The 56365-nt window shown below is 65.9% G+C and carries 55 protein-coding genes and 8 pseudogenes (2 of these 63 only partly in view); 26 read left to right on the top strand and 37 right to left on the bottom strand.

Going from position 1 to position 56365, the window contains the following annotated elements:
* From JWS14_RS40850 to acnA, 8 genes are all read left to right on the top strand, one after another.
* Nucleotides 1-640, top strand: the 3' portion of a protein-coding gene (locus JWS14_RS40850; RefSeq protein ID WP_206015847.1) for an isocitrate/isopropylmalate dehydrogenase family protein. Its footprint begins 446 nt before the window's first position; the window shows 640 of its 1086 coding nt (coding positions 447-1086); its start codon lies off the left edge, out of view; the stop codon is at nt 638-640.
* Nucleotides 641-680: 40 nt separating this feature from the next.
* The gene (locus JWS14_RS40845) at nt 681-1343 is read left to right on the top strand and encodes an aspartate/glutamate racemase family protein (protein ID WP_206015846.1); all 663 of its coding nucleotides are present in this window, start codon (nt 681-683) and stop codon (nt 1341-1343) included.
* Nucleotides 1340-2593 carry a 3-oxo-tetronate kinase gene (gene otnK / locus JWS14_RS40840; RefSeq protein WP_206015845.1) on the top strand — a complete coding sequence of 418 codons (1254 nt, stop codon included), beginning with the start codon at nt 1340-1342 and terminating at the stop codon, nt 2591-2593. Before JWS14_RS40845 ends, otnK begins: the two co-directional genes overlap by 4 nt.
* Nucleotides 2590-3213 (top strand): 3-oxo-tetronate 4-phosphate decarboxylase, encoded by a 624-nt coding sequence (otnC, locus tag JWS14_RS40835; protein ID WP_206015844.1) that lies wholly within the window; start codon nt 2590-2592, stop codon nt 3211-3213. Before otnK ends, otnC begins: the two co-directional genes overlap by 4 nt.
* Nucleotides 3210-4292 carry an Ldh family oxidoreductase gene (locus JWS14_RS40830; protein WP_206015843.1) on the top strand — a complete coding sequence of 361 codons (1083 nt, stop codon included), beginning with the start codon at nt 3210-3212 and terminating at the stop codon, nt 4290-4292. The genes otnC and JWS14_RS40830 overlap by 4 nt, the downstream gene beginning before the upstream one ends.
* Nucleotides 4289-4621 carry a putative quinol monooxygenase gene (locus tag JWS14_RS40825; RefSeq protein WP_206015842.1) on the top strand — a complete coding sequence of 111 codons (333 nt, stop codon included), beginning with the start codon at nt 4289-4291 and terminating at the stop codon, nt 4619-4621. Before JWS14_RS40830 ends, JWS14_RS40825 begins: the two co-directional genes overlap by 4 nt.
* Nucleotides 4622-5507: 886 nt before the next feature.
* The gene (locus JWS14_RS40820; protein ID WP_206015841.1) at nt 5508-6431 is read left to right on the top strand and encodes a GntR family transcriptional regulator; all 924 of its coding nucleotides are present in this window, start codon (nt 5508-5510) and stop codon (nt 6429-6431) included.
* A gap of 460 nt (nt 6432-6891) precedes the next feature.
* Nucleotides 6892-9567, top strand: coding sequence for an aconitate hydratase AcnA (gene acnA / locus JWS14_RS40815; protein WP_206015840.1), 2676 nt, complete (start codon nt 6892-6894; stop codon nt 9565-9567).
* A gap of 190 nt (nt 9568-9757) precedes the next feature.
* Here the strand turns inward: acnA and JWS14_RS40810 are convergent, their stop codons facing one another.
* Both JWS14_RS40810 and JWS14_RS40805 read right to left on the bottom strand, forming a co-directional pair.
* Nucleotides 9758-10015, bottom strand: coding sequence for a hypothetical protein (locus JWS14_RS40810; protein WP_206015839.1), 258 nt, complete (start codon nt 10013-10015; stop codon nt 9758-9760).
* Nucleotides 10016-10749: 734 nt separating this feature from the next.
* Nucleotides 10750-11286: pseudogene (locus JWS14_RS40805) on the bottom strand (IS110 family transposase); the annotation flags it as partial.
* A 666-nt stretch (nt 11287-11952) separates the two neighbouring features.
* On the opposite strand from JWS14_RS40805, the pseudogene JWS14_RS52265 reads away from it, so the two are divergent.
* From JWS14_RS52265 to JWS14_RS40795, 3 genes and pseudogenes are all read left to right on the top strand, one after another.
* Nucleotides 11953-12330 (top strand): annotated as a pseudogene (locus tag JWS14_RS52265) (protein kinase domain-containing protein); the annotation flags it as partial.
* Between the two features lie 57 nt (nt 12331-12387).
* Nucleotides 12388-13116, top strand: a pseudogene (locus tag JWS14_RS40800) (Kelch repeat-containing protein); the annotation flags it as partial.
* A 636-nt stretch (nt 13117-13752) separates the two neighbouring features.
* Complete coding sequence (locus tag JWS14_RS40795; RefSeq protein WP_206015838.1) at nt 13753-14439, top strand: FHA domain-containing protein; 687 nt, start codon at nt 13753-13755, stop codon at nt 14437-14439.
* Between the two features lie 184 nt (nt 14440-14623).
* Here the strand turns inward: JWS14_RS40795 and JWS14_RS40790 are convergent, their stop codons facing one another.
* A complete protein-coding gene (locus tag JWS14_RS40790; protein WP_206015837.1) occupies nt 14624-15148 on the bottom strand; it encodes a hypothetical protein in 525 nt (174 codons plus the stop codon).
* Between the two features lie 2471 nt (nt 15149-17619).
* On the opposite strand from JWS14_RS40790, the gene JWS14_RS40785 reads away from it, so the two are divergent.
* On the top strand, nt 17620-18018 hold the full coding sequence (locus JWS14_RS40785) for a hypothetical protein (protein WP_241031629.1): 399 nt from the start codon (nt 17620-17622) through the stop codon (nt 18016-18018).
* Nucleotides 18019-18577: 559 nt separating this feature from the next.
* Here the strand turns inward: JWS14_RS40785 and JWS14_RS40780 are convergent.
* On the bottom strand, nt 18578-19198 hold the full coding sequence (locus JWS14_RS40780; RefSeq protein WP_206015835.1) for an FHA domain-containing protein: 621 nt from the start codon (nt 19196-19198) through the stop codon (nt 18578-18580).
* Between the two features lie 387 nt (nt 19199-19585).
* Between JWS14_RS40780 and JWS14_RS40775 the strand changes: the two genes are divergently transcribed.
* From JWS14_RS40775 to JWS14_RS40765, 3 genes are read left to right on the top strand one after another with little or no spacing between them, the layout of a single operon-like run.
* On the top strand, nt 19586-20827 hold the full coding sequence (locus JWS14_RS40775) for a hypothetical protein (RefSeq protein WP_241031628.1): 1242 nt from the start codon (nt 19586-19588) through the stop codon (nt 20825-20827).
* Nucleotides 20824-21717: a hypothetical protein gene (locus JWS14_RS40770; protein ID WP_206015833.1), complete on the top strand. Its 894-nt coding sequence runs from the start codon at nt 20824-20826 to the stop codon at nt 21715-21717. The genes JWS14_RS40775 and JWS14_RS40770 overlap by 4 nt, the downstream gene beginning before the upstream one ends.
* Nucleotides 21718-21729: 12 nt before the next feature.
* The gene (locus JWS14_RS40765) at nt 21730-23736 is read left to right on the top strand and encodes a serine/threonine-protein kinase (protein ID WP_206015832.1); all 2007 of its coding nucleotides are present in this window, start codon (nt 21730-21732) and stop codon (nt 23734-23736) included.
* Nucleotides 23737-23962: 226 nt separating this feature from the next.
* Here the strand turns inward: JWS14_RS40765 and JWS14_RS40760 are convergent, their stop codons facing one another.
* Together JWS14_RS40760 and JWS14_RS40755 are read right to left on the bottom strand one after the other, a co-directional pair.
* Nucleotides 23963-24268, bottom strand: a complete 306-nt coding sequence (locus JWS14_RS40760; RefSeq protein ID WP_206015831.1) for a hypothetical protein — start codon at nt 24266-24268, stop codon at nt 23963-23965.
* A 586-nt stretch (nt 24269-24854) separates the two neighbouring features.
* A complete protein-coding gene (locus JWS14_RS40755; protein WP_206015830.1) occupies nt 24855-25379 on the bottom strand; it encodes a hypothetical protein in 525 nt (174 codons plus the stop codon).
* Nucleotides 25380-25916: 537 nt separating this feature from the next.
* On the opposite strand from JWS14_RS40755, the gene JWS14_RS40750 reads away from it, so the two are divergent.
* On the top strand, nt 25917-26798 hold the full coding sequence (locus JWS14_RS40750; protein WP_241031627.1) for a hypothetical protein: 882 nt from the start codon (nt 25917-25919) through the stop codon (nt 26796-26798).
* Between the two features lie 518 nt (nt 26799-27316).
* Here JWS14_RS40750 and JWS14_RS40745 read toward each other — a convergent pair.
* Nucleotides 27317-27964, bottom strand: a complete 648-nt coding sequence (locus tag JWS14_RS40745; protein ID WP_206015828.1) for an FHA domain-containing protein — start codon at nt 27962-27964, stop codon at nt 27317-27319.
* Between the two features lie 392 nt (nt 27965-28356).
* Here JWS14_RS40745 and JWS14_RS52260 point away from each other — a divergent pair.
* Nucleotides 28357-28470 (top strand): annotated as a pseudogene (locus tag JWS14_RS52260) (hypothetical protein); the annotation flags it as partial.
* Between the two features lie 217 nt (nt 28471-28687).
* Here JWS14_RS52260 and JWS14_RS51940 read toward each other — a convergent pair.
* The 10 genes from JWS14_RS51940 to JWS14_RS51935 form a co-directional block, all read right to left on the bottom strand.
* A complete protein-coding gene (locus JWS14_RS51940; protein ID WP_420855158.1) occupies nt 28688-28789 on the bottom strand; it encodes an RCC1-like domain-containing protein in 102 nt (33 codons plus the stop codon).
* Between the two features lie 54 nt (nt 28790-28843).
* On the bottom strand, nt 28844-29092 hold the full coding sequence (locus JWS14_RS40735; RefSeq protein ID WP_206015826.1) for an integrase core domain-containing protein: 249 nt from the start codon (nt 29090-29092) through the stop codon (nt 28844-28846).
* A gap of 279 nt (nt 29093-29371) precedes the next feature.
* Nucleotides 29372-29977 carry a GNAT family N-acetyltransferase gene (locus JWS14_RS40730; RefSeq protein WP_206015825.1) on the bottom strand — a complete coding sequence of 202 codons (606 nt, stop codon included), beginning with the start codon at nt 29975-29977 and terminating at the stop codon, nt 29372-29374.
* A gap of 4 nt (nt 29978-29981) precedes the next feature.
* Nucleotides 29982-30614 carry a flavoprotein gene (locus JWS14_RS40725; RefSeq protein WP_206015824.1) on the bottom strand — a complete coding sequence of 211 codons (633 nt, stop codon included), beginning with the start codon at nt 30612-30614 and terminating at the stop codon, nt 29982-29984.
* Nucleotides 30611-31660, bottom strand: a complete 1050-nt coding sequence (locus JWS14_RS40720) for a hypothetical protein (RefSeq protein ID WP_206015823.1) — start codon at nt 31658-31660, stop codon at nt 30611-30613. Before JWS14_RS40720 ends, JWS14_RS40725 begins: the two co-directional genes overlap by 4 nt.
* Complete coding sequence (locus tag JWS14_RS40715) at nt 31657-32106, bottom strand: T3SS effector HopA1 family protein (RefSeq protein WP_259376063.1); 450 nt, start codon at nt 32104-32106, stop codon at nt 31657-31659. The genes JWS14_RS40720 and JWS14_RS40715 overlap by 4 nt, the downstream gene beginning before the upstream one ends.
* A gap of 42 nt (nt 32107-32148) precedes the next feature.
* On the bottom strand, nt 32149-32589 hold the full coding sequence (locus JWS14_RS40710) for a hypothetical protein (protein WP_206015821.1): 441 nt from the start codon (nt 32587-32589) through the stop codon (nt 32149-32151).
* Nucleotides 32582-33490, bottom strand: coding sequence for a phosphotransferase family protein (locus JWS14_RS40705; RefSeq protein ID WP_206015820.1), 909 nt, complete (start codon nt 33488-33490; stop codon nt 32582-32584). The genes JWS14_RS40710 and JWS14_RS40705 overlap by 8 nt, the downstream gene beginning before the upstream one ends.
* Nucleotides 33491-33583: 93 nt before the next feature.
* Nucleotides 33584-33751, bottom strand: coding sequence for a hypothetical protein (locus tag JWS14_RS40700; RefSeq protein WP_206015819.1), 168 nt, complete (start codon nt 33749-33751; stop codon nt 33584-33586).
* Nucleotides 33752-33901: 150 nt separating this feature from the next.
* Nucleotides 33902-34429 (bottom strand): phage portal protein, encoded by a 528-nt coding sequence (locus tag JWS14_RS51935; protein ID WP_420855157.1) that lies wholly within the window; start codon nt 34427-34429, stop codon nt 33902-33904.
* On the opposite strand from JWS14_RS51935, the pseudogene JWS14_RS51930 reads away from it, so the two are divergent.
* The 3 genes and pseudogenes from JWS14_RS51930 to JWS14_RS40685 form a co-directional block, all read left to right on the top strand.
* Nucleotides 34382-35074: pseudogene (locus JWS14_RS51930) on the top strand (gamma-glutamyltransferase); the annotation flags it as partial. The gene JWS14_RS51935 and the pseudogene JWS14_RS51930 overlap by 48 nt on opposite strands.
* A 73-nt stretch (nt 35075-35147) precedes the next feature.
* The gene (locus tag JWS14_RS40690) at nt 35148-35582 is read left to right on the top strand and encodes a DUF1275 family protein (protein WP_206015817.1); all 435 of its coding nucleotides are present in this window, start codon (nt 35148-35150) and stop codon (nt 35580-35582) included.
* 225 nt (nt 35583-35807) lie between these two features.
* Nucleotides 35808-36419: a Clp protease N-terminal domain-containing protein gene (locus JWS14_RS40685; RefSeq protein WP_241031718.1), complete on the top strand. Its 612-nt coding sequence runs from the start codon at nt 35808-35810 to the stop codon at nt 36417-36419.
* Between the two features lie 18 nt (nt 36420-36437).
* Here JWS14_RS40685 and JWS14_RS50585 read toward each other — a convergent pair.
* Nucleotides 36438-36730, bottom strand: a pseudogene (locus JWS14_RS50585) (DUF6308 family protein).
* Between the two features lie 866 nt (nt 36731-37596).
* On the opposite strand from JWS14_RS50585, the gene JWS14_RS51415 reads away from it, so the two are divergent.
* The 3 genes from JWS14_RS51415 to JWS14_RS40670 all read left to right on the top strand — a co-directional run bounded on the left by JWS14_RS51415 (nt 37597) and on the right by JWS14_RS40670 (nt 40301).
* Complete coding sequence (locus JWS14_RS51415; protein ID WP_306454261.1) at nt 37597-37863, top strand: PTS fructose transporter subunit IIB; 267 nt, start codon at nt 37597-37599, stop codon at nt 37861-37863.
* 87 nt (nt 37864-37950) lie between these two features.
* Nucleotides 37951-39354 carry a sugar porter family MFS transporter gene (locus JWS14_RS40675; protein WP_072950626.1) on the top strand — a complete coding sequence of 468 codons (1404 nt, stop codon included), beginning with the start codon at nt 37951-37953 and terminating at the stop codon, nt 39352-39354.
* Complete coding sequence (locus JWS14_RS40670; protein ID WP_206015816.1) at nt 39354-40301, top strand: carbohydrate kinase family protein; 948 nt, start codon at nt 39354-39356, stop codon at nt 40299-40301. Before JWS14_RS40675 ends, JWS14_RS40670 begins: the two co-directional genes overlap by 1 nt.
* A 35-nt stretch (nt 40302-40336) precedes the next feature.
* On the opposite strand, the gene JWS14_RS40665 is transcribed toward JWS14_RS40670, so the two are convergent.
* Both JWS14_RS40665 and JWS14_RS51925 read right to left on the bottom strand, forming a co-directional pair.
* The gene (locus JWS14_RS40665) at nt 40337-40708 is read right to left on the bottom strand and encodes a hypothetical protein (RefSeq protein WP_206015815.1); all 372 of its coding nucleotides are present in this window, start codon (nt 40706-40708) and stop codon (nt 40337-40339) included.
* A gap of 2 nt (nt 40709-40710) precedes the next feature.
* Complete coding sequence (locus JWS14_RS51925) at nt 40711-41115, bottom strand: tyrosine-type recombinase/integrase (protein ID WP_420855156.1); 405 nt, start codon at nt 41113-41115, stop codon at nt 40711-40713.
* Nucleotides 41116-42084: 969 nt separating this feature from the next.
* Between JWS14_RS51925 and JWS14_RS40655 the strand changes: the two are divergent.
* Nucleotides 42085-42321, top strand: a pseudogene (locus JWS14_RS40655) (ATP-binding protein); the annotation flags it as partial.
* Between the two features lie 366 nt (nt 42322-42687).
* On the opposite strand, the gene brnA reads toward JWS14_RS40655, so the two are convergent.
* Nucleotides 42688-42924 (bottom strand): type II toxin-antitoxin system BrnA family antitoxin, encoded by a 237-nt coding sequence (brnA, locus tag JWS14_RS40650; RefSeq protein ID WP_072950616.1) that lies wholly within the window; start codon nt 42922-42924, stop codon nt 42688-42690.
* On the bottom strand, nt 42914-43177 hold the full coding sequence (locus tag JWS14_RS40645; RefSeq protein WP_072950613.1) for a BrnT family toxin: 264 nt from the start codon (nt 43175-43177) through the stop codon (nt 42914-42916). The genes brnA and JWS14_RS40645 overlap by 11 nt, the downstream gene beginning before the upstream one ends.
* 282 nt (nt 43178-43459) lie before the next feature.
* On the opposite strand from JWS14_RS40645, the gene JWS14_RS40640 reads away from it, so the two are divergent.
* On the top strand, nt 43460-44110 hold the full coding sequence (locus JWS14_RS40640; RefSeq protein ID WP_241031626.1) for a hypothetical protein: 651 nt from the start codon (nt 43460-43462) through the stop codon (nt 44108-44110).
* 193 nt (nt 44111-44303) lie between these two features.
* On the opposite strand, the gene JWS14_RS40635 is transcribed toward JWS14_RS40640, so the two are convergent.
* The 8 genes from JWS14_RS40635 to JWS14_RS40595 form a co-directional block, all read right to left on the bottom strand.
* Complete coding sequence (locus JWS14_RS40635) at nt 44304-45011, bottom strand: hypothetical protein (RefSeq protein WP_206015812.1); 708 nt, start codon at nt 45009-45011, stop codon at nt 44304-44306.
* Between the two features lie 360 nt (nt 45012-45371).
* The gene (locus JWS14_RS40630) at nt 45372-45734 is read right to left on the bottom strand and encodes a hypothetical protein (protein ID WP_206015811.1); all 363 of its coding nucleotides are present in this window, start codon (nt 45732-45734) and stop codon (nt 45372-45374) included.
* Nucleotides 45731-46207, bottom strand: coding sequence for a hypothetical protein (locus JWS14_RS40625; protein ID WP_206015810.1), 477 nt, complete (start codon nt 46205-46207; stop codon nt 45731-45733). Before JWS14_RS40625 ends, JWS14_RS40630 begins: the two co-directional genes overlap by 4 nt.
* Before the next feature lie 1233 nt (nt 46208-47440).
* Complete coding sequence (locus JWS14_RS40615; RefSeq protein WP_179377730.1) at nt 47441-47587, bottom strand: hypothetical protein; 147 nt, start codon at nt 47585-47587, stop codon at nt 47441-47443.
* 174 nt (nt 47588-47761) lie between these two features.
* Nucleotides 47762-47980, bottom strand: a complete 219-nt coding sequence (locus tag JWS14_RS40610) for a hypothetical protein (RefSeq protein ID WP_095864313.1) — start codon at nt 47978-47980, stop codon at nt 47762-47764.
* A 916-nt stretch (nt 47981-48896) separates the two neighbouring features.
* Nucleotides 48897-49178, bottom strand: coding sequence for a helix-turn-helix domain-containing protein (locus tag JWS14_RS40605; protein ID WP_072950595.1), 282 nt, complete (start codon nt 49176-49178; stop codon nt 48897-48899).
* Nucleotides 49178-49519, bottom strand: coding sequence for a type II toxin-antitoxin system RelE/ParE family toxin (locus JWS14_RS40600; protein WP_206015809.1), 342 nt, complete (start codon nt 49517-49519; stop codon nt 49178-49180). The genes JWS14_RS40605 and JWS14_RS40600 overlap by 1 nt, the downstream gene beginning before the upstream one ends.
* A 51-nt stretch (nt 49520-49570) precedes the next feature.
* On the bottom strand, nt 49571-49828 hold the full coding sequence (locus JWS14_RS40595) for a hypothetical protein (RefSeq protein ID WP_206015808.1): 258 nt from the start codon (nt 49826-49828) through the stop codon (nt 49571-49573).
* A gap of 660 nt (nt 49829-50488) precedes the next feature.
* Between JWS14_RS40595 and JWS14_RS40590 the strand changes: the two genes are divergently transcribed.
* Entirely contained in the window at nt 50489-51805 is a 1317-nt protein-coding gene (locus JWS14_RS40590; protein WP_206015807.1) for a patatin-like phospholipase family protein, read from the top strand.
* Nucleotides 51806-52128: 323 nt separating this feature from the next.
* Here the strand turns inward: JWS14_RS40590 and JWS14_RS40585 are convergent, their stop codons facing one another.
* From JWS14_RS40585 to JWS14_RS40555, 7 genes and pseudogenes are all read right to left on the bottom strand, one after another.
* Nucleotides 52129-52485: a type II toxin-antitoxin system PemK/MazF family toxin gene (locus JWS14_RS40585; protein ID WP_206015806.1), complete on the bottom strand. Its 357-nt coding sequence runs from the start codon at nt 52483-52485 to the stop codon at nt 52129-52131.
* Complete coding sequence (locus JWS14_RS40580; protein ID WP_095864309.1) at nt 52482-52694, bottom strand: ribbon-helix-helix domain-containing protein; 213 nt, start codon at nt 52692-52694, stop codon at nt 52482-52484. Before JWS14_RS40580 ends, JWS14_RS40585 begins: the two co-directional genes overlap by 4 nt.
* Nucleotides 52695-52701: 7 nt before the next feature.
* Nucleotides 52702-52917: a hypothetical protein gene (locus JWS14_RS40575; protein ID WP_095864308.1), complete on the bottom strand. Its 216-nt coding sequence runs from the start codon at nt 52915-52917 to the stop codon at nt 52702-52704.
* Nucleotides 52918-53152: 235 nt separating this feature from the next.
* Complete coding sequence (locus JWS14_RS50575) at nt 53153-53293, bottom strand: hypothetical protein (RefSeq protein ID WP_241031624.1); 141 nt, start codon at nt 53291-53293, stop codon at nt 53153-53155.
* Nucleotides 53287-54507: a ParA family protein gene (locus JWS14_RS40565; RefSeq protein WP_241031623.1), complete on the bottom strand. Its 1221-nt coding sequence runs from the start codon at nt 54505-54507 to the stop codon at nt 53287-53289. The genes JWS14_RS50575 and JWS14_RS40565 overlap by 7 nt, the downstream gene beginning before the upstream one ends.
* Complete coding sequence (locus JWS14_RS40560; protein ID WP_206015805.1) at nt 54504-54857, bottom strand: hypothetical protein; 354 nt, start codon at nt 54855-54857, stop codon at nt 54504-54506. Before JWS14_RS40560 ends, JWS14_RS40565 begins: the two co-directional genes overlap by 4 nt.
* A gap of 42 nt (nt 54858-54899) precedes the next feature.
* Nucleotides 54900-56365, bottom strand: a pseudogene (locus tag JWS14_RS40555) (type IV secretory system conjugative DNA transfer family protein) (it continues 620 nt past the right edge of the window).

Raw genomic sequence — 56365 nt, 5'->3', positions numbered from 1 at the left:
ATTCATGCCCGATGCGAACACCGCCATCGCGATGGGCATCATCACACGCGCTGCGGTGGAGAAGATCGCGCGCACCGCGTTCGAGCTCGCGCAGGCTCGTCGACACAAGCTCACGATCGTTCACAAGGCAAACGTGTTGCGCCTGACCACCGGACTGTTCCGCGACGTGTGCCGTGAAATCGGCCAGGAGTTCCCCGACGTCGAGATCGACGACTTCCACATCGACGCCATGACCGTGCACCTGGTGCGCCGGGCGGACAAGTTCGACGTCATCGTCACCGAGAACATGTTCGGCGACATCCTCTCCGATCTGGCCGGTGAGATCGCCGGTTCCCTCGGCATCGCCCCCTCGATCAACGCGTCCCTCGACCGTGCGATGGCGCAGGCCTCGCACGGATCCGCTCCTGACATCGCCGGCCGGAACATCGCCAACCCGATCGCGATGATCCTGTCCGCGGGCATGCTGCTGCAGTGGCTCGGCGCCAAACACAACGACGCCGCACTGATCAAGGCCGCCGAACTGATCGAAACCGGGGTGAACACCACCGTCGCGAACGGCACCGTCACCCCGGACATGGGCGGCCACGCGGGCACCAGCGACTTCGGTAGCGCCGTCGCGAAGACCATCAGCGGCAGCTGACCATTCAGCCCAACCGGCACCACGAGGTGAGGAAGACATTGTGACCGACCATCCGGTGATCGCGATCGTTCATTCGACGACGGCATCTATCGCCCCCACGACCGAGGCCTTCGCCCGCGAGATGCCGCAGGCACGGTTGTGGAATCTGCTCGACGATCGACTCGGCGCGGACGCCGACCAGGCCGGCACCGTCACCCCACCTTTGCGGCGCCGCATGCTCGATCTGATTCGGCACGGCATCGGTGGAGGCGCCGATGCCGTGCTGATGGCCTGCTCCATGTACGGCGACACCGTCGCGGTGGCCGAACAGCTCTGGACCACACCGGTGTTCGCATCCGATCTGGACATGATGAACCACCTCGCACGCACTCGACCCCACGCGGTGGCGGTTCTGGCCTCACTGGAAACGGCGGCCGCCGACTCCGCCGCACGGCTGCGCATCCACCTCGATGCCCACCAGGCGCACACCGAGATCGTCCCGATCTTCAGCGCCGGTGCCGCGGCCGCCGCCGGTGACCTGGACCAGCTCGTCAAAACGCTCGCCGCCGACCTCGACGGACGAGACATCGACACCCTGTGCCTCGCCCAGTACTCACTCAGTCTCGCCGCGGACGACCTCGCCGAGCTGACCGGCCTGCCGGTGGTCAGCCCACCGCACCTGGCAGCGCGGGCGGTCCGGGACCGATTGGAGAGCCGACCATGACGACCCCGATCATCGGCTGCATCGCCGACGACTACACCGGTGGCACCGACGTCGCCGCCGCACTCCGCCGCGGCGGACTGAACACCGTCCTGCTGTTCGGCCCACCCGACCCGCACGCGAGCCTCGACGAACCCGATGCGGTGGTCATCGCACTCAAGACCCGCTCGCTGCCGGCGGCGCAGGCGGTCGAGACGTCGCTCACCGCGCAGCAGTGGCTGCGCGAGCGCGGCGTCGCACAGGACTACTTCAAATACTGCTCGACCTTCGACTCCACCGACGACGGCAACATCGGCCCGGTCACCGACGCCCTCCTGACCGCGCGGAACGAGGCGGTCACTGTCATCTGCCCCGCCGCCCCGGAACACGGACGCACCGTCTACCAGGGGCACCTGTTCGTACACGACCGGTTGCTGTCCGAATCGTCGATGCGCCACCACCCGCTCACCCCGATGACCGACGCGGACCTGATTCGTGTACTGCAGCGGCAGACCTCGCACCCGGTGGCACTCGTTCCGCTGCAGATCGTCCACCAGGGTGCGGACGCCATCACGGACCGGATCACCGAACTCGCCGCCGACGGGGTGCGGCACGTGGTCGTCGACGCCGTCGACGAATCCGACCTCGACGCGATCGCCACCGCCACCCGGGCCCTGCCGATCGTCACCGGGTCGGCCGGACTCGCCGGCGCCGTCGGGCGCATCACGCCCGGAGCCGTTCGCACCGGCGCGGACCCCCACCCCACATCGACAGGCCCCACCGTCGTGTTCGCCGGCAGTTGCTCCCAGACCACCCTCGGCCAGGTCGCCCTCGCCCGCGAGAAATACGCCTCCTACCGCCTCGACCCCCGCACCGTCGACACCGTCGGGGATCTGCTGCCCGACGCGCACGCCTGGCTCACCGCCCACCTCGGCGACGACCCGATCCTGATCTACTCCTCCGCCCCGGCCGACGAACGCGGGCCCGCCGACCCCCACACCGCCGAACAACTGGAAAAACTCATGGGCGACCTCGCCCGAACCGCGGTCAACGCCGGGGCCCACCGGCTCGTCGTCGCCGGCGGCGAAACCTCGGGCGCCGTGGTCGACGCCCTCGGTGTCACCGCCGTGCGTGTCGACGCCGAGGCGGATCGCGGTGTGCCCTGGTGCACGACCCTCGACACCGACCAGCCGGTCACCCTGCTCCTCAAATCCGGAAACTTCGGCACCCCCGACCTGCTGGTGCGGGCCGCACTGCTGGGACCGGCCGAATGAGCATCGCCGACCAGATCGTCGCGCTCGGCGACTCCTTCTTCAGTCGCAGCCTCACCTTCGGCCGCACCGGCAACCTCAGCGCCGTCGACGACGACGGCACCATCCTGATGACTCCCACCGGTATCAGCCTCGGACAACTCGACGCCGAAGCCCTCTCCCGCGTCAGCATCGACGGACAGCACCTTCACGGACCGCAACCGACGAAGGAGGCGTTCCTGCACCTGGCGATGTACCGGGCCCGCCCCGAGACCCGCGCCGTCGTCCACACCCACAGCACCCACTCGGTGGCCGTGTCCTGCCTGCGGGATGTCGACCACGACAACGCGATACCCGCGTTGACGGCCTACTACGCGATGCGAGTCGGCGCCCTGCCGGTACTTCCCTACCACGCACCCGGCGACGATCGACTCGGACCGGTGGCCGAAAAGATGGCAACCGACCACCATGCCCTGCTCCTCGCCAACCACGGTCCCATCGTCGCCGGCACGGACCTCGCCTCGGCCGCCGATGCGCTCGAAGAACTCGAGGAAACCGCGAAGCTGCACCTGCTGCTCCACGGTCATCGCACCGCGCCCGTCGCGGACGCCGAAGTGACGCGCCTGAAGGAAAAGTATCGATGACCCACGCCTCTACCGGCACCCTCACCGCCGACACCCACCGATTCCGGGCCGACGAGCTGGCGCACTTCGGCGCCCGCGTCCTCGAATCGGTCGGCGTACCGCGCGCCGACGCCACCCTGGTCGCGGAATCGCTCATCACCTCCGACATGTGGGGACACCCGTCCCACGGGATGCTGCGCCTGCCTTGGTATGTCGCGCGCCTGCAGTCCGGGGTGATGAACCCGAACAGCGTCCCCGAGGTGATCAGCACATTCGGGGCCGTGACCGTGCTCGACGGCTGTGACGGCGTCGGACAGGTCGTCACCGATTCCGCCGTTGCGCTCGCCGGTGAGGCGGCCGCCTCCCACGGTATCGGTGCCGTCGCCGTCCGCAACAGCAATCACTTCGGTACCGCCGCCTACTGGACCCGCACACTCGCCGACCAGGGCTGCGTCGGAATCCTCACCACCAACGGCAGCCCTGCAATGGCGCCGTGGGGCGGCACGGACAAGATGATCGGTGCCAACCCGTGGTCGATCGCCGTCCCCGGCGGCTCTCACGGCTGTGTGGTTCTCGACATCGCCAACACCGGAGTGGCCCGCGGAAAGGTCTACGCCGCGCGGGAGAAGGGCATCCGCCTTCCCGAGGGCTGGGCGATCGACGCGAACGGGCTGCCCACCACCGACCCTCAGGCGGCGATCGACGGGCTGATCCTGCCGATGGCCGGGCACAAGGGCTACGCCATCTCGTTCATGATGGACATTCTGTCCGGGGTGCTCACCGGAAGTTCCTACGCCACCGATGTCGTCGGCCCGTTCGTACCCGACAGGCGAAGCGGCTGCGGGCATCTTGTCATCGCTCTCGCCATCGAGGCCATCATGCCCCGGGCCCGGTTCGATCAGCGCATCGATGATCTGATCGACACCGTCAAGTCTTCCGAGGCCGCGCCGGGCGCCGAAATCCTCGTTCCCGGTGAGATGGAGAACCGCGCGGTTGCCAGTGCCGGGGGTACGGTGCAGCTGCCTGCCCGCACCGTGGCCAAACTGGCCGACCTCGCCGCCTCCCTGGGTGTGACGCCGCCGCGAGCGGACCACCGATGACCTTCACACTGTTCGTGACCATGGAGGTACGGCCCGACCGAGTCGACGCGTTCGTCGACGCCATCACGGAGAACGCCGAGGCGTCACTGCGCGACGAACCCGGGTGCCTGGTCTTCGACGTGCACCGCGACGCCGAGCAGCCGACCCGGTTCTACCTGTACGAGATCTACGCCGACGAGGAGGCGTTCTTCGTGACACACCGGAATGCGCCGCACTACACCCGCTGGGCGAACGTCGCCCCGCGTTACCTGGTCGAGGGGGGCCACCACAACACCTTCGCCCGACCCCTCCGGCTCGGCAACCGCCCGCGCAGTGCGGCCGACCGGTAGCGGACAGGCGACCGCACCCCGCGCTACTGCCGCGGGGCCGTGACCACCACGCACACCGGGTACGGTCTCGATGCCGGGACGGTGGTGCCAGTTCTCCGGTGTGCGGGTCGGTATCGAACTCGACCGTGGTGTGGCTGCGATCGTGCGCGTGGACACCCGACTTCCCTTCTCGTTCAGCGTGAACAGGCGCTGCCGTAGTCCTCCCGTGGAGCGCCATCCCACCGTTGTCAGTAGCCCGTGCCCGGATCGCCCCGATACACCACGATGGTGTCCGGTCCGGGTCTGCCCAGGTGGCCTCGTCGGCGCCCCGCTGATTGGACGCGTAGACAGATCGCCCGTTCGGGAGGGACCGCGACGTCGCCGCCTCTGGTGTCGGTGACGTCCATCGGCGAGTCGAGGACAGAATCTGCCGCCGACCGAGGCGACCCCCAGTGCCGTCCCAGTCGAATACCGTCACATCGACGACAGCTCGTCGATGGCGCACAGGATCGGCATGCTCGGGTGGGAGGCGAGGTGCCGCGGGCCGGGCACCCCGCAGTGCGGCGGAACCATGCGGTGTGAGCTGCATGTCCGTGCCGATTCGGCGCACGAAGATCGTGTCCGTGAACGTCGCCGACCTGTTTCATCGGCCGGCGTCTTCGATCCTGAACACCGAAACGCCGGTGCCGTGGGGCTGCGCTCGCCGGAGGTCCGGGAGCCGACGATTGCGACACAGTGCGGCGCACTGATCGGCTGAGAGGTCATGGGATCTTCCTTCTCGGTCGGGTCCGGCATGGCGGGTGCCTGTTCGCTCACGAGCACGGGCTCATGCTCACGGTAAAATGGCCCGGATCGCGCCGCGCGCTGTGGATACCGCGATCGACGAGCATGGCGAGAGGTGTTGATGGTGTCGTCGGATCCAGGTCGGTCGGTGGCGTCGCCGGGGTTGTTGTCGACTCGGGTGTCGCCGACATCGTTGGCGATGCGGGTGATCGAGCTGATCCGCGAGGAGAAACTCGACGAAGGAGCGCACCTGTCCGAGCAATGGGTCGCGGACTCGCTACGCGTCTCCCGGACCCCCGCCCGCAAAGCGTTGTCCTACATGGCCGACATCGGACTGGTCGAGCAACTCCCGCGCCGCGGGTTCCACCTGAAGATGTCGGCCGCCGACCTGGCCAAGGTCGCGTTCTCCACCGACACCGGCGACGAGGAACAACTCTACTTCCGCATCGTCGACGACCACCTCGGCGGCCGGTTCACCGGCGAGTTCACCACCACCGACCTCGCCCGCCGCTACGGGCTGACCACCCGTCAGGCGAACCTCGTCCTCACCCGAATGGAATCGGAAGACCTGATCCGCCGCCGCCCCGGCCGGGGCTGGGAATTCTCCCGGACCCTGACCACCGCCGAAGCACACGATCAGTCCTACCGGTTCCGCCTCATCGTCGAACCCGCCGCCCTCCTCGAACCCGGCTACACCATCGACCCCGACGCCTTCGCCCTGCACCGCAAGCAGCAGGAGTCGATGCTGCACGGCAACATCGTGTTCCTCTCCCGCACCGAACTGTTCCGGTACGGGTCCGAATTCCACGAGATGATCGTCGACTGCGCGCACAACGCCTACCTCTCCGACGCCGTCCGCCGCGTCAACCGACTACGCCGCCTGATCGAGTACAACCACCAGGCCGACCGCGCCCGCCTGGTCACCCAGGCCACCGAACACCTACACCTGCTCGACCTCCTCGAAGCCGGCGACAACGAACAAGCCTCCCAATACCTGCACCACCACCTCGACACCGTCCGCGAAAAGAAAACCGGCATCACCCACTGACCACCGTCGCCCATGCCGGTCTCGCCGTCGTCACACGGATGCTCCACCGCACATTCCATGCGTCGGTCATCCACAGATACCCAGCATCGGGTACCGGGAACGCAGGTACTGCCGTGAGTTCAGCGCGGCCTGATCGCCGTCCCTCGGACCAACACCGATCACTCTTGTATTTTTACGCTAACTAGTACAGTATGTGTGAGTAGTAGAACGTCAGGTTCCGCGTGAACTCATGCGATGAGTGCTCGACCGTGACGCGTATCCCCTTCTGGCTCAACTGGGAAAGGGATATCGCTTCCTGACCGGGCGCGGCTCCGGATGATCTGCGATTGTACGAATCAGCAATAGCAGACCAGCACGTGTGGCGGTGACGGCGCGGTCGATTCGCTCGTACGGACGCGGTGGCGTCGGTGCGGGTCGCCGACCCGTCACCACGTACACAGCTCAGTGACGGCAGGAATCCATGACCACGCTGCAGACTTCCGAGTCGAACGAGATGGCGATCGAGCAGACCCGCTACCGGTACCTCCCGCTGGACTCGATCCTCACCCCCGACGAGATCGCCGCGGCACCGTACGCGATCCGGATCCTGATCGAGAACGTCGCCCGGCGGGCCCCGGCAAACCTGGACGCCGTCCTGGCCCGCTTCCGCGGCGAGACCACCGAGTGCGAACTGCCGTTCCACCCGAACCGCGTCATGCTGCACGACACCACGTGCCTACCGGCTCTCGCCGACTTCGCCGCGATGCGCGACAGCGTCGCCGAACTCGGCGGCGATCCCGGCGCGCTGCAGCCGTCGATCCCCGTCGATCTCACCGTCGATCATTCGGTGATCGCGGAGGAGTACGGGAGCCCGGACGCTCTCGAGGCCAACCTGAACATCGATTTCCGCCGCAACAGCGAGCGGTACCGGTTCATCAAGTGGGCGGAACAGAGCGTGGCGAACTTCGGCGTGATCCCGCCCGGAACCGGCATCATCCACCAGGTCAACATGGAATCGCTCGCCACCGCGGTGTGGGTGGACCGATCCACCGAACCGCCCACGCTGCATCCGGACGTACTGGTCGCAACCGACAGTCACACCCCGATGATCAACTCGATCGGCATCGTCGGCTGGGGCGTCGGCGGTCTGCAGGGGCAGGCGGCGATGCTCGGCGAGCCGGTCACCATCCAGTACCCCACCGTGGTCGGGGTGAAGCTGACCGGGAAGTTGCGAAGCGGCGTCACGGGAACCGACCTCGCCCTGACCCTCACCGAACTGCTCCGTGCGCACGGCGTCATCGACAAGTTCGTCGAATTCCACGGGGACGGCGCGCTCGACCTCGGGTGGGCCGATCGCGCCGCGGTCTCGAACATGGCCCCCGAATACGGGGCGACCTGTGCGCTGTTCCCCACCGACGAGCAGACACTGCGCTTCCTCGAACTCAGTGGCCGCAGCCCCGGCCACTGCCGGATCGTCCGCACATACCTCGACGCCCAGCAGATGATGCGTCACCCCGGAAGTCCGGCACCGACGTACGACGAAAACCTCGCACTCGATCTGGCCCGGGTCGAACCCAGCCTCGCCGGCCCACGCATGCCGCACGAACGTGTCGCACTGGGCAACGTGCCCGCGTCGTTCCTGGAAGCCGCCCCGGCCCCGTCCTCCGGCCGCGGTGTCGACCCCGTCTTCGGGCAGGAGATCCCCCACGGGCCCATTGCCATCGCGGCCATCACCAGTTGCACGAACACCGCCAACCCCACGCTGATGGTCCAGGCCGGCCTACTCGCGCAACGCGCCGCCGCCGCCGGACTCACCAGCAAGCCGTGGGTCAAGACGTCGCTGTCTCCCGGTTCCAAGGTCGTCACCGAATACTTGTCCGAGGCAGGCCTTCTCACTTCGTTCGAAAAGCTCGGCTTCTACACCGTCGGATTCGGTTGCATGACCTGCATCGGCAACTCCGGCCCCCTGCACCCCCGGATGGAAGAACTCGTGGACGAAGGCATCGTGCCGACAGCGGTGCTGTCCGGAAACCGCAACTTCCCCGGTCGGGTGAACCCGCGCCTCGACCTCGGCTACCTGGCGTCGCCGCCTCTCGTCGTCGCGTATGCGCTGGCCGGCACAATCCTCCACGACTTCGACACCGACCCCCTCGGTCGCCGGGCGGACGGGACCCCGGTGTACCTGCGGGATCTGTGGCCCTCCGACGCCGAGGTCGCCGCAATCGTCGCGGCCTCCGTCCGCCCCGACATGTTCCGGAAGAACACGGCCGCCATCCGGACCGGTACCGCCGAATGGCGAGAACTGTCCGGTCAGAGCAAGATCCGTTTCGACTGGGACACCCAGTCCACCTATATTCGGCGGCCCACCTACCTCACAGGCCTGGACGCCGAACCGTCGCCGACCATGACGATCAGGGCCGCACGGGCTCTGCTCGTGCTCGGCGACAACGTCACCACCGACCACATTTCTCCGGCCGGGGCGATCCAACCGAACAGTGCGGCAGCGGAATACCTGCGTGGATTCGGCGTGCGACCACGCGACTTCAACCAGTACTCGACGCGACGCAGCAACCACGAAGTGATGATCCGCGGCGCCTTCACCAATCCGGCCGTGCACAACCGCCTCCTCCCGCCCGAAGAAGGTGGCCCCGGCGGATGGACGTACACCGCAGACCGTAGTCAGATCCTTCCCGTATTCGACGCGGCACCGTCCTACCAGGAGGCGGGAATCCCGCTCGTCATCCTCGCCGGCAAGAACTACGGCGCCGGATCCAGCCGTGACTGGGCCGCGAAGTCCCAAGCGCTGCTGGGGGTTCGAGTGGTCGTGGCGGAAAGCTTCGAACGTATCCACCGCAGCAACCTGATCGGAATGGGTATCCTCCCCATCCAGTTCGGCGACGGCGACACGGTAACGAACTACTCACTCGACGGCACCGAATCGCTGAGCTTCGAAGGACTCGACCGACTCGTGGTCGGAATGAACCGACTCACGCTGCACATCATGTACCCCGGCGGCACCGAAAAGTCCGTGCCGGTACGGATGCGCCTGGACACCCGAAACGAAATCGCCTATCTACGGCACAACGGGACGCTGCCCTACGTGGTTCGCAAAGCGCTTTGCTCGACCACGAGCGAGCAGAACCAGCACCGGAGGTAGCGCAGCATCCGTCGAGCGACGTACGGGACTGAGTTCGCCGGGGGAATCAAGCGGCGGAATCAGGCGCCGTGTTGTGTCGGCCGCCAGCCGCGACGTGCAGCGATGAACCGGACCCCGACCCGAGGACCGCGCTGAGAATCAGGCCACGAACGCAATTCAACCGGTATCCCGACAGTCCCTTCAAGACTGATCAGCCGCGGGCGAGTCGGCGTACGGCAACGCGGAGAGTGTTTTCGAGCCGAGGTAGGTCGAGTTCCTCGGGGGCGGTGACGGCATTTTGCGTGGGGTTCCAGCTGATTCGGCGGTCGACCCCGGTGGCCGCGGCGGCGAGTTCGGTGCTCCACTCGGTCAGGGTCGGTTCGGGGTAGTCCACGCCTTCCCATTCGAGAATCCAGAGGGCGAGCGATTCCCACTGCAGGTCGGTGGCGTGGATGGTCCGGGGTTTCATCGGTTTGCTGGTCCTATTCTCTGTCGAGCTGGGGTGGTCTGTGCGGTCGGCGATCACTGTGAGGGCGTTGGGTGTTCGACCCACGCCGCCGAGGCGGCCTCTGTGAGGAGCAGAAGTGGTTGCGGGGGCTAGCCGCGGTCCGGTAGACGTGCCGATCGGCGGTTGTCAGTTTGTTTCCGCGCGGTGATCTGGTCTGGTTCTACCAATTCGAAGTAGCGCGGATCGGGATTGCTCCGCGCCGCGACTATGTCGCCGTAGTCGATGATGCGGGCCGAGGGAGCTAGGTGGATCCTCTCGTGGGTGCCGACGTATCGGAAATGGCGCATGACGATCCTCTCGTATGGTCGGCGCTCTGGCGTGGCGCAGGACGGGCATGTGCCCGACTCTCCGAAGGAGGGGGCCAACGCATGTCCTGGGACCGGTGGGTGCCGCGGGGATGTTGATCGCGGAGTTTGCTCCTGTGCTCGGTTCGAATGGGGTTCGACGTCACCGAGGACGAGGACGCTTGCAATCCGCTTGAACTCACCCCGCACGTCCAGCGCGGCGGCCGATCGCACGCTGCGCGGCCCTCCCTGTACACGACGCGGGTACCGCTGATGCGGGTACCTGGCGGAGGGACGACGATACAGAAGAATCTCGAGAACCGCCCTCGATGATGATCGGGGGCGGGCTCGGCCTTACCGCGCTACGTATTCGCAATGAGACTCCCTCAATGGTTCGTGAAGACAATGCGAAGCCTCAATCACCTTTGTCGGTATGAACCCGGTGATGTCGGAGACCACCGAGGTCAGCTTGATCCCGGCATCCTCGAGCAGCTTCTCGAGGCGCTGCGCCTCCCGGCTGCGCTCGCGGGTGATGGTGGTTCGGGTGCGGGTCAGATCCCGCAACTCTCGGATCGGCGGATCCGGGACGAACGAGGCCCGCACCAACCCGTGCGCCCCCAGGTCCGCCAGCCACGCGGCATCCGAAACGTCGCTCTTGCGGCCGGGCATGTTTTTGACGTCACGGGCATTGACCAACATGACGTCGAGTCCGTCTTCGAGTAAGTAGTAAAAGGGTTTCCAGTAATCGCTGGTTGCCTCCATCACCACACAGGTGACATTCTCCGCGAGCAGGTGATCCCGCAGCGCCAGGATCTGCCCGGTCATCGACCCCCAGGTCGTTACCGTCGCCGTCGTCCGGATCCGGCCGCGTCCCTGCATCCGGACACAGAGCTTTGCGTCCTTCTTCGAGATGTCGATCCCCGCGCAACGCGCGTGTACTACCTCCATCACACCGCTCCTGACATATCATCCCCGGCCGCGCAGGCGGCTCGGGCCCCGTTGTCGGCGTGTGCGTTTCGAGGAGGGCAGGATAAAAGAGGAAACTGACATTCGTGCTCGAAGGCAACATTCCACGGTGCCCGTGGATGAGATGCGCCCACCTTCGCAAGCTACCGTGCGGGCTCACCGGCACCATAGAGCAACCGCGATCGACCGAAACACACATGCCAGTATGCGCCCCCCACCATCACCGCGGGACGACCCGAACGTGACCTCACGGCACTTTCTCTCCCCACGGAGGAGCGCAGCGCCCCCTGCCCAGCTACCGTGATCGTGGGGCGAAGTCGGAGCCCCGGATAGACACCCTAGGGTGGGTACATTGTCATCTTGACGCAGATTTCAATCGGTCGAATACTTCTCGTACAGGATCGATTCGGCGACAAGCGCCGGGCTTCGCCGGCGTGATCGGACCATTCATGCCGTCGATACTCGTAAAGGGACCTGCGTCTCGTGTTGACCCCGGCGTCGGAAGAGTGGTTTCGATGAACACGTGTGCGCCTGCCGTCGGGTCCGACGTCGCCGACCCCGCCGGTCCGAGTGGCGAGCCGGCGGGCCTTCTCCGACACGGTGCGCACGGTCGTCGATCGCATTCGACGACTTGGGGATTGGTCGGGGATGGGTACCCGCCCGTCATCTCGGCGGATAGTGGACGGAGCTGAGGCGCCCCGATGGCCGACGTCAGCCGAGACGCAGCCCGTGCCGTGGGCGGGATCGTGGCCGAGTTGGACGCCGGTGGGTTCGCGGGGTGGCGAGGAGGTCGGCCGAGGAGGCTTCGGTGTCGTGTTCCGTGTGCTGCAGCGGTCACTGGGCCGAATCGTGGCAATCAAGGTTCTGACGTCAGACCTGGATCCCGAGAATCGCGAGCGCTTCCTGCGGGAGGGCTACGCGATGGGTGGGCTCTCCGGCCACCCGAACATCGCGAATATACTGCAGGTCGGCGTGATCGCCGCCGGTCGCCCGTCCATCGTCATGCACTATCACCCGCGCGATTCGCTGGCAGTGCAGATCCGCCGAGAAGGACCGCTGCCCTGGCCGGAAGCGATCAGCATCATCCACACGTGGAAGGCCGGCCCCGACCTGCCGGTCCCGCTCAATCATGCGATGGCCGTCGAATACGGGGGCGAGGTGGTGGTACTCGGCGGATGGGTGCCGGACGGCCCGAACCTCACCGGGACGACGTCGGATCGGGTGCTCGCGCTGCGGGACGGCAGTTGGGTGGACCTGCCCCCGCTGAACGAGCAGCGGGCGGCCGGTGCCGCAGCCGTGGTGGGCGACAAGATCGTGGTCGCGGGGGGACAGGCGAACGGTGCGTTGGTGCCGACGACCGAGGTGTTCGACGGTACGAAGTGGACGACCGTCTCGGACATCCCCACACCACGAGAGCACCTGGCCGGGGTGTCGGACGGGAAGTACTTCTATGCCCTCGGCGGGCGCGATCTCGCGTCGGACCAGAACACTGCCGCGGTCGAACGGTTCGACCCTGCCACCGGGACCTGGTCGTCGTTGCCGGGCATGCCCACGGCGCGCGACGGGCTCGGTGCGGCGTTCATCGACGGCCGGATCGTCGCGGTCGGTGGCGAAGAACCGACCCGGGTGCTGTCGACCGTCGAGGCCTACGACGTGGTCGCGGGGACCTGGTCGCAATTGCCGGCTCTGCCCACCGGGGTCCACGGGATGTCCGTCGCGACCGTGGGCCACACTGTCTATGCCATCGGCGATGCGCTGCGGCCCACGCACGCACAATCCACGGCGATCGCGCACGCTCTGGATTTCTGGTGATGGCATACGGCGCCCGTACAACACACCGCAATGATCCTTCTGCGGCACAGAAGTATCAACTTGCAGCTTCGTCTCCCCAACCGGGGATCCTCCGATCCGGAACGCGAGAAACGGGGGCCGCAACAGTGAACAGTCCCCCACAGGCACTTTCCCGACGATCTCGATCGGCGGTGACGATCGTTGTTGCACACCGAGACTCGCGCAGCGATGCGACCGCCTTGAGTCGACTACTCACCGAATGATCTCGAAATGAATAGCAGCCGAAGGGACTTCCCCCAACAGCAGAATCGTCGACGCCGCAGCACGGCGCAGCGATATGTGACATCCGGTTTCACCGATCAGTCGACTCACGAGAGTGCTGGCTGTAACGCCAAACCTGCCCACCACACGCGTCGTCAATCCGTCCCGGCACGCTCGCAGGGCAGTCGATGGCCATCCACGATCTGGCCGGCCGGTACCCGCCGCAGCCGCCGAGTCACGACCTGCGAAATACCCCCAGGGGTGAAGAATTCGCAGCCCTGATGATGAAGATTCCCTCCGACACCGAGACCACACTTTAGAGAGTTCCTCTGAACTGATAGCAACGATCATTGCCGGAGGACCACTGCCTACCGACCGAATCCACCGGGAGGTGCGATGATCCACCACAACGAAAACGATCGACCCGAATCGGTCCCAGACAAGCCGTCGTCACAGCGGGTAGCTGCCGTCAGCGGCGCTGACACGCCCTTCCTGCTGTACACAAACGACAGCCGCGGGCGCCGTCTGGCGCTGTCGGTCAACGACCCGCGCGTGGTTCTCGGGCGCTGCCCGCAGGCCGACGTCGCGTTGACATCGGATCCGTTGGTGTCACGGGTGCATGCCGTCATCGAGTGGGCAGGCGGACATTGGACGATTATCGACGGTGGACTGTCCCTCAACGGCACCGAAGTGAATGGTCGACGTCTCGTCGGTCGGCGTCGATTGCGACCGGGTGACTGCATCCGGATCGGCGCCTCGCTGGTGACCTACCACGCCACCCACGCGATCGAGGAAGTCGACACCGGTGGGCCGGCCGACCCACCGCTCCACGCGGTCACCGGCGCAGAGCGGGACATTCTCGATACACTGTGCCGCCCATTTCAACACCACGCTCCTTTCGCGTGTCCGCCGTCCAACTCGCAGATTGCCGAGGAGTTGCAGCTGTCCGACGCCACAGTCAAGACCCACCTGCGCGCCTTGTTCGCCAAATTCGGTGTCGAGGACCTTCCGCAGAACCAGAAACGGGTACGGCTCGCCGAGCTAGTCCTTCGCAGCCGTCTCGTCACCAAGCGCAAGCGGTGACTCGTCCACCACCCGCAGTCGTCGACGACGACGGCGGCCGCATGACTACACGGGCTACGCCACTGCGGACGATGACCACGGACACAAGCTCCCCCGCTATCCACAGTCTCGTCATGTCGCCTGCCTTTCGGCGTTTACCCGCATCGTCGTGACCGGACCTCTCTCGCGATGCGCGGCAAGTGAATCATGTTCTGCACGGGCCATCCGGCACAAGCCGGCGAACCTTCCTCTTCGACAACGCGGTCAACGGGGCTATGGCTCGCCCAAGCATGGCCACACAGCACGGCTGAAGGACATGCACCGCAGCGGAGGGACGACGCGGCCGGGCGAACGCGGTGAGCACGACGTGGGCGTCGAGACCATTGGTGCCGTCCGAAGTGGCATTCCGCAGCGCCACAAGCACATCGGTACGCGGCGACTGCCGGATGCAGCGGGGTGCGCCCGCGCATTGCGTCAGGATTCGAGCAGGGGTCGCCGCGTTCTCCAGATTACGTCCGGGCGGCTTGTTGGTGCGGTGGCTGTCACGGCACTGTGTTCGATCATCGGCCCACTGCTCGTAGTGTGTCGTCAGGTTCTCGTCGGCGGCGTCGACATCACCGGCCATCACTGGGAAGCGCTGTGCTGTGACCTGCGGCCGATCCACCGCAGCGTCGCGGACAGCAGACCGTCCCCGGTTACCGAACTTGCGCTGCACCGTCTTGAACGACACCCGGTCCGGTCGGCCACCCGCTCCAGGGTGAATTCGTCCAGCCAATACTCCCGGTACAGCTCCAGAGTGGCCTGCATCCACTCCGTGGTCTGTGCCGCTGACTGCGCCCGGCCGTTATCCGGTACGGGCGCGGCGACCCGCTTCCATGTCCAATATGATGGATCTCAAAATTTGGGCCAATCAACAGCGACGACACGTGGCATTTTGAGACGCTTCGACCTGCGCGTTCATCAGGTGTCTCGTTGTGTGGCCATGGAACCTGTGTCAATGTACTGGCATTTCCTCGCCGGGCATGAGGACGCTGGGTGGGCCGTGCTGGAATCGGGCGAAAGAAGCGCCCGACGCCAAGACGTCACGAGTGGATGAGGCCGCACAATAGGTTCGGTTCAACGGTCCATCCGGGCCGTCTCACCGCAACCACTGGCGCCACATAGCCGACCGAAGGTGCTACCAGGACTATATGCCATTGCTTGTGGCGGCCCAGATCCACTCGCATCCTCGGCCAGACACTTGACGCTACATGCCGTAGTGGACCGACCGCGGAAGCACGGTGCACGGAACCTTCCGCTCCCGGACGCGTCCGGTCGGGTTGACCCGATTATCCTCTCACACAATGGAAGATGCACGTATCGACTCGGCCGGACGCGTGAGTGGGGCAAGGAGTCGAGGCCTTACGGTGCGCTCGTGGTGACGAAAGGCGCGAGGAACGGCCCCTGCGCGCCAGTACATATGCCCATCACCGGCGAATTCGGCGCGAATGTCAAGGTCGCACTTGTAGTCCCTACAACGTCGGTGGAGTCGACCGGAGGGAAGCCCGGACTGAAGCCCGAGCAAGCCCACACCTCTCCTGCACTCGTGCCGGTGAGCCATACTTCGCCGGACCACGGCGCGGCACCCGGCGCGGCGGTAGGGGGACCCGCTGAAGCGATTCCGGAACCAAGGATTAGGATTGGTGCGATCGCAGCAGATGCAATGGCTACGCGCAGTGCAGTCTTCTTCATTTTGTTTACCTTGTCTCTGAGTTGACCGTCGCGGTTCGGACGGATTCGGTGATGTGCTCGGGAGTTCCGCAATTGACGTAACCCCTTGTCCGCGAATGTTTGGAATCGTCGACGCGTGTGCCGCGGCCCCGATTCCGTGCTACCTGGAACCTTCGGCCGTATCGACACCCTTCGGCATCAGTCCGAAATACTGGCGGGTTCAACATCGAACCCCGTCCCCCTATGTGTTGGGTACCGCTTTTGTGAGCACCTCCAACTCTGACCGACAAATGCGCGCGAAGCATCATCACCAGGATGGAAAGTTCTCACACTCGGGCTAGTCCTTCTGAATGAGGGGTTACCACTGCAGACGGTGTCCCTCGGCGACCCGGGTGTCACCGGAATCGGCATCTGGATCTGGAGTTAGGACAGTTTCCGCGGGGGATGCTGAATGTGTCAGTGGCTAGAGCGCATTCGGTTGTAGCCCGGTCAGGTTCGACGTGGACGACCTATATCGATCGAGCAGTGATGGGGTTGATGTTGTCCTCGACACCGCCTGTCCGAGGAACATTCGGCGGCGGCCATGCATCTTGGCCACACCGCGGGCCGCCGACGAGCCGCCGAACGGGCGCAGACGGCGCCGGTGCACGTCCGGGGCCAGCTCGCGGTCCTGCTCCTGCCTTTCGAGGCTTCTGCTTGTGTTTCCGGTGGAACCTGGGTGAGGGAGCGGTCGGTGCGGATGACGAGTTCATCATTATCCAGGGCGGTTCGGAGTTCCGGAGTCAGTCGGAGCAAGGCCCGCCGCTGGCAGATCCGACCCATAAACCTGGCGAGTTTCATGGCCGGCTTCTCGGTGGTTTCACTTGCTGATCAGAACTTCGACTTTGTCCTCTTCGATGACGCCGAAGTCCCGCGGCCGACGTTCTCGATGGCCGCCGTGACGAGCAGGGCGACCCCGTCTTTGGCGATAGTGTCCTTACCGACGATGTCGAGTGAGGGGCGAAGTTGCCGGCAGCGGCAGTCGACGGCAACCGTTGATCACCAGCACCGGGCGAACCCGCTCCGGGATTCGTCGTCCAGGTACACCCGCAGGCGTCGGCGCCCGGGCAGCCACGAGGACGGGGCTGAAGTTGGGTGCCAGTGATCGGAGCCCAATTCGCTCAGGCCTGTGCCGCCACACCGGTCAACGGCGTCGCCCAGATCGCCGCGCCGGTGGCGCGGATTCGGTGCCAACTCGCGCCCGGCGTGCCGGTCGGTGCCGCGCCGTGCGGCGGTCGACGGGGGGGGAGTTGAAAACACCGTCAGAAAGGATCAGCCGGGGTGATGCGTTTCCACCCCGGTGAGGATGGTTTCGCCGGGTGTCAGGGAGCAGAATTGTGTACACAGCGGGAGTCTCGACCTTCCGGATGTGATACCCGCGAACAGTTGACACAACCAGTCCACCACCGCGCCCGGCGACAAGGCCGCGTGCACGAATCAGTAAGTGAAACAATGAATAACAGATTCATACGCACGACGTTCGTTGCCTCGGCCGCGATCGTGCCGCTCCTTGCCTTCGGGTCCGGCATCGCCTCAGCCACACCACCGGTGACCGTTAGCGGCGGCGCACCGGGCGCGTACGTCACCGGCGCAGCTCAGCCCGACCCCGTCCCCGGAGCAGCAGGTCAGCGGTGCTCAGGCAACCGGGTCGGAGTCGACGTGAACACCGGCGAGGACATCGTCTGCGTCTACTCCCGCGACTACTACCCCGATGGTGTCTGGGTCACCGCCGACATCGTCGGTGTCCACAACATCGGGGACCCTTGCGACCCCTCGATCGACAATAGCTCGCAAACACCGGCAGGCGAGCCGATCATGTGTGTCCAGGGCCAGTGGATGTCCGGGCCGTAGGTCGGAGGGGTGCAGGCGGTTCTTGGGGCGTTGCCTCTTCCGGTATGCCACCTGTGATCGTTTGGGATGCACATCGATATCGCAACATGCGTACCGTGCTCACTCCCCCGCGCATCGATTGCAGCGCAGGCGTCGGCCTTTGCTTTCGTCGTGCGCAGCAATCTGCGCCTCTTCGGCGGCCGGGCCGCCCGCGGTCGAATGTCCTCAGGCACATCAACTGTCGATGGCCAGTAGATCGCCCAAGTAGGCGGCAACGAGTCTCCCCGGAGGCAGCCAGGTACACCCACTGCCTGAGTGCCAATGTGCGGCGGGAACGGGTTGGTCCCTTCCCTACTGTGGCGTGGGCGCGTCGGGCGCTGTCACCTTTTCAGTGACGACGATGCCGGGCGTGGTGCACGAGTCGACGGTGACGGCGAGGGTCCTGCGCACGATCTTTTCGAATCCCGAGGGTGGTCGCTACTCACCGCCGTGGCAATCGTGCACAACATGACGGAAGGCGACGCCGCCGGAACGAGGGGGCGTGGAGCGAGGCGAGCCTGTCGAGAGATCTGTCTTGGACTCACAGATCGCCGACGGTGATGATACCACTGTGTCGGGCGCGGGCGACGAGTTGCATGCGCTTCTGGTTGTTCGGCAAGTCCTCGAGACCGAACTTCGAGAAGAGAACGCGGAGATGACATTTGACCGTGTCCACGGTCAAGAAGAGGTGGTCGGCGATCTCCTGGTTCGAGGCGGGGTGGGCGAAGGCCGCGTTGTCTTTGTACGGCCGGCACAACGCCACCAGGACCGCGAATTGCGCCGGGGTCAGGGCGGCCCGGGTGGGCAGGGAGTCGGCGGTGCCGGTCATCTCCCCGCTGGCGGCAATGAACGTGCGGAAGGTCAGCGACGAGGATCCAATCCGGATGACGTCACCGGCGTAAAGCCGTCGGCGCCCACTGAGGCGGTCGCCGTTGACGAAGGTACCGTTGCGGGAGAGTCCGTCATCGGTCACCGTCCAATAGGATCCGATCCATTCGATGGTGGCGTGCAGCCGCGACACGTTCGGATCTGATGGCAACGCGATATCGGCCTTCTCCGAGCGGCCCACGGTGACCCGCGGTGCGTCCACGGACAGCACGAATTCGCGGGTGCCGTCTCCGCCGTCGAGATAGCAGAGGTTCGGTTCGCTCAGTGCATTCATCGCCGGCCTCCCCGCAATTTCGGCACACGACTTTCGGTCGGACACTTCGCCGTGGTGCCAGTCTAATTCCGCAGGTCGGCGCGGCACCATGGTCGGTGGTGCGGTTTCATCGCGCATCGGCGTGCCGGTTTTCGACGAAGGGTGACAAGGGTCCACCCGGGGGGTGAAGATTTGGCCGTGGTCGGCACATCACACTGGAGGTCGATCACTTCGACCTGAGAAGATGCCATGCCTCGAACCCGTCACCACACTCGCCCCGGTAGCCCGGAACTCGGTGCGCGTCGGGTATTGCCCCGGCGCTCAGCCCCGGCGCAGACTGAAAGCACCGAACGCGCACCCGAGGGGGTGGGGCAGATGCCCCAGCCAACCCGTTGGCGGCGGTCGGTCATGGTGATGTCCACCCTGGTGGTCGTCGGCGCTCTCGGGTTTTTCGGGTTCCACTCAGGATCCCCGCACGCGGTCGCTGCGCCACAATCGGTGGCCACCGTTGTTGTGCGGCAACAACCCGTCGCGCCGTGGCCGACGATGCCCCAGCTTCCTCTCCCCGGCCCAGGAGAGAGTCTCGACCCGGCACCGTTCCCCGCTGCCGACGATCAAGAACCGATTTGTGTGCCCGCAGGTGTGAAGTGTTCCCAACCTCCGCTGGAGATTCCGCAAGAACCGCAGCTAGAGATCGACGAGCTGCCACAACTGCCGCAACTGCCGCAGCAACAACAGCAACAGTACGAGGAGATTCCGCAGCAACAACAACAGCAACAGTACGAGGAGATTCCGCAAGAACCGCAGCTAGAGATCGACGAGCTGCCGCAACTGCCGCAGCAACAACAGCAACAGTACGAGGAAATTCCGCAAGAACCGCAGCTAGAGATCGACGAGCTGCCGCAACTGCCGCAGCAACAACAGCAACAACAGCAACAACAGCAACAACAGCAACAGTACGAGGAGATCCCACAGCTGCCGCAGCAACAGGACGGCGGCACTGTTTGTTACCCGCCGAATCCACTGTGCACGCCGCCGGAGATTCCCCCGCCTCGAACCAACGAGGGCATTTGCGACCCACCATGCACACCGGCACGGGAGATTCCCGATTCCCCGTCGCCGGGACCGACCCCGAGTCCGGTAATCCCTGTTCCTGGGCCGATCGTGCCGGTTCCCGGGGCCGCCCCGGTACCAGTGGTTCCGGGGGTCGTCATCCCCGGTGTCGTGGAGCCAATACCGGTGCAGGGCCTCGAGCTCAGCGATCCGGCGGTGGCCCCGGGCGCACCGGTGACGGCATCGGGTTCGGGGTGCCCCCCGGGTGCCGGGGTGGCGCTCTCGGTGGAGGGTGTCCGGGCGGGCGAAACTCAAGCTGATGCGGCCGGCGCATTCGAGGCCCCGGTCAGCCCGGTTGTCGCCGACGTTGGGCGGCATCAGGTGTCTGCCGAATGCGGGCCGGTCCTGACCGCGCCACTGGATATCGTGTTGGTGAGTCAGGCCACCGGATCCACCGCCACCTCGGTGGTGATCGTCTTCTTCCTCCTCATCGGCCTGCTGATCTACCGGCGGCGCCTGCTCGCACCACAGTCGTACCGCAAGGAGCCGCAGTCGGATCTCGAGGAGCCCCATTCAGATCTTGGGGAGCGGTCATGATCGCCCGGTGGCTCGTTGCGGTCGCGGTGGCCCTCGGCGCCGCAGTACTCGGCGCCCCAGGCGCTGGTGCTGCCGAGCCCGTTCAGATGTCGGTGACCGTCAACGGCCAGGACGCTGCCACCGCAGGCCCGACCAATCCGATTCGCCTCGACCCGCAGAGCCCGGCCCAGGTGAAGGTGAATCTCGACAACGACACCGCGGCCCCCGTCACTGTCGCCGCGGTCGACGTGTCCGGGCATGTCCTCGGGTTGACGTTCTTCTCATATCACACCGCGGTCGGTCTGACTGTGGAGCCGGGACAGACGCAGTCTCTGGATTTCGAGCTCGATCTCTCAGGTCTCGATGGTCAGGCCACCGGCCTGATCAATGGGACGGTCACCGTCCGCGGCGCCGATGGGGCCGTACTAGCCGAGACGGCAACCGTCACCGATGTGAGGGGCTCGATGGTGTCGGTGTATGGGCTGTTCGGGCTGGCGCTGGCAATCCTGACCGCGCTCGCGGTACTCGATGCCGCCCTCGGCATCGCCCGGCGCCGACTGCACGAGAACCGGTGGCGACGCGGCCTGCGGATGCTCACCCCCGGCATCGGGATCGGGCTGGTGCTCGCTTTCACCCTGTCCGCCACCCGGGTGTGGGCGCCGACCCTGGATCGGTGGCTGCTCCTCGCCGGCGGATTCGCCGCCGGCTTCTTCATCCTCGGTTACCTCACCCCCACCCCGGACACCGCCGAGGACGAGGACATCGACGACATGGCCGACGACGAATACGAAGACAGTGACGCCGGGGACGACGACCGAACCGGCCGGATCGGTGAAGATCCCACCGACCGGTGGCCATCAGACACCGGCCCGCCGCCCACTCGCCCCCTCGGCACCAACCGACCCCGCTGATCGGACCGGCACATGGATACCGACATCGATCGTGTGGCCGCCGCCCTCCCCGCGTACGAGGTGGGCGGCGAACTCGGACACGGCGGATGGGGAATCGTGCTCGCCGGCCGCCACCGCACCCTCGGCCGCCCGGTCGCGATCAAACAGCTCCCGCCCGCCTTCGCCACCGACCCCGGCATCCGGCGCCGATTCACCGCCGAGGGCCAGCTACTCGCCTCCCTCGACCACCCGCACGTGGTGCCGGTCTACGACTTCGTCGAACACGACGGCCTGTGCCTGCTGGTCATGGAACTGCTCCCCGGCGGCACAGTGTGGAACCGATTCACCCGCACCGGATTCAACGCGCATGCCGCCGTCGCGGTGGCCCTGGCCTGCGCCGCCGGGCTGACCGCCGCCCACAACCGGTCCATCCTGCACCGCGACATCAAACCCGAAAACCTGCTGTTCGCCGCCTCCGGGGCGATCAAGGTGACCGACTTCGGCATCGCCAAAGTCATCGGCGGCGACCAAACCCTGGCCACCAAAGCCGGCGACGTCCTCGGCACCCCGTCCTACATCGCCCCGGAACAGGCCCGCGGCGGCGAGCTGACCCCCGCCACCGACGTCTACGCGCTGGCCACCATGCTCTACGAACTCCTCGCCGGGGAACTACCGTTCCCGCCAGCCGACGACGCCATGGCCCTGCTGTTCATGCACGCCTTCGACGAACCCACCCCGCTGCAGGAGACCGCGCCCGCCGTCCCCGACCCGATCGCCGACGTGGTCATGCGCGGACTGGCCACCGACCCCACCCTGCGTTACCCCTCCGCCGAGGCCTTCGGGATCGCGCTGGCCTCCGCCTCCACCGGCCGCTGGGGCCCGGGGTGGCTGACCACCGAGGGCATCCCGGTGATGGGAGCCGACACCATCGTCTCAGCCACCGGTCTCGGCCCCCCGCACACCCCGACTCTGACCGACAGCGACGACCATCCACCGTTGCCGCTGACCCGCCCACACGCCGCACCCCGCCGGCCCGCCCCGGGCTCTCCCGGCACCGAACCGCACCGGGCCGCCCCGGCAGCAACCACCGACCCGACGGCACCGACCGGATCCATCGACCCGACGGCATCACCGACCGCGACAGCACCCGGGTCGCGTGCCACGGAACCGCCACCGACGGTGCGCCCGTCGATCACCGTCCACGCCCGCGGTGCCCGCCTGGCCGACGTCTCGGGCGCCGACCTCGTCAACGTCCGCACCGTGGTGCATCTCCCCTCCCCTCGTGTTCCGCTGGTCATCGCCGCCGCCCTGGCTGTCATCACCGTCCTGGTGGCCTTGCTCGGTCTCGGTTCGCCCCCGGTCGATGTGCCCCCGGTCGGCGCTGTCACCGTCGCCGGCGTGGACCCGGCCGGCGGTGCGCCCGTCCCTGTCGATCTGACCGTGCCTGTGCCGGTCACGGTGGCGGTGGCGGGTGCCGGTCTCGCCGACGCCGCGACCCTGGCCCTCGACGTACTCGACATCCCGGTCAAGAACACCGGCGCCGCGCCACTGATCAACCAAGGTGGTGCCGCGGTCGCGACACTGCCCCCACTCGGCGGACAGTACGTCGTGGCCGGAACTCTCACCGGAACCCTGACCCTGCTCCAGGCCGGTCAGGTGATCGACACGTGGACGTTTCCGGTCCGCACCACCCAGCCGGCGACCACCACCGCGGCCGCCGTCGGACTCGCCGCGCTGGTGCTGTTCGCCGTGGCCTACCTCGAGTCGTTCCTGCGCTCGCTGCGCCGGGGGCGGGGCCGGATCACCGGCATCATCGGCGCCACCGTCACCGCCGGCGTGCTCGGCGCCGCGGTCGTGGGCGCCCTCTGGATTCTCACCGCTCGCCCACCGACCAACACCACCGTGGTGGCCTGTGCGGCAGTCGCGGCGGCGGCCGGTGCCGCCGCCGCGATCGGCACCGCCCGGATCGGCCGCCGGCGCCGCTACCGTCGAACCCACCGCAACACCAGATCCACTAGCACCACCACCGACCAGCGGTAAAACGCGTACCCTGAGCGACACCGCCGCCCGGGAACGCCCCGTCCCCGCGGGCGGGGCCCAGCCGTGGCGCGAGCCACGAGCCAGACGCTGCCCGGAGACCGAGGGCCCGATGCCGCACCATCGGATCTTCGTCCGCAACACCACACCGACGCGGGAAGCGGGACTGCCGCCGCGAACCGGGTTACCCCTGAGGATGAAAGAAGTTGTCGCACAGCGGATAGACGGTTTACGGCAGCGCAGCAGGATCGGGCAGGCCGACGGTAGGGCCCGGGAAGGCAATCCCGTCGGTGCCGACACCGACACCACCAACGGTGATCCCGGGCAGGGAAACACCGGGGATATAGACGGAGACGGTCGGAGTGGACGGTGGGGCCGAGGGATCGGTCGCGGAAGCCTCGTCCAGCCGTTCCCAGCCGTAGCCCTCCCGCAGGCCGCTGCCATTTGTTTCCGCGCCGGCGATACCCCCACCAACAGATAGGGCAACCGCCGTGAATGCGATCAAGGGAACAGCGAATTTCATAGCGTTCGACATGGTCAAACTCCTTGCGTGATGAGATCGAGAGGTCTGGGCGCCTCGAAACAGTACGGATAACGCCGAGATCAGCTTGCGGACTTCGGACTACCATCGATCCCGAGAAAGTGCCTCGACTGGACCCCGGCGAGTAGGCAAACCGGCGGTCTGCGGCGACGGATAGCGGCAGTGCCCCCGCCTGCCTCTTACCGGCCGGTCGCGAATTCGTGCGTGTCGATGCGGGTTCGATGAATGGAGACAGGCCTGCCCTCAGGCCGTCTGCCTTGCCGACCGCGCGCCTCGACTGCGGGGAACAGTTCCGGATGCGCCATCATCGGCGGCTGGGCGATTGCCGCAGGAGTGGTCGATGCCCCCGGAAGGGAGCTTCGACACAGCGTGTTCGTGCCGGCTCGGTGTGATCATCATTGACGGAGACAGACCGTCCAGCGCGCCATTCTCCCGATGGCTCGAGGCCCGGGCGTTCTCGGATGAGTGCACACCGCAGGCCCCGTCGCGTGCATATGGACTCCCGCAGGGCCGGCCCGGTGTCTCATGAGTGGGCCGGCCCTGCGGGAGTCCGCGATCCCTTACGGGCAGGGGATCGGGATCAGCAGACGAACGGAATCGGGATGACGCAGATGCCGGGGCCGCCGCCCTGAGCAGGTGCAGGTGCCTGCTGGATCGTGCCGCCGTCACCTCCGGGGGCCACTCCACCGTTGCCACCCGCACCGTTGCCACCGACACCCCAGCCGCCGACGCCGTCGCCGCCGGTGGTCGGGCCCGTGGTGGCGTCGCCGGAACGCGCATTGCCGCCATCGCCGCCGCTGCCCACCTCGCTGTTGCCGTTGCCGCCGCCGTTGTTCAGTCCGATGGTTGGGCCGCCAAAGGAAATTCCGGGGGCGCCGGCGCCGCCGTCACCGGCATTGGCGTTGCCGGACTCGGCGTTGCTCTGCGCGTCACCGCCCGTACCGGGGGCGCCGACACCCGGTGCGCCGAGCCCGGGTGCGCCTGGGGCACTGCCCCCCGCACCCCCGGGCGCCCCCGGTTCGGCCGACGCAATTCCCGCACCCGCCGACAGTGCGAAGGCTGCAATGGCAATCGCCGTGATGGTGCGTCGCTTGATGTTCAACATGTGAAACTCCCTGTGCTGCTTGCCGGTTTTGCTGTCCCGACAAGATTCCCGCGAAATTTAGCGAATTGATATCCTCGGCAGGTCTGAAGTTCCTCACCCCTGCACCATCAGGAAGTGATGCGGCGCACTCGGCCCTGTTGCCTGCCGGAGTTGCCGAACCCACTGGCGCACAAGCTCTTCGCCGACATGCGGTGGGTTTCAAAAGAATTGGTGTAGTGCATGTTTCAGTTCGTCCACACTGGCAGCGTGATCGCTCCGGACATCCGGCGCTCCGCAGACGCCCCACTGCATACACTTCGGGGCCACCGCCTTGCGGAGGTACCTTGGCGCTTGCCCTGAGCTGAGCGGAGGTAGAGGTCGCGTTCGACCGGTGTTCGTCCATATCGGGCCCGGTCGTGGAGGCGGGAGCGGGCACACGAGCTTCATGGGGTGAGGAACTTCCACCCCGCTGTCGAAGAATCCCCGTGCCTGTCCGCGAGAGGCTAATAGGCGTTGACCGGCACGGAAACCCTGCTCCCCAGTAAGGAAAGACTCGCTATGAGGCACCACTCCCTTCGCTCGGCTCTTCTGATCAGTGCTGTTATACCCGCAGCTCTCCTACTCCCCGCACTGGCCTCGGCCGCCGAACCCACGTCGGAAGGCAGCGAGTCGGCATTCGAGCGCGAGATCGACAAGATCGGCTGGCATGATGGCTTCGAGATCACCGTCGACAAGGTGACCGCGAACTCGGATGATGCCTCGACGACACTCGATTTCGACCTGAACTACAAGAACCTGGTCGGAGTCAGCCACACCCCCACCGACAAGGCATACCTCGAGGTCGATGGCGCGGTGGTCAAGCTGTCATTCGACAGTCCCGAGATCGCTGGCGGCGGGGAAGCGTCCGGCACGGCGACGGCGTCCATGAAGACCCCGTCGGGCGCACCCGACGTCGACGACGTCGTCGACAGCGTCGTCCTGGTCTACGGCCAGGCCGACGCGAACCAGACCCGCATCCCGTTGGCCGAACACGACGACGTCGAGAGCATCGAGCCGAGGGGCATCCCGGTCGGGATGACATTCGGCACGGACATGGAGATCACCCTGGACGAGGCGTTCCTCTGGCCGAGCTACCAGCCCGGCGAGAAGGACAAGCACGAGGTCTGGGTCAAGATCAATGCAAACTGCGGGCGCTGCTCGACCGGCGGCTTCTTCGATGTCAACCCCGGCGACTTCGAGCTGACAGGACCGGACGGCCAGTCAGGCCGCGGCGACAAACGCGGCGGATTCATCTCCGAGAATGTCTCCTCGACGAGCAAGATCGAAGGCGAGTGGATCGTCTTTGTCATGGACGAACCCGCGCCCGGCGCATACACATTCCTGTGGGAGAACAGCAATCTGGCAAAGCCCGCGCAGGCCTCGACACAGATCACCCTCTGATCGCCCGGGCCGGCACGAGTCGAACGAAAGGCTCGACGGGTCCACCCTGCCGCGGCCGGGTGGGCTCGGTTGTGGGAGACCAGTTGGGTCGTCCCTGCGCATACTCGCCTCGCCGGATACCGACCCGAGCGTCATGACCGCGCAACATCACAACACTGCGCGGTTGGGCGGCGTTCCGCCGGTCGAGTATCCACAGCTGATGGGACCACGTCGTGTCAGTCCACGGATGGGCCGATTCCGCACGATCGGAATTCGGTGTAGTGCCTGCGGGGGCGCCCGGCGAGGCGACACCGCGCGGCGGGGCTTCCGGGCCGACGGCATCGAGGCGGGGATGCCCACTCCGTTACCTGACACAGGCCTGTAGGACGTGAGATTCCGGCCCCATGCGCCTGTCGAGTCGGACCGAGATTCCGGGGCGGGCAGAACCCCGCCGGAGCCCGGGATAGTGCATTTCACAGGGGATTCCTGCCGTGCCGATTCTTCAGCGGCCGCGGCGACGAGGCAGGCCGTGGGGCGCGTCACCGATCGCGTTTAGTGACGAGGCGGCTGCGGAGGACGTGCTCCGCGAGGCGGGCTCGTTTCTGATTCTGAGGTAGGTCCTCGACACCGAATTTAGCGAACAATGCGCGCAGATGCGTCTTGACCGTGGCTTCGGACAGGTGCAACTCGTCGGCGATCTGCGAGTTCGACGCCGGACACGTGAAGGGCGCATTCTGTTGATACGGTCGACACAGTGTGTCGAGAATACCCCGTTCGGCGTCGGTGACCGCGTGGAGGGGTGGGTCGGCCGGCCCGCCGGTGTCAACCTCCCTGATGAGGTATGGGGTGTGGTAGTTCACGAACGAGCTGCCGATCCGAACGTGGTCGCCCGCTCGCAGTCGGCGCCAACCAGTGAGAGGTCTGCCATTGACACGCGTGCCGTTGAGGGACAATCCGCCATCGACGATCGTCCAATGGCCACCCGCCCACTCGACGACGGCGTGCAGCCGCGACACCGTCGGATCCGCGGTCAACGCGACGTCGGCGTGCGGGCTGCGCCCGATGACGACCCGCGGCGTGTTCACCGACAGCACCAGCCGCCGCCTGACGCCGCAGTCGGCGTACAGCAGGCACGGCGCGTCGGCGGGGCCTGAATCGGGCCCGGTGTCGTTGTTGCGGGGGAACATCGCACCTCCCGGTGATCCCGTCGGGGATGAAGGGCGTCCGACGGCGGTCAGAATGGGCTATTCGGGGAATGCTGTCAATCTTGGTCCCCCGGGAGGGCGGATCCCCTCATCCCAGGGGGTATGAAACCGCCACCCTGGGGTGAATTCGATGAACACCGTGCCGCCTCGGCCCGCACCACCCGGATATCCGGCACCGTCGAGGGCCGGAGGGAAATGCGGCGCTCCGAGCACAGCTCACCCGGTCATCTCGTCGGACGCGACCGCGCGCATCCACCGCCGGCCGGGGTGCTCGGCTGCACGGGTGTGAACACCCGATCCCCCTGGTCGGCGGGATTCGATCGCTCGACCGGAACTCCCGCCCGGTCCGCGCGCGTTGCCGCGTCCCGGGTCTGGTGGAAATTCGGCGGCCCCCCCCAATCATTGCCGTGGCGTTCGCGGGCAGCTTCGAGGGCCAGACGACGATCGGGCGCGGGGGCACCCAGCTGCCGTTCCGGGTGTTCACGCTGGACGGACCCGGCAGCGCCGCACGGGTGGGGCCGGGACCGCAGGGGAAGTTGGGGAAGCCGGGATCGGGGCAGAGGAAGCGCAGCTCCGGGAGCAGCGTGAAGCTCAAGTTGCACCACCATACGGTGCAGGTCTTGATCCTGAGAGAATGGCCCGCGCCGGCGGGGATGGCGATGTATTGCTCCCCGAAAACAAGCGCACGCACATCAGTCTCCCCATTTAGTTTTCTCCGATGGCGACAACCTGGCCGTCGGAGCGCAGCGCGAGGGAATGAGTGAAACCGACAGCAACAGCCGTATAGGAAACACCAACAGGCAGCACAGGCACAACGGTTTGCTGGAAGTTTGAGGTTCACCCCAAACACCGGACAGCTGGTTAAGCGGCTTGATCCGAACCGGGCATGGTCAGAGATCGTTCGTAGTTGTCCGGACTGAGCATCCCGATTGACGAGTGCCGACGACGACTATTATAGGTGTCCATCCATTTGTCAATGGCGGCAACAAATTCCGCTTTAGTGACAAATGTATGCCGGTAGTAGTACTCGCGATCGGATGTGGAGTCGGCTTCGTCTGGGGCAGGGCGAAGCGGCGCGTGACCTGACCCCCAAAGCTTTGTGTCGGGCACCCACAATCGGCCTTATCGGAACGAGTGTTCATTAACCGAGAAGCCTTCTGTGACCGCGGTCGACTCCGAAACCAACGCAGATTTGCGGTCGATCGGCATCTGATCCACGATCGAGCACTATCAGCGCCTCCGTTCGTGGGCTCAGCAGTGGCCGGGGTGGCGGGGCAGTCGAGACTCCGCCAGCCTGGGCCATCATCTCACCCGCCCGTTGTCAGCCTGCAAATTATTCGGTGTCATTGTTCAAGAACGAAACTCAACCATCCGGCCGTGAATCCAACTTCACTCGAAGCGCTCGCCGCCATCCGTCATGTGCGTCAGGTCTGAGCAGTCGACACTCGACTCCCACTCGGAACGCAGAATCCCGAAGACCTGAAGGTCGATCCTCTGGCCGGCGCAGACAGCATGCTGCCGTAAACAGCCTTCGATCGTGCCGGCTTTGGCGGCAACGGCCCGCATCGCCTCGTTGAAGAGCGCGATCCGGCCGAACACCTTGTGGGGGCAGGCTGTGTGAAACAGGTGAGCTACGAGCAGTTTGCACGCTTCGGTTCCGTAACCCATGCCTCTCGGCAGGCTTGGATTGAGCACGAGGTCGATCTCGTACACGTCGAGGAACGGGAAGTCCGGCTTCCAGTTACCAAAAGCAGCAAGCTGTCCGGTTCGGTCCTCCATTACCCATGACTGAACTGTGGGGTTGGCCTGACTATGGAGGATCAGCGCGTGCAATGCTTCCGTGACCTCGAAGGGCTCTTCGGTGGCCAGGGCCGACCGGCGAAACGCGCTGTCGGCGAACCATTCGCCCACTGTCTCGATGTCGGGCACACCGAAAGGTCGGAGGTTGAAGTGCTCGCCGGTCGCGACGTACGCAGTACTACTATCGAGGGACATCGGATCACGCTCCTGTCAAATCGCTTGTGTTCGTGCGGGTGGGCTCGTCGAATCTCGATACGTAACCAAGGCTTGTCAGATGACGCCTCAGGTATGCGACGACAGACGGCGCGTGGGCCATGCAGTGTGTCGTGGACTCCCCGCTCGATGCCGATATGCCGTTGGCGGTGGGGACGATCCCGTATCCGTCCGCGCGCAGCGTGGCGAGATTGCGGCGCAATGCCGGATTGTCAGTCGCGCCGGAGGGCAGAGACGGTGCGATCACGATCGGGCACCGCGCGGTCGCCAGAACGGTTGTCACCAGGTCGTCCGCGATACCGTTGGCCAGCTTTCCAATCAGGTTGACGGTAGCGGGCGCGACGACCACGGCCTCGGCCCACTCCGCAAGCTCGACGTGGGTCACCGCGGCGGAGTTGCTCACCGCCGTATCCAAGAAGGTCTCGTGACGGCTCAAAACCGCCAGCGCCCGCGGCGTGACGAACTGTTGCGCTGCTTTCGTCAAGGCGACGCGAACCGTGAAGTCGTTGAAACTCATGTGCAGCCAGCACAGCCATCCCGGCAGCAGGGAGCTGGATATGCCGCCGCTCGCACAGATCAGGAGTCTGCGCACGGGAAACATTGGCAGGTCGGTCATCATTGATCGCCTTTCTTGTCGGCTTGGAGTAGCGGCAGGTCGTGAACGCCCCTGATGACCTCGTCGGCAAGGTCCAGGACATCCAAAACGCCCCGGTGGAACGGGAAATACTTCACATAGGTAGCCACGTGGGACAGGATTTTCGCCGCCGCATATGTGGGCACCAGATCTCGACAGGGGTGTCGTATCGCGCTTCCTGCCACCGGGAAGTACCCGTGGAGAAACTGCTGACCGAGCTCGGCTACGTGCTGCTTCTCGATCTTGCTGGCGGCTCGCATCGCACTCGCCTCGCAGAGCTCGCCCAGAAACCAGCCGACGTCCACCGCCGGGCACCCGTAGCCAGCCTTGAGCCAGCCAATCGTGCGCAGGCCGGGGTCGGCGGCCGTGGGGTTGTCATCGTGGTACCGGGCGTCTGGCAAGCAGATGTGCGCTGGACAGTACTCACCGTGCACGATCGAGGGGTTGGCGCAGCGCAGGAAGTGATCGCATGCGAGAACAAGCCGGGCGACAAGTGTCGGATAGTGTCGGTGCAGGATCGCTCGAAGGCGGTCTGTTGGTGTGGACGACTGCCGCGAGGTAGGTCGCGTGTCGATGATCGCCCGGACCTCATCGAGCTTTCCGATTTCGGTCGGCTGCTGCTGTATTCCTGCGCATTCCATGAAGTGGAGGTGGGCGAGTTGGACGCCGAGCGTGCGGTGCCATGCCGACAAATACCGAACCTCCTCGCTGAGAAGGGGTCTCGACGACATCAGAACATCGACGAGGCGACGACGCCCTAATAGTCCCGGGTAGAAGATCCCTGAACGCGTGATCGTCGGCATCGATATCCAAGGAAGAACCGTCCGTATATCGCTCATGAATGCGGTGTCCGCAATGGACGGCAGGTCCGCGACCTCGTCGCGAAACCGCTCATACCGGACGAACCCGTCCGGAAGGCGATAGCAGATCATGGTGGCAGCAGGTCCTGCGACACGATGCACCTCCTCAACGTCGTCGGCCCGCATGGCCAGCCCCAGGCTGACGAGTTCGTCGGGGATTCCGGAGTTCACTTCGTCCACCTCATCGGACAACCGGCATCTGCCAATGCGGTCCTCACCGCCCGGACCGTATGGTGCGCACGGGCGTCTTCGTCATGCAGGCCGAGCCTATGGGCTTCGAGCAGCGAGGCTGCGACAATGCCGGAGCAATGATGACCAAAGCTCGTCGATGCGCCTGTGGCATGCAGCTCGGGCGCCAGGGCGCGCCCCGGCCCGAGCCGGGATGAGAATCCAGGCGTCGGTCCGGCGAGGAAACGCTCGGACAGAACTCGATGGGTGATTTTCAGCACTGAGTTCAGGTCCGCTTCTCCGACATACAAGGTCATCGAGTCCGGTCTGGTGAACCGCTCAGGGTGGTTCACCACCTTGATCTGGAAACGAACGTGCCGATTCTCGAGTTCGTCAATGATGGTGAGGAATGCGGCCGCCGCCGAATCTTGGCGCAGGTTCACGTACAAACGCCACGTCCGCGACCCGTCGAGATCGCCGTGGATGGAGACCTACGCGAAGAATCCCGGAATCGCATACCGTCGCTCGCTCGGCAGATCAACAGATACTTGTCCCGATCCTGCGTTGAGTTCCTTGATCTCGTTTGCTCGCGGGAACAGGCGCAATCCGTTCTTCTCAGCCAGCACAACGCCAGTCCGATCGGCGACGAGTTTCCATCCTCCATCGGCGTAGGAGCGGCCGACGAGCTTCCTTCGTATTTGCTCGACGAATCGCACATCTTCCGCCAGGCGGACGGATCGGTCCAGCACGGCGGTTGCGTCCAGCAAATGGCATCGCGCATATACGCGTTCTCGCAGCAATCGTTCAATGTCGTCCGGAGCATCGGTTGCCTCCACTCGAACGCCTGTTTCGAGAAAGGTCCTGGCACCGATGACTGCGAACTGTCGTGCGGCCTGGTCAGCCGTCGTCAGAATGTCTCGAATGTCAAACATGGCGACCCAGAAAGGCTGAAAGTGCTAACGCGGACCGTAGTACGAAGCGCTGACCGAAGTAGCACAGCAGCATGGGCTTGGCGGTGAACCTGCCGTACAGTTCGATCCACGCCATCGCTCGATGAATCAGGAAGACACCGACGCATTCGGCGATCCGGTCCGCCGACGGAGTGTCCTCAGACTGTTGCCGATACCCGTCGACGATGCTCGCCGCCAACGCCGCAGCATAATCGCGAGAAATGGTGGCACCTTCGAGCCAGCTGTGAAGCGGCGTCGCGGGTGCGACCCTTGCACTGACTATCCACCGTAATATGAAGTCGCCCATCGCAGCTCCTAGGTCCCAAGCGGGATCGCCGATGCCCCCGAACTCCCAGTCGACCAAACAGACTTCACCGGTTGGTGAAACCAGCACATTGTCCAGCTTTGCATCACCGTGCACGAAGCACGGTGTATAGGTTCGGCTTCGGATCTCGGCGAGTGCTGCATCGAAATCATTTGCGGCATGGAGAAATGACAGCATCCTCGGCAGCTCACCCGGAAGACTAGCGAGATCCGCGGGTGTGACGACCAAACGTGGAATATACTCTCGCGAGGCTCCAAAGTCCGGAAGTGGAACGGCATGCGTGCGCGCGAGAGCACGACCGAGGTCAATAGCGGCGGAGTTTCCTTGCTCGCACTGTTCCTCGAACACCGTGTGTAGAGAGGTCCAGCCGATGAGAGGCTCGATGTACAGGGTCCGGTCGTCCGGGCGCGCAATCACGCCAGGTGCGAGTCGAGTGCGCGACTGGTCACGATGCCGCGCAAAGTAATCGAGGCAGTCGAACTCGCGTTGAATGTTTGAGCTATGTCCGTGTTTAACGAAGGCAGAGCCGGCCTCCGTATTCAGGATTTCACCTGGCATTTGGTTACCTAGAATGGTAAGGCGGTGCCGAGCGTTCAATTGAGCACTCGGCCCCGCGTGACTATCTCTTGATGATGATGCTGTGGATCCTGCTCAGCATTTGAGCAGGATCGAGAACGTGATCGCGACAGGTGTTGCCGTCGTGTCGATCCCATCAAAGAGCCGGGCTGCTTCCTCTTCCAGTTCTGCGCGATCCAATTCTGAACCGAGAAGATCGTCGAGTGTCGGCCGTTCCAGCATTGCCGATTCCATGTGCGACATAGGTTGAACCTCCTTTCTGCGGTAGTGTTTTTGGGACATCTCGATCGTCGCAGAGAATCACGATCGGAACATCAGCCAAAGGTGTGAACCCAATAACCCCGAATAGTCGCCTGACAATCCACATTGCGACTTACTGCAGGAAAGTATGATTCACACATCGGTCGGGAGGGCGAACCGGCACCCTCGAATTTTATCCAGCGCCCGCCGGCGCTCCACATCGAGTTCCAGCGTTGGGTCGTAGACCTTGATGAAGGTCGAGTTCAGCTGACGAACGAACTGACGGACACAAGGCACCACGTTGATGATGGCGTTGGTGTAGAAGCCCGCTTCCAGGTTGGCGCGGTTGACGTTCTCCACCGAGCCGACCATGCCAGGAGACACCTTGAACATCACGAAGATCTCATCGCGAGAGAACTTGCGAGATTCCAGGAAGTCGAGATCCTGTTGGTTCATCATCCATGGTGTCGCCTTCCCACCCTCGATTAGGAGAGGCTTGTAGGCGTTGGCAGTGCCCGTGTGTTTCATCGAGGAACTGTGGCGCCAGCGCTCGTAGGCGTCGTCGAATGGCGTGTCTGAACTGAAGATGAGACTCGGGCGGGCGTTGTTGCTGAAGAACCGTTCGTTCCCTTCATCTGCCTGAGCTCCGGGGGCAACAGCCAGGGCACCTTCTTCCTCCAATGCCTGTCCACACTCGACATCGTCGCTAGCCGGTTGGGTCGCATCCCCGACCCCATCGGGCAGGACGCCTCGATCGTGGCCAGGATCCTCACCCGCACCGCCGCCGACCGCGACCGTCTCCTCGGAGACCCCGGCGACGCGGCCGTCCCGGTCGCCGAACTGCTCAGCGAAGACGCTACCGAGGCCCTCGCCGAATTCGGGCTCGGTGAACGCGCACCCGCGGCGGCCGCGCAGTCCCGGACCTACGCGCGCCGTTCCGGTGACACCGTTGCCATCGTCACCGCCGACACCGAAGGCAACTGGGTCTCGTTGATCCAGAGCGCTTTCCACGCATTCGGCTCCTGCGTCCTGGACCCGGCGACCGGGATCCTGCTTCACAATCGGGGGGCGTCGTTCGGCCTCGAGCCTGCGTCCGCGAACCAGCTCGGCCCGGGTCGCAGACCGCCGCATACGCTGATGCCGGTGCTCGTGCGACACGGCGGCAACTTGGTCGGAGCCCACGGCACGATGGGTGGTCGCGCCCAGCCGCAGGTCCACACCCACCTCGCATTGAACCTTGCGCTCGGTATGACGCCGGCAGAGGCCACCGCCCGTCCTCGTTGGATCGTCAGGCAGATGGAGGCCGGCGCGGCCGCACCCGACGAGGCGTCGACGATCTCGATGGAACACGGCGTCCCCGCCCCCGCTGTGTTCGATCTGAGCGATGTGCGCCGTCGGAATGACGATCATCACCGGTCTCCTGGTCGGCAACCCGATCGCCGGTACGCTGCTGCACACGGCGACCTTCGCGATCGGGTTCCTCATGGGGTTCCAGGCCATCGCCGCCCGCAGAGTCGGCGTCACCGACATCTCCACCGTCGTCATCACCTCCATCCTCTCGCTACTGTTCAGCGAAGCTGGCACATTCTGGGGCGGAGGGTCCAGCGAAGCCACCCGGCGGCGCCTGGCGGCGGTGACCTCCATGCTGCTCGGCGCACTCGCCGGCGCACTGCTACTCAAGATCAGCCTGACTGCCGCACTCATCCTGCCCACCACCATTCTGGCGATCGTCGCAGCAATCTACACCGCACAGTTCTTCTCCGACCGCCGACGATCCCGCACCCGACACATTCAGGAGGCGGCCTACGCCCAAAGCGGCTCGTCCGCCGGCTGATCCCACACGGTGTGGCGCACAACAAACGTCCGGTGGACCACCCACCTCTGCAATTCAGTCGGTCCACCGGACTGGTCGCAAACGCGTTCCACCACCTCCACAGCCAGAACGCCACTATCCCCGTTCCATAACCACCTACGCGTGCCCGGAACCCCAGAACGAACGGAAGGGAATGCAGAGCAGCGGTTTCGTGTCATGTGGCGAAGCCCGGGAATCGGTTGCGTGATGGTCGAGAGATTCTCCGATCAAGCCCGTCACGTGGTCGTCCTCGCCGCCGGCACCGCCCGCACCCACCACCAGAACTCCGTCGGCACCGAACACCTACTCGTCGGGATCCTCGAGGCCGGCGGCCCCGGAGCGGCAGCGCTGACCTCATGGGGTGTCACCGCGCCGGTCCTCGAGAGCAAGCTCGCGGGTGTCAGCGCCCCGGCGGGCTCCGCCCCGGCCGCCGGGCACATCCCGTTCACCCCCAAGACGAAGAAGGTCCTCGAGGGCAGCCTGCGCCAGACCGCCCTGCTCGGGCACGAAGAGATCGGCACCGACCACCTCCTCCTGGCCCTGCTCGACGACCCCGCCTGCACCCGGCGCTCAGATCCTCACCGACCTCGTAACCCTCAGCATCAGCGAAATGCGGGAGCACCTCAGACGCGAACTGGCCCAGCAGCCCACCCCAGGCCCCACACACCGCATCCCCATCCGGCTCAGCGACGACGAATACACCCGCGCCCACACCGCCGCCCGCACCGCCGGCCAGAACCTCGAAACCTCCGGTCCACGACCGCATCACCGCCGCCCTCGACACCAAACAACCCGAATAGCAGGCTCAGTCGGAGGTGACGGATCATCCGGGACGTGTCATCTTTCCTGGTCAGCGCGCCGTCCGAGACCCCGGTTCTCGCCATCCATCCACGCGATCACATCGAACACGCGGAGCGCTGAGATCTCTTCGGGGAGGCCGGCCTCCTCCCGGATCGACAGCCACCGGCGGTGCAACGCGCCGTCGTCGGCGCGAAGGGCCTCCCGGACCCTGTTCAAGTGCGATCGCTCGGTGCCCAGAACCTGACTGACCACCGAGTCCCAGATCGGGTACAGCCGGGACGTTTGCGGGCGATCAGCTTCGTTGCCTTCGTCCAGCCCACCTCCCGCAGACCGCGCAGGGCCGTTTCCAGGTCCCACGCGGGCCACCCCGGGACGAGCGGCTCCGGTTCGTCGAAACCAGGTCCCGATCAGGGCCTACCGCCGCCAGAAGGGCATTCAGCGCCTCCGCCTCGGTGTCCAGGATCGCCCTCGCCGCCACCGGGGAAACCTGCACCGACGGGAACACCCGCCGCCACCAGATGTTCACGTCCGGGTTTGTCGACGCTACTCACATCCACTTGGAGGGGACTACAAGGACTGTGACGGGTAGAAGCTGCGCACCGGTCAACCGTCATCGGGTCCAGCACCCGCTCGTTAGAGCCAACAGAATCCCTTGAAAGCGTCGTCGAGGTACTGCCCGCTGGACCTGTGCGCGCGCCTTCTCGTCCAGCTGCCGGGCAAGCCACCCATCCGGGTCGCCGAGTCCGTGCCGGATGCGTTCAGCGCGGCGCCCGGGAGTCTTCGACATCGCCCAACACCAACGAGCTGTGCGGACTGAGGCTGTGGGGTGGCGGCCGCCACGCCGACCGCATCCTGTTCCGTGCCAGACAGTTTCACGCGCGCGCCTGACGCTTTCGGGGAGACAGTCGCGCCATCACAGACTCCGCCCATCCAGACGGCGCGCGCCCGGAACTCCGGCTCGCACCGGCGCGGAGGTGATCGCACTGCAGGCCGCCAACCACTTCGGTGTGTTGTTTTGATCTGGACATTGGTGCCCGAATGTGTGTGTTTAGGCCCGTATATGTTGACATGAGAGCCACGTCACAGCTATAACTGTCCGCAGGCTCATCGATACAGCGACGCAGGATCAGGCAGGGCAGCCTCGATCGGTCCTCGCCTCGGCTGCGACAGCGAACCGCTAGGAAAGGCGCATGACATGAAGTTCGTAGCCGCAACCTCGTGCCCTACGGGCATCGCACACACATACATGGCGGCGGAATCGCTGGAGCAGGGTGCCGCCCGCAGCGGTCACGAAATCCACGTCGAGACGCAGGGCGCTTCTGGCTCCGAGCCACGCGACCCCGCGGTGATCGCCGCGGCCGACGGGCGTGATCTTCGCCGCCGCCATCGGCTCCGGCCAGCTGGCCGCCCCCGAGATGACCAGCACCTTCCCCGTATGCGCCACGCCTCGACCTCTCGCTGATGGCGTGTGTGTGCCCAACCCATCGCGCTGTGCACGGAAATCCTTCTTTTCCACGATATTTCAACCGCAAGAGAAAGTAGATCTCTCGTGAAACCCATAGTTGTTCGCAGCGCCATAGTCGCCGCGACCGGCGGGCTGCTCTTCGGATTCGATACCGCGGTCATCTCCGGTGCGGAGGAACAGATCCAGCAGGTATTCGCGCTCAGCGATGCCAAGCTTGGCTTCACCGTCACCACCGCACTCATCGGGACGATCCTCGGCGCTCTGGTCGCCGGCCGGCCGGCCGACCGGTACGGCCGCAAGAAGGCGCTCTACGTGATCGGCGTCCTCTTCGTTCTTGGCGCCGTCGGGTCTGCCCTGGCCCCGAACGTCGAAATTCTGATGCTGTTCCGGTTCATCGGTGGCATCGGCGTGGGTGGTGCCAGCGTCTGTGCACCGATCTACACCGCCGAGATCGCCCCCGCGGCCAACCGAGGACGCCTGGTCGGGTTGGTGCAATTCAACATCGTGCTCGGCATCCTCATCGCCTATGCATCCAACGCCGTCATCCGCGCGGCGGTCCCCGGCGACAATGCTTGGCGCTGGATGCTCGGCGTCATGATCGTTCCGGCACTGGTGTTCGTCCTCATGCTGCCGACCGTTCCCGAAACGCCGCGCTGGCTGGCCGCCAATGGTCGATGGGACGACGCAACCGCAACGAGCAAGCGCCTGTGCGCCACCCAAGCCGACGTCGACTTCCAGATGAGTGAGATCCGGGAGTCGCTGGCGGCCACCGCGAACACGACGAAGGTGCCGTTCTTCACGCGCGGGCACCGCAAGGTGATCCTGCTCGCCGTCGCGATCGCCGTCTTCAACCAGTTGTCGGGCATCAACGCGGTCCTGTACTACGCGCCACGGGTCATGCAGGAGGCCGGCGCCAGCACGAACGCCGCGTTCCTGATGAGCGTCGGGGTGGGCGCGATGAACTTGGTCGCCACCATGGTCGGGCTGAGCCTGATCGACCGGCTCGGCCGGCGCAAGCTGATGATCGTCGGCTCGATCGGCTACCTGATGTCCCTGGGATTCCTTGCCGCCGTGATGTTCTACTACGAAAATGCGCGCGGTGGCGAGTTCACCTCTACGTCGTCGATATTGGTGCTGATCGGGCTGATGGGATTCATCGCCGCCCACGCCGTCGGCCAGGGCTCGGTGATCTGGGTATTCCTCTCGGAGATCTTCCCGAATCGGATCCGTGGTCAGGGGCAGTCGCTGGGCAGCCTGACCCACTGGGTGTTCGCCGCGATCACCTCGTTCGCCTTCCCGCCGATCATCGGTGCCCTCGGTGCCGGCGCCGCGTTCAGCATCTTCTTCCTCGCCATGGTCGGTCAGCTGATCTGGGTGCTGAAGGTGATGCCCGAGACCAAAGGTGTGCCGCTCGAGGAGATGGAGGCCAAGCTCGGCGTCGCACTCGACCACGGCCCGGACCAGCCGACCGCGGTACGGGCTCACTGATGACCCGCCGCGTACTCAGCCTCGGCGAAGCACTGATCGACGTCGTCACCAGGCCAACGTCCACTCAGGAACACGTCGGCGGCAGCCTGCTCAACGTCGCGGTCGGACTCGGCGCACTCGGCCACCCGGCCAGCATCTGCTCCCACTGGGGCAAAGACCCCCGGGGAAGTCTGCTCAGACAGTGGGCGGAGTCCGCCGGCGTGCAGATCACGCCCGGAACCGACTCCGCACACAAGACGTCGGTCGCGTTCGCCCGGATCGACGCGGACGGACGCGCAAACTACGAGTTCGACCTGAACTGGGCGGTCCCGCAACTCCCGGACCTGGAACCGTTCGGGCATCTGCACACCGGCAGCATCGCCGCCACCGTCGAACCAGGCGGCTCCACGGTGGTCGTCGCCGCCGAACGGATGCGGCTCCTCGGCACCGTGTCATACGACCCGAACATCCGTCCCGCACTGATGCATTCGCCCGACACCGTCGTCGACCGCGTCGAGCACCTGGTCTCACTGTCCGACGTGGTGAAGACCAGCGACGAGGACCTCGACTGGCTCTACCCGGGCGTGCCGGTCGAGAACATCATGCGGCGGTGGGTGAAGACAGGACCAGCGATGGTGGTCGTCACCCGCGGATCCTGGGGCGCCTACGCGCGACTGGCACACAACCGGGACATGCTCCACATCGACCAGACACCGGTCACCGTGGGCGACACCGTCGGCGCCGGGGACTCCTTCATGGCCGGACTAATCTCCGGACTACTCGACGCGGGCCTGCTCGGCTCACCCCAAGCACGGGATCGACTCGCGGCTGCGGACTGGCCCGATGTCCAACCCGCACTGCTCCGCGCGATAAACACGAGTGCATTGACGGTCAGTCGATCCGGCGCGTACGCGCCCTCCCGGGCCGAAGTGCATGCGCTTCACGCGCTCGACCCGGCCCTCACCTGAACGATCGTCGCGGTCACCGAGGACGCCATGCTTGGTTACCGGCGTTGATACACAACCCCATTCACGAGAGGAATCACCGGACGTGCAACTGCTGTTCCTCCGGCACAGCCAAACCCCCGCCAACGTCCGCGGCGAACTCGGCACCCGGGGATCTCGGTGGCGGGATCGATGCCGGACATGTGGCGGGCGAAGCCGCGCACCACGGTCATCCGCCGCGCCCACACCGAACTGGTGGGATCGGCATCGGGACGTTGCACCCACTGCAGGGCCACGTCGACGGTGATCGTCGTGACGCCGGCCGCGTCGAGGCAGGCGACGAAGCGGGGAAGCAGCCGGGCGGCCTCATCGAGCCTGTGTCCCAAGGCTCGACGCAGCCGCAGGTACTGTTCGGCCTGCTCGGCGAGCACGCTCATCGCCGTGTCCCGGGCCAGGGCTGGGCGACCGTACGTAACACGGCCCGATCGATCTTGGCGTAGCCGGAGGTGGTCCCCAGATCCGACTGACGCAGCACCTGGGCGATCTCGATCAAATCGGCCCCCCGGCGCAACAGCTCGGTCGCCAGCGCGTGCCGGAGCCGGTGACCACCGACCCGTGCCAGGCCGGCTCGCCGACACGCACGGTAGACGATCCCGGTGATCGTGCTCGGGTGCAGGGGCCGTGGAGGCGCGTAGATGGTGAGCAGCAACTGCGGACACCCGGACACCGGGCGCCCGTCGGTGAGGTAGTCGACGAGGGCCTGACCGACGTCGACGGGGAGCGGGAGACGATCGCGGCGGCGGGCCTTGCCCGCACCACGATCTCCCCGGCCCGCCAGTCGACGTCGCCGAGCCGAAGGGCGGCCACCTCCCCGGAGCGCAGACCCAGCCGCGCCAGCAGCATCAAGATGGCCCGGTCACGCCGTCCACTCGCGATGCGGCGATCGCACCCGGCCAACAGGGTGTCCACGTCGGCGGCGCTCATCGTCGCGGGCAATCGGGCACCGCGCCAGCTCGCCACCGGCGGCATGGCGCCACCCAGGTCCGTCTCGAGGATCCCGTCCAGATACAGAAAGCGCAGCAGCGCCCGCAGATCGGCGGCCTCTCGCTTCGCCGACTCGACCGTCAGCCGCGAACCGGCCTCGAGCATCCACTCCGCGACCTCCGTACCGGTCAGATTCCCGATACCGATCTCGTCTCCGGTGCGCGATGCCCGACCCGCCAGGAATCGGCGCGCGAACCGCTCGTAGCGTCGAATCGTGGTCGGGGCCAGTCCCCGCACAACAATCAGATGGTGGCGATAGCGGACCAACATCTCATCACGACTCGTCGGCGTCGCCAGCGTCTCGAGCGGTACCACCTGCAGGTCCCGCAGATACTCCAACAGGCGCGCCACGGTCACCACCGTCGGCACCCGCCGACGACCACTCGCCCGCCGGGATGCCAAGAATCCCTCCACCAGAGCAATACTCAGGTCCTCGACCGCAAGACCCTCGCCGGTCAGCCATCGATCGAGCTGTCCCATCAACACCATGTGGTGCCGGATGGCGCCGGGTCGATACCCGAGGCTGCGCAACTCCTCCTCGAAGCCCTCCGCGAACGGCACCAGCGGTCCCGCACCACGCATCCATGAAATCGTGCCCATCGGACACCTCCTCCGTCGGTGGAGCAACCTGCCCCACCGACGGAGCCTGGAACACGCGGGCTTATCCCGACCCCGAATTCATCCGGATCTATCCGGAGATGCTCCTCACCTGCATCAATGCCGCCGCTTCGATACCCGTATCGGGATAATTCCGGGGTCGGGATTACTCGACGATTTCGCGTTGCGGCCCCTGGACGCGACCGAGACCAACGACTTCTACCAGTTGGTCGTGGAGCGTCATCGACGCAAGGCGACGATCGTCTCCTCGAATAGGGCCCCAGAGTGGCTGTCGATGACCACCGACGCCCTGCTGGCGCAGTCTGCGATCGACCGGCTCACCTCCTCGGCGCACACCCTCGTCATCGAGGGCCCGCCCTACCGGCAACGCACCCGTCTGGGGCATGGCGTGGTTGACAGTTCAGAAGGCGAGGTCGATGCTCGATGCCACCTTCGGGTGGTCCCATGCTCGTGGCAACGAGGTGGTCCCATCACCCTGACAAGCGACACCAGGATCGCCCGCGGCGCCCTCGGCGGGACCTCCCGCCGACAGAAAACGTCACCGCAACCAGATCATCCGTGGTGAACCGATCCGACTCCCCCCACCCGGTCGCCGGTGCTCGACCAGGAATCGAAATGTGCACCGACATAGGCTCCTTCGCCCATATGGGGGCCAACTCGCGGCGACGGAACTCCCGCCCCCACACCGAGACCACCGAGCCGAGTCCACCGATCGAGCCCTCGGTACCGCCACGCCACCGCGGCAGGATCAGGCGGCCGTTGAGCCGTTGCGTTCGAGCCTCTCGGCGATCCACACCTTGATCAGCGACTGCCGGGTAACCCCGAGACGAGTCGCCTCACGATCCAACTCCGCGATCATCCACGCCGGGAAGTCGACGTTGACACGCCGCTGCTCCTCGCCCGGGCGCCGGGCCCGGGCCGTATCGAGCGCGAACGTCACGTCCTCGCCGGCATCAAAACGCTCGTCGAACTCGTCAGCTCTCATAAAGCGCCACCTCTCCATCACGTGAGCGCCGAACCGAGATGATCCGGGTCCGGTCCGCACGATAGGTCACCACCGCGGACCACCATTTTCCGTCAATCACACCGATCACCAGCCACCTCGGCTCATCCGTAGTTCTCGCGGGCACCTCGAGCCGGTGCGGATCTCGCCACAGTGCCTGCGCCGACAGAAAATCGATGCCGTGCTTGGCCAGGTTCGCTTCGCTCTTGTTCGGATCGAACTCAAACCCAGACATGTATAGAAACTATACCATTTTGGCTGGATGAATTCCCCGCTTTCCCACGCCAGCTCAGGCCGGAAACGTACGACTCGACACCGGCGGCGTCGGAACCAGAGCTGATCCAACGAATGGAGCCTCGATCGATCAGTGACCTCCCCCGGCGCACCCGTCACTTCGCGCTGGAGCGGACCGCGGGGTGGGTCCGGGTCCTGACGTTTCCAGTCGCCTGCCGCCGCCACCGCGGGCGGACTGGTAGACAGACCAGGTGTGGTGGAACGCTCAGATCAGGAGGCCTCGATGCCGCGACCATCATCGTGGGTGAGCACCACGGCGTCCACCCTCGGCGAGGAGCTGGCACGCATCGGTCTGACCGTCCCCACCGACCGACTCGAGGCCCTGCTCACCGACCGAGTCGCCGCCGTAGCGGAACAGATGCGCATCACCGAACGCACCGCCCGCCAGTACTTCGACCACGACACACTGCGCACCCTCGCCCGCGAACTGGCCCTGAGCATCAAAGAAGAGGCACCCGGCGCCGACCTGCTGACACTGCCCCGCACCATACCCATGCCCCTGCCCACCCTCGGTGCGACGATCGCCGCCCTCGTCGAGGCGGCCGCCCTCGCCGGCGTCGACAAGGATCCCCACGAGCCGGCACCAGCGATGGCACTGATCTCCACCCTCGGCGTCCTGACCCGAGACCACGCCGGCGACCTCCCCACCGTCCGAGTGCCGGAGCCCCTCCTCACGCGAGCGGCGCGGCTCATCGAGAACACCGCCGCCCTCGTACACCACGGCTGCCCACTACCACCAGACGTCGCCGAGGACTTCCGCCCCCACCTGCAGAAAGCACTGCGCGACGACGCCGCCCGGCTCCGGGCACTGATCCCCGACACCGGCCGACAGTCCGGCTCGGGTCTCTGGGCGGTTCCCGACGACCCACCATGACCACCGTGGCCGTCCCGGGGTGCATTCGTGTCGCAGAAACGATCGAATGAGAGACAAGTCGAGCCACCGCACAACCAGGCAATCGACAGACTACGGAGATCGACGCAAGCACAGAGAGCGGCGTTGGCTGTTGCTCGGCCTACGGCCCATGAAGTCGGACGTTCCCCTCCACATCGGGGTTTGTCCGTGGCGGTCACATCGGCCCCACGGCCACCGAGACGTGGAAGTTCCCCGCACCCACGGACCGCTCGAGAGTCGCAATGACGGCAGCCGGATTGTCGTAGGGCCCGTTGAGGTAGAACGGCTGACCGTCCCTACCGAACTCGATCCGACCCGGCCCGTCCCACTCACCCAGGAACGCGGCGGCATCCTCATCGAAGGCGCCGGCGGGCTCGAAACCGAGCCCCCGCGCATACTGCACCGCCCCCAGGATCAGTTCGCGGCCGAGTTCGATCGGAATCTCCACCGCAGGACGGTCGAACGCCGCGTAGTACGTGCGGATGGCGGTGGGGATCCTGCCCGCATCCATGGTTTCGGGATCACGGGCGTTCTTCACCCCCAGGCAGTGCACGTCAGCCAGGTAGCCCCGCAGCGTCGCCCGACCACGCCGCCCCTCACGTGCCACCAACACCTGCGCGAAGCCTTCGGCCTCACCGGCGGGAGCATCCAGCTTCGCCCACTCCGGACGACCCTCGAGGCCCAGCCCGACACTCCAGCCACAATTGACCCAGCACCCCAGCACCCGCCCCAAGCCTCGGGACGCCTCGGCCTCGGCAGCGATTCGTCGCACCAACGGCGCCACCACCGACGGCCGCACACCCAGAGCACGCGCGATCACCTTCGGCGGGACACCCTGCTCCCAACGCCGCCGCACCTGCTCGACCAACTCCACATCGTCCATGGCACCCCATTCTGCTTCACCGATCGGGAAGCTTCCGCGTCTGCACCTATCCGCTCGCGCCGCTGATCGAGCGATCACTGCACCCCACGAGCAGCAGGACCACACCCCCGCATCACGCACGCAGGCCACGGCAGCATCTCCACCATGCCGCCGATACTGCCGTGCCGGTTCCCGGTCCAGGTTCTGCCTGCTCCCGGAGTCCCGATCATGACCGGATCGGGGCCGGATCAGGAACCGGGTGGGCTCGCCGCTGGGGGCGTGCCTGGGAGCTGGACACGGCCCTGTGGGCGTGCCGGGACCCACGCCCGCCAGGAAGAACGGGCAGACGCCAACGCGCGCAGGCCCATACCTGGGCGTGACCTATTCGGTTTCCTTCGGGTGGCCGGGTTCGCAGCGTTCGAGCAGGACCCGGCCCGCGATCTTGGCGCCCTTCTGTGCAGGATCGACAAAGAACCAGATCCGCCCACCATCGGTCACCTTGTACTGGTATCGGGCGTAGTTCTGCCCGTTGTACGTCCCGCAGGCGTAGTCGCCTTTGAGTTGATACAGCCGCCGCGTCTCTACCGTCGGTTCTCGGGTGAGGGTGTCCCACGCATCGACCGTGGCGTTGCGTGCAGTGGCCAGCAGATCGGTCCAGCCCTTCTCCGCGTCACGAGTGGCGAACACGATCTGCCACTCGGCGCGTTTGATTGGGCGGGAAACCGCGCCGCCTTTCCTGCTCACGCGTCGAGATCCGGCGCCACGACCACCTCAGGGACCTCGAGGTACTCCAGGTCGGAACCGTCGGCGGTCAGGCGCGGGTCGGCGTACGCCTCCGCGGTGGCCTGCCACGCTTCCAGCAAGATCGCGAGTCGGTCGAAGCGGGCCACCGCGATGCAGGCACGGGCAGTGTCCTGGAACGCTGCGACGAACTCGGCGTGCAATGCGGTCGGCAGCATCCCGATCCACGGCAATGCGACGGCGAGGCGGGAGGCGACGCGATCGAGGGCCGCCTCGTCGAGAGAGGCGGCGAAGAGCTGCCCGACGACGCCGAGAGTGCTCAATTCGGCGCGGCTCGTCGACTCTTGGGTCAGCCGCAGAGCCGGGGCATTCCGGCGCGTGAGCACGACCTCACCGTTGTCCTCGAGCGCGCCGAGAACATCATTCGGTGCCCGTAAGAAATCGGAGAACGTGGCGGTGGCGGTCGACTTGCTCATACCCACCATTACATCAGAACTAGTTCAGATATTCCAGAGGTCGGTGATCTCCGGACAGAACCGCTGACAAACTCTGTGTCGAAGACATCAGCGGCGAGTCGGCCGCGTCCATGGGCGCCGAGGCCCGGGCATGGACGCAGCTCAGCTCGTTCGTGTCGATCGCTACGATCTCGGCGTGTACTCCTAGCGACTCGCCATACCGGTCGGCCGAGGTGAGTCGGCTCGAAGGCGCCTGCCGTCCACCCATGCCTGCGTACATTTCGACGGGCCAACCCGGATGCTGAAACTACCTACTATCGATTGCACGAGAGGCTTGTGAAATGCCGCGTTTCTACACCGTCGATCGACGGGGAACCCTGCACAAGGGACAAACCCTCGGACTCACCCGGTACGACGATGTGAACCCCTCACATCTGCAACGACACCTCGACGTGCTGTTCCCGGACGGCGTTGCAGCCCACGGTGAAACAACTTCGTCAACGGGGATGTTCTCTTTCAGGTCACCGACCACTCAATCGAGCTGATCTGGGAAAATGTGCGTCGTGCGCACTATCCGACCGCGCCCTCTCGCTTCCAATCCGCCTTCGCCGTGGACACACTGGAACAAGCCCACGCCTTCCGTACCGCATTCGACCCAGCGGGCACCGCGACCATCTGGCAAGTGGAGACCGCTCACGACGGGTTCCGGGCAAACATGGATCTGCTTCGTACACACGGCACCGCTCTGATGACGTCGTACCACGCCCACTGCTATTGGTCCCAGCAGAGCCCCGACCACGAGGTACCCGTGACGTGGGAGATCCTGCTACCCCCGCCTGTCCACGTAACTGGTCCAGCAGAGTAGTCAGAATCTGTTATCTATCAAGAATTTCACACGAAGGTTCAAAAGTGAGCTGCCGACGCCGAGAACTCGGCAATGTCGACCGAGAGGTCTATCCAGGTGCGCCTGCTCGTTCTTGTTCGCGGCCATAGTTGGTGGCCGGCCGCAGACACGGCCACCCGGGACCGACCACGGATGATCCGGCGTTCGCTCTGCTCGACTCGTTCGACGACTCCATCGACACGACGTGCCAGAACGAGATAGTTTCCCGGTCGTTTCGATGGACTCCGAAGGCCCGCAGGTCAGCGGCGGAAGTTCGACTGCTCGTCGGTCTGCATCGCCACAACCGCGGCGAACGCGGTCACCAACAACATCATCAGCAACAGCACATTCACGGTGTCTCCCCCTCGTTTCTAGCGTGCGACCGACGAGCCGACCGGACGGCGGTCGGCGAACATGGCCTCGATCCTCGACTTGATCTCCGCGGTGCTCATCGACCCACCACCGCGGGGCGGGCGTGCGGCGATCGGGGTAGTCCGGAGGGTCGAGGCTGTCGGCACTGCGTCCTCTTTCGTCGAAGGTCACCGGCGACGAGAACAGTCAGGGCATGATGCCTGTGTTTCCCCGTCACCGATGATGTGAGCTGCTTCACATTGACTGGCTCATGAAGTTGTACACCATAACGGAGAACTGCGCCAATCCACCTGTCCGTCAGTATCTTCGGCAACTGCCGACTACTTGCCGGTAGGTACGTCCGGCGGGGCCAGACGGTCGACGCCGAGGAAGAAGTCCAGCAAGATCAGCGCCTCGGCGGGGGTACCGCCGCCGCACCGGATCGAGCCCCACCACCTGCGCCAGCTGCTCCGCCGAGATCGGGGCGTCGGCCAGAACGCCGCCGCGGTCCGCAGCACCCACTCCCCCTCCTCCGACGCGGACAACTCGACCAATGCCATGTCGCCCCGTTCCCACTCGGACCTGCACGACCGCCAGACGCCCCCACTGCCTCCCGGTACGGGGCGGTCGGTGTTCACTCCCGGTATGCCGAATCGGCGAAATGAACGTGCGCCTGCCTGTCGGTTCAGCTCGCGTGCGCGTGCCGACGTTCGGGGAGCTGGGTCAGTCGCTGCTCCCGTTCGTCGAACCGGACGGCGTCCGGGGTGCGCCGACGGGGCGGGGATCGCTCAGATCCTCACCGACCTCGCATCCCTGCCCATCAGCGAGATGCGCGAGCACCACCAGACGCGAACTCGCCCACAGGCCCACCCCAGACCCCGCCCACCGCATCCCCATCCGCCTCAACGACAACCGAATACACTCGCACTCACACCGACGCCCTCGACACCGAACAACCCGAATGGCAAGTTCAGTCGGGGGTGAAGAACGGCTCTATCGACATGAAGATCCACGCCACCATTGCCGCCATCAGCACGAACGCGCACTACCAACGGCACAGCGAACTACCGGGCGGGCCGCCACGAAACCGTCACCAATCCGAACACCACAACCAGCACCGCCCGTGCCGCCCAACTCACCCAATACCCGGCCGGCGGCGGATCCGACCCGAACGACGTAAACGAACCATGCGGATACACCCGAGGTCGCGGAACAACGAAAAAAGTGCTGCCACACCATCACCGCCGGCACATAACAGAAGAACCCACCAGCAGACCCACGCACACCCCCAGCGAAATCCGCCAACCCCGCCCCGACCCCGCCGGTGGTGGTTACCTCATCCACACCCACCATCATCGGCCGTGCCGACCTCCGGACCGGGTTCAGATGTGTTTGGGCGGTGCAGATTCAGCCGTTGAGGTTGCCCACAAGTCCGACCCGAAATCTCCGTACAGCCCTCGGGTCAGGCCTCCGGTGCTACGCGGCCGCCCTCACCGTCATATCGACGTGGAGTCCAGCGGCCGAGACCATGTTGACCAAAGCATCCAGACTGAACAGGTCGATCTTGCCGCGAATCAGATCCGACACCCGCGGCTGCGTCACACCAAGCCGGGCGGCCGCGTTTTTCTGGGTCCATCCTTCGGTCTCGATGCGCCGAGACAGCGCGATCAGCAGATTCGACCGCAGTCGCATGTTCTCCGCCTCCTGCGGAGTGTCCTCGATGGCATCCCATACGCTGCCATAGATTTCATCGCTCATCACCGCTCACCATTCCTGTCGTCCGCTATCACCTGCTGGTACCGCTTCGTCGCGAGAGCCAAGTCCGCCGCCGACGTTTTCTGAGTCTTCTTCTGGAAGCAGTGCAGGAAACCCACCCGGTCTGCGAATTTCGCCACGTAGATGACGCGGAAAGCTCCCGATCGATCGCGTACCCGTATCTCCTGCACACCAGAACCCACACTCACCATCGGTTTCCAGTCCGTCGGCGCGAGCCCCTGCTGAACGCGGTCGAGTTGATAACCGCACCGACGACGAACCGCAGCGGGGAATCCACGAAGATCCTCCAGCGCGGACCCAGGAACTGGATCTTCTTCCACCACCAATATACAAGATTTTGTATGACTCGGCACCCGGCCAAGCCATTAAACCCGTCACCTCTGCAATGAACCCGCACCGAAGACCGGCGATACCGACTCGGGAGAAAGCCACGTCGGATCGACGGTGACGTAGCGGTCGGACGACACTCTCGGACCATCGACCAAGGCGCCGTACGGCAGCACCCCGGCCACACCGGAGGACATCAACACCAACTCCTCACGCACACCGGTCGCGATCGTGCGGGAGCGGCCCTGCTCCTCCGACATCGGGTACCAGGCGTACAGGAACTCGAACCACTGCCGATCCGACACCGCCCTCGAGGACAGGCGCCGCAGCGTCTCGGTGAACTCGCCTGATCACAGGCCTTGACGCACCAGATGCCATTCACGCAACAGGGGTTTTACTTGAACGAAAACGCCCCTCATTCAAGTTTCCGTGAGCGCAACCTGCACCGAGAATGAACTTCGCGACCTTCGCTCCGCCGCCCGTGGTCGACAGGTCCACCTCCGACGTCAACGCGAGGAACGAGCGCGGCGCGATCGTCGAGTTCCCCAAGCGACTGCACCAGGTTCTACCATCCCCTCGGCCCTACCAGTAATCCAATCAGATCCAGTTCAGCTCGCGCCGGGAGATTCCAGCCCCGTGTGCTTTCGAAGCGACCAGGTCGAGGTGGCGCACTGCCAGTTCGACCGCAATCGATCCCCAGAATCAGCGCCTCCCGCCGATCCTGCGCCCCCTTCCCGCGACACGGTGACCGGGCTACCACGGCAGGTTTAACCGCCGCCCCAGCGGTCATTACTGAACTGGCGGGCCTCGCCGGGACGCCAGGCGCGAACATGTCCTATTCGGTGCCGCTGCACGTCCGGCACTGTCTGTCGGGCGGCCGCCGCGCCACGTCCGGCACTGCCTCTCGGGCGGCCGCCGCCGGAGGGGCGGCAATGACGGGGATCGGCCGAAGGAAAGGATCGCTCATGCAATATCCACCGTCAAGTGCGGCCAGGGGGCATCGCCCCGATTCGTCCCGGATCGCCGTGGTGGTGGCCGGCGCCGGAGCGCGCGGGGCATACGAGGCAGGCGTGCTGTCGGTCGTCGTGCCATTCCTGCGATCCGCCGGCCACGAACCGGATCTGTTCATCGGGACCAGCGCCGGAGCAATCAATGCGACCCTGTTCGCCGCGGGCGCGCACCTTCCGGCGGACGAGCAAGCCGACACCGCGCTCGCGGTGTGGCGCAGCGTTCAGATCGACGACGTGTTCCGGCCGTTGTTGCGGACCGGGCCCGGCACCATCGCCCGGTGGGCCGGTCAGCTCTGCCGAATACCGGGGATGCGGCTGACGAGCCTGGTCGACACCGCACCGCTGGCCCGGACCGCGCACCGGTTGGTCGATTGGACACAGCTCGCCGCCAACCTCGACGGCGGCAAGGCGTCGCTGGCGGTGGTGACGACCTCCGCCGCGACCAACCGGACGGTGATCTTCGTCGACGGGAACCGTGCCGACCCGCTACCGCCGTCGGACACCACCCGTCCGATCGACTACCTCGGAGTGCGAATCACCGCCGAGCACGTCCGCGCCTCCGCCGCGATTCCTGCATTGTTCCCCGCGGTCGAGGTCTCCACCCCCGACACTGCCCGCGGCTGGTACGCGGACGGCGGGATCCGGCTGAACGCTCCCCTCAAACCGGCGTTGTCTCTGGGCTGCGGACGGCTGATCGTGGTCGCGACCCACCCCGCGGTGTACCCCGTATCCCCGGCCACCGGCGGGGAGCAGGGACCACCGGATGTGGACGACATGATGGTGCGGGTGCTGGACGCCGCCCTGGTCGACCGCATGGTCGAAGACCTCCGCACGCTCGGCAAGATCAACGAACTCGTCGCGGACGGACGCCGCACCGGCGCCAGCCAACGCCGCTATGTCGATGTGCCATACCGGTTCTTCGGCCCCGAGGAACGCGGTACCCTCGGCGCCCTCGCCGCAACCTCGTTTGATGACCGATACCGCTGGCCGGGCGGTGCACTGCGCACCATCCGGAACCCGGACCTGCCGTTGCTGGGACGGCTCCTCGGCGGTGACGGGGCCCGCCGAGGAGACCTTCTCAGCTACCTGCTCTTCGACGGCGCCTTTATCGACGCCGCAATCGGCCTCGGACAACGGGATGCGCAACTGCTCCTGGCGGACGGGGACGGCACATCCTGGCTCACAGCGGCTCCGAAGCACGTCGCTCCCGACCGGATCTCGGTGCGCGCCGCGAAACAGGCGCACGGCGAAGCGCTGCGACACTCATCGTGAGCGAGGAGAGCCGCCACTGCGATCACGCTGCCCGGGCACACCACAGCATCGACGCTGGCGGTCTGCACCCGCCCGAACGCGCCGCTCATCGCCAACACCGTCACCGACATCGGTCCTCGACATCGGTCCTCGACGGGTTGTCACGGACCTCCCAGACCCGGGGCCCGGGCGAGAAGAGAAAAAGAGTCGAGAGCGCTGCGCCTCTCGCGGACTTCTCCGAGTTCACCGTGGGCAGGGCCGCGCGGCGGGATCGGAACGGCCGCCACGAAAGTGCGACGGGTGCCCACCTGATGAACCCGTCAGACCGACCGCAGGGATGCGACTCAGTGCAGATCGAGATGCAGCCGCAGAGCCTCGTCGAGCGCGGTACGCGTTCTCGTCGAGAGCTTCCCGACCGGGTCACCGTCGAGACGACGCACCGAAACCGAACGAACCTGTTCCGCTTGAGCCTTCGACTCACGCGGCATACCCGATTCGTCAGGGTCGACGAGAACCTGAAACGCGAACACATGTGCCGTGTTACTCGTCAACGGCACCACAGTGACCACCCCCTTGCCGAGCCGCTCCGCCGTCGCGTTGGCGCGATCATTACTGACCACAACAGCGGGTCGACGCTTGGCCGCTTCGCTACCCTGCGCCGGATCAAGATCAACCCAGTGCACCTGACCCCGGCGGATCATTCCTCATCTGCCGAAGTGACGTCCCAGTCGTCGTCGACACCGCCCTCGACGAAAGCCGCCGCGTAATCGCGCTCGAGACCCACCTCTCCGAGCATCCGAACCGCGGCTCGAATCCCCGCCGACCGGCCACCCAGACCGTGGTCGCGAACGTACGCGTCGAGGACGCGAGCGTCCTCGTCGGGCAAACTGATCGTGAACCTCGTCGTCATACTGCAATCATACTCCAGTATGAACGGGCAGCCCGAAACCGACGCCGGCATCTCCGGCAACCACCCCTCCGATCACAGCGGGCCCGATCTGCTCGACCACCGGGTCCACGATGCTCGCCGCCGACATCGAGATGGCATCACAGGCCCGGTCGATCCCCTCATGCGGGATCTCCACCTCCGGGACATCCCGCGCGACCTCGCCGGCTGCATCGATCTCTCTCACCGGTGATCATCGACGTACCCCTGCGCCTGGCGGATCTGACACCGCTGCTCCAGGGTGAGTCCGGCGTTGTACTGCAGGTTCATCTGACCTCCCAGCCCCGTAGATGGGTCCTTCCACCGACGAGCTGTGTCGATCACGCAAAACGACAACACTGGAACGCAACTCACAATTCTGTGCCCGGCCCGACCCGGGGATGGCCTGGCGAGTCGAACCGCACCCGTCGACGACGGGGCCGTCAGACGGTCGGCTCCCACGGGTCGACGCAGCGGACACCGAACGTCTCGACGTACTTGGTATTACGTGTCACCACCGTCATCTCGGCGGCCTGCGCGACGGCGGCGATGAGAGCGTCGCCGAACGGCGCATGCTCTAGCACCCGGTAGGTGGCCAGCACCCGTACGGCCGGCACATCGAACGGCAACACACGGTCGGCGCAGACCGGCAGCACCCGCTCCTCGAACCACCGGCGCAGGACCCCTCCCTGCGCCGGGTCGAAATCGCTCCTTTGCGCTGGGCGGCCACGGCGGCGTCGCGGCGCAGCGGGACCGGGACGATCACCGCGTGTGCGGCCGTGATCGCCCACCGCCAGCTCTCGGCGTGGCTGGCGTTGCCGGTGTCGGCGACCAGGACGTCGCGGTGCCGGCCGAGGATCGCCCCGAGCGCTGCGGCGTCGTCGTAGCGCAGGGGTGAGTCGGCCCCGGCCCGGCCGGCGATGATGTCGGAGCCGGCCGGCTGGCGGGTCAGGAACCGCGCGAGCCTGGACGGCCGGGCGTCGGTGGTCGTGGGGTCGATGCCGGCCAGGCTGGCCGCGTCCTGGCCGGCGGCCGGGGGAACGGCCACGCGATCGGCGAAGCTGGCGCCGACGTCGCCGAGGTCCAGGCACGTGACGGTGGCGGGGCCTCGGTGCTCGGCCAACGTCTCGGCCAGGCCGATCGACATCGGGGTCTTGCCGACGCCGCCCTTGAGGTTGGCGACGGTGACCACGGCGTCCTCGGGGAGCGGGCGGGCGATCGTGGTCTGCGCGTCGCGCAGTCGCATCTCGAGCGAGTCCGACTTGGGTGCGAGCGCGAGTCCGAGGAGGGCGTTGAGTCGGCCACGCACCCCGCGCCGGGCTGGGTCGCTCGCCGCGGGGTTCGCGCGGGGCGCGGACAGCTGCCCGAGCACGTCCAGCGGGCCCGTGACCGGCTCTGTCGGAGCGGCCCGTGTGGGCGCCGCGGGTTGCGGGGCCGCCGCGTAGGCGATCTGCTCGGCCCCAACTACCACCGGCCCGCCGGGCGGGGTGGAGACCGGCTCCGCCACGACTTGTTCGGGTGCCGTCGGCACGGCGATCGGCAGGGGCATGCTCGGGGCGCGTTCCGCGGCCGTCCCGTCCGGTCCGACGGTCAGGAACCGAGTGTCCTTCGCCGTCCGGTAGACGACCTCGACGTCGGCGCCCTGGGCCTGCGCCATGTGGTGCAGGAACTCGTGCACGACAGTGGACAGGGTCTTGCTCTCGGTCGCCTCCAGATCCATCGGAGGCACGTCGGCATCCGCCAGGGTGGCCGATGCCGTGGTTTTGGAGGTGATCTCGACATCAACAGTGGGCGTCATCGTGAGCTGACCCCGAAGGCGCCGGCGCCGGCCAGTGCGGTGTCCATGTCGTCGACGACGGCCTCGGCCGTCTCCAGCTCGGCCAGGGCCGTGTCGCGGGCGCCTCCCTCGGGCAGCGCTTCGATGACGACTGGACGCTTCGACGAGGCATCCCGGATTTCCGCGAGCCGCTCGCGGGTCAGCTCCTGCTCCTCACTGAGCTTGGCCAGCCACGCGGGGACCGAGTCCTTGAAGTAGTCCCGTAGCGCCTTGATCACGGGGTCGTTCGCACCCTTGGCGACGAACGGTCCGCGCAGCGCGGCGACATCCTCGGTGGTCGGGGTGATCGACTGGGAAATACGGCGGCTCATGGATGCTCCCTTTTCGGTGGTGGTGGATCCGGGCGACGAGGGTCACGCCGACGCGGCAACGAGGTCGGCTTCGGGGAGGACGACGACGCCGGTGGTGTCGAAGGTGATGCGGGTCTTCACGCGGCCGGCGCCGACGGTGAGGACGGTCTCGACGACCTCGCCCGTGGCGCCGCGGCGGACGTCGACCGCGTCGACGGTGACGGGGACGAGTTCGCCGTGGTCGTCGTCGACGAGGACGGTCTGGCCGGCCTGGACTGCGGAGGCCGGAATGACGTCCGAGAAGTCGTCATCGCCGGTGGGCGCGCCGTTAACAGTCGGCGACTCGGTGGACGTGTCCCCGTCGGTGGCGGTCGCGCCGAGGACGATCGGCGCGGGAGCGCGGCCGTGCCTGCGTGCCCGCGTGGCCAGGGCGCGCTCGGACTCGATGAACGAGGCCAGCTCCTGCGAGTAGCAGGTGAACTGCGGGGCCTCGGTGGGCAGGAGGCCGTCGATGATCGCCTTCTCACGCTCGGCGAGCTGGTTCCACTTGTTGGGGTGGCGGTCGACGTTCGGGGTCCACCACATCTGCGCGTTGACGGGGTTGCCGTCGTCACCGAGCGCGATGCCGCGGCCCTTGACGGAGGTGTCGACCTCGCGGCCGACGGTGGAGTCGCCCCACATCATCAGCGCACCGTCCTGCGAGAGGTTGCCGAGGCTGATGCGGGTACCGAAGTTGTCGCGCGCGTTACCGGATGCGCCGCCGAACAAACTGGCGTCGGGGCGCTGCACCCCGAGCAGCAGCCGGATACCGGCCGAACGGGCGAGCACGGCGAGGTCGGCCCACGCCCCGAGAGGGTCGAGTTCTTTGAGCTGCTCGCGGGTCTCGTCGTCGCCGGTCTTGGCCAGGCGCTGCCACTTGCCGGAGAGGATGAAGAACTCGTCGAGCACCGCGATCATCAGCGGCAGCTGCGAGCCCTCGATCTTCATCTGGTGGATGTAGGCGTTGCGGGCCATCATCTCGGTGTGCAGCGCGCGCACGAACATCGCCGCACGCAGCGCGTCGTAGATGATCGCGCCGCAGCCGGGGTAGCCCTCCAGGCCGTCGAGTTCGATCATCTTCGGATCGACGCCGACGAACGGAACTCCGCGGCGTGCGGCCTCGGTCAGCAGGGTGCGGATCACCGACGTCTTGCCGCCCCCGGTCGGGCCGACGATCAGGCAGTGCGGCTTGTTGGAGCTGGTGGAGACGTCCCAGTACATGATTCGGTCCGCGGCACCGGTCGCATACGGCAGGTGGCGCAGGTTCTCGTCGATCAATGCGAGCGGGTGGTCCACGCGCGAGGGCATCGCGGTGACCAGACGCATCACCAGGTGGCCCTTGTCGGGGTACCAGTCGGTGGTCCAGTTGCGGCCGGACTCGTGCTGCCCAGCCAGGGAGGCGAGGGCTTCCTCGACTTTGAGCTGGAAGCCCCTGGCGCCGGCGTTCATCGACACCCTCGGGTCGGTGAACATCGAGGCCGCATCGAGCG

The organism is Rhodococcus koreensis, assembly GCF_017068375.1.
Taxonomy (GTDB): Bacteria; Actinomycetota; Actinomycetes; order Mycobacteriales; family Mycobacteriaceae; genus Rhodococcus_F; species Rhodococcus_F koreensis.
Note: the sequence above shows the minus strand (reverse complement) of the source record. Positions and strands in the feature narration are given on the sequence as shown.

What these genes read in the sequence shown, in the direction of transcription:
- JWS14_RS40560 (WP_206015805.1), bottom strand. Translation starts at nt 54,857, where the DNA reads ATGAGCCGCCGTATTTCCCAGTCGATCACCCCGACCACCGAGGATGTC.
- JWS14_RS40745 (WP_206015828.1), bottom strand. Translation starts at nt 27,964, where the DNA reads ATGTTCCCCCGCAACAACGACACCGGGCCCGATTCAGGCCCCGCCGAC.
- JWS14_RS40725 (WP_206015824.1), bottom strand. Translation starts at nt 30,614, where the DNA reads ATGATGACCGACCTGCCAATGTTTCCCGTGCGCAGACTCCTGATCTGT.
- JWS14_RS40670 (WP_206015816.1), top strand. Translation starts at nt 39,354, where the DNA reads ATGACCCGCCGCGTACTCAGCCTCGGCGAAGCACTGATCGACGTCGTC.
- JWS14_RS40760 (WP_206015831.1), bottom strand. Translation starts at nt 24,268, where the DNA reads ATGTCGAACGCTATGAAATTCGCTGTTCCCTTGATCGCATTCACGGCG.
- JWS14_RS40700 (WP_206015819.1), bottom strand. Translation starts at nt 33,751, where the DNA reads ATGTCGCACATGGAATCGGCAATGCTGGAACGGCCGACACTCGACGAT.
- acnA (WP_206015840.1), top strand. Translation starts at nt 6,892, where the DNA reads ATGACCACGCTGCAGACTTCCGAGTCGAACGAGATGGCGATCGAGCAG.
- JWS14_RS40750 (WP_241031627.1), top strand. Translation starts at nt 25,917, where the DNA reads ATGAGGCACCACTCCCTTCGCTCGGCTCTTCTGATCAGTGCTGTTATA.
- JWS14_RS40730 (WP_206015825.1), bottom strand. Translation starts at nt 29,977, where the DNA reads ATGTCCCTCGATAGTAGTACTGCGTACGTCGCGACCGGCGAGCACTTC.
- JWS14_RS40770 (WP_206015833.1), top strand. Translation starts at nt 20,824, where the DNA reads ATGATCGCCCGGTGGCTCGTTGCGGTCGCGGTGGCCCTCGGCGCCGCA.
- JWS14_RS40830 (WP_206015843.1), top strand. Translation starts at nt 3,210, where the DNA reads ATGACCCACGCCTCTACCGGCACCCTCACCGCCGACACCCACCGATTC.
- JWS14_RS40690 (WP_206015817.1), top strand. Translation starts at nt 35,148, where the DNA reads ATGACGATCATCACCGGTCTCCTGGTCGGCAACCCGATCGCCGGTACG.
- JWS14_RS40705 (WP_206015820.1), bottom strand. Translation starts at nt 33,490, where the DNA reads ATGCCAGGTGAAATCCTGAATACGGAGGCCGGCTCTGCCTTCGTTAAA.
- JWS14_RS40825 (WP_206015842.1), top strand. Translation starts at nt 4,289, where the DNA reads ATGACCTTCACACTGTTCGTGACCATGGAGGTACGGCCCGACCGAGTC.
- JWS14_RS51415 (WP_306454261.1), top strand. Translation starts at nt 37,597, where the DNA reads ATGAAGTTCGTAGCCGCAACCTCGTGCCCTACGGGCATCGCACACACA.
- JWS14_RS40645 (WP_072950613.1), bottom strand. Translation starts at nt 43,177, where the DNA reads ATGTCTGGGTTTGAGTTCGATCCGAACAAGAGCGAAGCGAACCTGGCC.
- JWS14_RS40795 (WP_206015838.1), top strand. Translation starts at nt 13,753, where the DNA reads ATGATCCACCACAACGAAAACGATCGACCCGAATCGGTCCCAGACAAG.
- JWS14_RS40810 (WP_206015839.1), bottom strand. Translation starts at nt 10,015, where the DNA reads ATGAAACCCCGGACCATCCACGCCACCGACCTGCAGTGGGAATCGCTC.
- JWS14_RS40775 (WP_241031628.1), top strand. Translation starts at nt 19,586, where the DNA reads ATGGTGATGTCCACCCTGGTGGTCGTCGGCGCTCTCGGGTTTTTCGGG.
- JWS14_RS40765 (WP_206015832.1), top strand. Translation starts at nt 21,730, where the DNA reads ATGGATACCGACATCGATCGTGTGGCCGCCGCCCTCCCCGCGTACGAG.
- JWS14_RS40585 (WP_206015806.1), bottom strand. Translation starts at nt 52,485, where the DNA reads ATGATCCGCCGGGGTCAGGTGCACTGGGTTGATCTTGATCCGGCGCAG.
- JWS14_RS40635 (WP_206015812.1), bottom strand. Translation starts at nt 45,011, where the DNA reads ATGGACGATGTGGAGTTGGTCGAGCAGGTGCGGCGGCGTTGGGAGCAG.
- JWS14_RS40780 (WP_206015835.1), bottom strand. Translation starts at nt 19,198, where the DNA reads ATGAATGCACTGAGCGAACCGAACCTCTGCTATCTCGACGGCGGAGAC.
- JWS14_RS40685 (WP_241031718.1), top strand. Translation starts at nt 35,808, where the DNA reads ATGGTCGAGAGATTCTCCGATCAAGCCCGTCACGTGGTCGTCCTCGCC.
- JWS14_RS40580 (WP_095864309.1), bottom strand. Translation starts at nt 52,694, where the DNA reads ATGACGACGAGGTTCACGATCAGTTTGCCCGACGAGGACGCTCGCGTC.
- JWS14_RS40625 (WP_206015810.1), bottom strand. Translation starts at nt 46,207, where the DNA reads ATGAGCAAGTCGACCGCCACCGCCACGTTCTCCGATTTCTTACGGGCA.
- JWS14_RS40785 (WP_241031629.1), top strand. Translation starts at nt 17,620, where the DNA reads ATGAATAACAGATTCATACGCACGACGTTCGTTGCCTCGGCCGCGATC.
- otnC (WP_206015844.1), top strand. Translation starts at nt 2,590, where the DNA reads ATGAGCATCGCCGACCAGATCGTCGCGCTCGGCGACTCCTTCTTCAGT.
- JWS14_RS40640 (WP_241031626.1), top strand. Translation starts at nt 43,460, where the DNA reads ATGCCGCGACCATCATCGTGGGTGAGCACCACGGCGTCCACCCTCGGC.
- otnK (WP_206015845.1), top strand. Translation starts at nt 1,340, where the DNA reads ATGACGACCCCGATCATCGGCTGCATCGCCGACGACTACACCGGTGGC.
- JWS14_RS40565 (WP_241031623.1), bottom strand. Translation starts at nt 54,507, where the DNA reads ATGACGCCCACTGTTGATGTCGAGATCACCTCCAAAACCACGGCATCG.
- JWS14_RS40755 (WP_206015830.1), bottom strand. Translation starts at nt 25,379, where the DNA reads ATGTTGAACATCAAGCGACGCACCATCACGGCGATTGCCATTGCAGCC.
- JWS14_RS40710 (WP_206015821.1), bottom strand. Translation starts at nt 32,589, where the DNA reads ATGTTTGACATTCGAGACATTCTGACGACGGCTGACCAGGCCGCACGA.
- JWS14_RS40610 (WP_095864313.1), bottom strand. Translation starts at nt 47,980, where the DNA reads ATGGCATTGGTCGAGTTGTCCGCGTCGGAGGAGGGGGAGTGGGTGCTG.
- JWS14_RS40605 (WP_072950595.1), bottom strand. Translation starts at nt 49,178, where the DNA reads ATGAGCGATGAAATCTATGGCAGCGTATGGGATGCCATCGAGGACACT.
- brnA (WP_072950616.1), bottom strand. Translation starts at nt 42,924, where the DNA reads ATGAGAGCTGACGAGTTCGACGAGCGTTTTGATGCCGGCGAGGACGTG.
- JWS14_RS40590 (WP_206015807.1), top strand. Translation starts at nt 50,489, where the DNA reads ATGCAATATCCACCGTCAAGTGCGGCCAGGGGGCATCGCCCCGATTCG.